General features: G+C 69.1%; 35 protein-coding genes and 2 pseudogenes. 22 read left to right on the forward strand and 15 right to left on the reverse strand.

Translation table 11 applies throughout. The annotated features are described in order from the left end of the window. Positions 1–236 (reverse strand): annotated as a pseudogene (locus RN729_RS08110) (MBL fold metallo-hydrolase); the annotation flags it as partial. A 160-nt stretch (positions 237–396) separates the two neighbouring features. Here RN729_RS08110 and RN729_RS08115 point away from each other — a divergent pair. Then, positions 397–1086, forward strand: a complete 690-nt coding sequence (locus tag RN729_RS08115) for a hypothetical protein (protein WP_310783520.1) — start codon at positions 397–399, stop codon at positions 1084–1086. 18 nt (positions 1087–1104) lie between these two features. Here RN729_RS08115 and RN729_RS08120 read toward each other — a convergent pair whose 3' ends face one another. Both RN729_RS08120 and RN729_RS08125 read right to left on the reverse strand, forming a co-directional pair. Then, the gene (locus tag RN729_RS08120; RefSeq protein WP_310783522.1) at positions 1105–2448 is read right to left on the reverse strand and encodes an amidohydrolase family protein; all 1344 of its coding nucleotides are present in this window, start codon (positions 2446–2448) and stop codon (positions 1105–1107) included. A gap of 1 nt (position 2449) precedes the next feature. Then, positions 2450–3538 carry a mechanosensitive ion channel domain-containing protein gene (locus RN729_RS08125; protein WP_310783586.1) on the reverse strand — a complete coding sequence of 363 codons (1089 nt, stop codon included), beginning with the start codon at positions 3536–3538 and terminating at the stop codon, positions 2450–2452. Positions 3539–3834: 296 nt separating this feature from the next. Between RN729_RS08125 and RN729_RS08130 the strand changes: the two genes are divergently transcribed. Then, positions 3835–4242, forward strand: coding sequence for a DUF411 domain-containing protein (locus tag RN729_RS08130; RefSeq protein ID WP_343218911.1), 408 nt, complete (start codon positions 3835–3837; stop codon positions 4240–4242). Between the two features lie 86 nt (positions 4243–4328). Continuing rightward, complete coding sequence (locus tag RN729_RS08135) at positions 4329–4928, forward strand: hypothetical protein (protein ID WP_310783525.1); 600 nt, start codon at positions 4329–4331, stop codon at positions 4926–4928. 29 nt (positions 4929–4957) lie between these two features. Here the strand turns inward: RN729_RS08135 and RN729_RS08140 are convergent, their stop codons facing one another. Further along, positions 4958–7237 (reverse strand): transglycosylase domain-containing protein, encoded by a 2280-nt coding sequence (locus RN729_RS08140; RefSeq protein WP_310783527.1) that lies wholly within the window; start codon positions 7235–7237, stop codon positions 4958–4960. Between the two features lie 199 nt (positions 7238–7436). Here RN729_RS08140 and RN729_RS08145 point away from each other — a divergent pair, with 199 nt between their 5' ends. Next, on the forward strand, positions 7437–9725 hold the full coding sequence (locus tag RN729_RS08145) for a TonB-dependent receptor (protein WP_310783529.1): 2289 nt from the start codon (positions 7437–7439) through the stop codon (positions 9723–9725). A gap of 27 nt (positions 9726–9752) precedes the next feature. Here the strand turns inward: RN729_RS08145 and RN729_RS08150 are convergent, their stop codons facing one another. Together RN729_RS08150 and RN729_RS08155 are read right to left on the reverse strand one after the other, a co-directional pair. Beyond that, a complete protein-coding gene (locus tag RN729_RS08150) occupies positions 9753–10826 on the reverse strand; it encodes an ABC transporter substrate-binding protein (protein WP_310783531.1) in 1074 nt (357 codons plus the stop codon). A gap of 44 nt (positions 10827–10870) precedes the next feature. Then, on the reverse strand, positions 10871–11869 hold the full coding sequence (locus tag RN729_RS08155; RefSeq protein WP_310783533.1) for a pyridoxal-phosphate dependent enzyme: 999 nt from the start codon (positions 11867–11869) through the stop codon (positions 10871–10873). A gap of 301 nt (positions 11870–12170) precedes the next feature. Between RN729_RS08155 and hisG the strand changes: the two genes are divergently transcribed. The 6 genes and pseudogenes from hisG (at position 12171) to hisD (ending at position 18774) form a co-directional block, all read left to right on the forward strand. Further along, positions 12171–13034, forward strand: coding sequence for an ATP phosphoribosyltransferase (hisG, locus tag RN729_RS08160; protein WP_310783535.1), 864 nt, complete (start codon positions 12171–12173; stop codon positions 13032–13034). Continuing rightward, the gene (locus tag RN729_RS08165; protein WP_310783537.1) at positions 13031–14074 is read left to right on the forward strand and encodes a histidinol-phosphate transaminase; all 1044 of its coding nucleotides are present in this window, start codon (positions 13031–13033) and stop codon (positions 14072–14074) included. Before hisG ends, RN729_RS08165 begins: the two co-directional genes overlap by 4 nt. Continuing rightward, positions 14071–14670 (forward strand): annotated as a pseudogene (gene hisB / locus RN729_RS08170) (imidazoleglycerol-phosphate dehydratase HisB); the annotation flags it as partial. The gene RN729_RS08165 and the pseudogene hisB, both read left to right, overlap by 4 nt. Positions 14671–14741: 71 nt before the next feature. After that, positions 14742–15422 (forward strand): imidazole glycerol phosphate synthase subunit HisH, encoded by a 681-nt coding sequence (gene hisH, locus RN729_RS08175; RefSeq protein WP_310783540.1) that lies wholly within the window; start codon positions 14742–14744, stop codon positions 15420–15422. Continuing rightward, positions 15416–16183, forward strand: a complete 768-nt coding sequence (hisF, locus tag RN729_RS08180) for an imidazole glycerol phosphate synthase subunit HisF (protein ID WP_310783542.1) — start codon at positions 15416–15418, stop codon at positions 16181–16183. The genes hisH and hisF overlap by 7 nt, the downstream gene beginning before the upstream one ends. Further along, positions 16180–18774, forward strand: a complete 2595-nt coding sequence (gene hisD / locus RN729_RS08185; protein ID WP_310783544.1) for a histidinol dehydrogenase — start codon at positions 16180–16182, stop codon at positions 18772–18774. Before hisF ends, hisD begins: the two co-directional genes overlap by 4 nt. Here the strand turns inward: hisD and RN729_RS08190 are convergent. Continuing rightward, positions 18725–19174: a hypothetical protein gene (locus tag RN729_RS08190; RefSeq protein WP_310783545.1), complete on the reverse strand. Its 450-nt coding sequence runs from the start codon at positions 19172–19174 to the stop codon at positions 18725–18727. The genes hisD and RN729_RS08190 overlap by 50 nt on opposite strands. Positions 19175–19313: 139 nt before the next feature. On the opposite strand from RN729_RS08190, the gene RN729_RS08195 reads away from it, so the two are divergent. The 4 genes from RN729_RS08195 to RN729_RS08210 are packed head-to-tail and all read left to right on the forward strand — an operon-like array spanning position 19314 to position 22099. After that, the gene (locus tag RN729_RS08195; RefSeq protein ID WP_310783546.1) at positions 19314–19889 is read left to right on the forward strand and encodes a sigma-70 family RNA polymerase sigma factor; all 576 of its coding nucleotides are present in this window, start codon (positions 19314–19316) and stop codon (positions 19887–19889) included. Then, complete coding sequence (locus RN729_RS08200) at positions 19882–20352, forward strand: hypothetical protein (protein WP_310783548.1); 471 nt, start codon at positions 19882–19884, stop codon at positions 20350–20352. The genes RN729_RS08195 and RN729_RS08200 overlap by 8 nt, the downstream gene beginning before the upstream one ends. Beyond that, on the forward strand, positions 20349–20669 hold the full coding sequence (locus RN729_RS08205; protein WP_310783550.1) for a heavy metal-binding domain-containing protein: 321 nt from the start codon (positions 20349–20351) through the stop codon (positions 20667–20669). The genes RN729_RS08200 and RN729_RS08205 overlap by 4 nt, the downstream gene beginning before the upstream one ends. Before the next feature lie 2 nt (positions 20670–20671). Further along, positions 20672–22099: an alpha/beta hydrolase gene (locus RN729_RS08210; RefSeq protein ID WP_310783552.1), complete on the forward strand. Its 1428-nt coding sequence runs from the start codon at positions 20672–20674 to the stop codon at positions 22097–22099. Positions 22100–22109: 10 nt separating this feature from the next. Here RN729_RS08210 and RN729_RS08215 read toward each other — a convergent pair whose 3' ends face one another. Next, positions 22110–23186 carry a transporter substrate-binding domain-containing protein gene (locus RN729_RS08215; RefSeq protein ID WP_310783554.1) on the reverse strand — a complete coding sequence of 359 codons (1077 nt, stop codon included), beginning with the start codon at positions 23184–23186 and terminating at the stop codon, positions 22110–22112. Positions 23187–23333: 147 nt separating this feature from the next. On the opposite strand from RN729_RS08215, the gene RN729_RS08220 reads away from it, so the two are divergent. From RN729_RS08220 to RN729_RS08230, 3 genes are read left to right on the forward strand one after another with little or no spacing between them, the layout of a single operon-like run. Continuing rightward, a complete protein-coding gene (locus RN729_RS08220; protein ID WP_310783556.1) occupies positions 23334–24674 on the forward strand; it encodes a M20/M25/M40 family metallo-hydrolase in 1341 nt (446 codons plus the stop codon). Continuing rightward, a complete protein-coding gene (locus RN729_RS08225) occupies positions 24671–26026 on the forward strand; it encodes an amino acid permease (RefSeq protein WP_343218912.1) in 1356 nt (451 codons plus the stop codon). Before RN729_RS08220 ends, RN729_RS08225 begins: the two co-directional genes overlap by 4 nt. Continuing rightward, entirely contained in the window at positions 26023–26991 is a 969-nt protein-coding gene (locus RN729_RS08230) for an EamA family transporter (protein WP_310783560.1), read from the forward strand. The genes RN729_RS08225 and RN729_RS08230 overlap by 4 nt, the downstream gene beginning before the upstream one ends. 12 nt (positions 26992–27003) lie before the next feature. Here RN729_RS08230 and RN729_RS08235 read toward each other — a convergent pair whose 3' ends face one another. Then, positions 27004–27390 carry a hypothetical protein gene (locus RN729_RS08235; protein ID WP_310783562.1) on the reverse strand — a complete coding sequence of 129 codons (387 nt, stop codon included), beginning with the start codon at positions 27388–27390 and terminating at the stop codon, positions 27004–27006. Positions 27391–27624: 234 nt separating this feature from the next. Here RN729_RS08235 and RN729_RS08240 point away from each other — a divergent pair, with 234 nt between their 5' ends. From RN729_RS08240 to RN729_RS08250, 3 genes are all read left to right on the forward strand, one after another. After that, positions 27625–29109, forward strand: coding sequence for a serine hydrolase (locus RN729_RS08240; protein ID WP_310783564.1), 1485 nt, complete (start codon positions 27625–27627; stop codon positions 29107–29109). Beyond that, a complete protein-coding gene (locus RN729_RS08245; protein ID WP_310783566.1) occupies positions 29093–30583 on the forward strand; it encodes a serine hydrolase in 1491 nt (496 codons plus the stop codon). Before RN729_RS08240 ends, RN729_RS08245 begins: the two co-directional genes overlap by 17 nt. 89 nt (positions 30584–30672) lie before the next feature. Then, the gene (locus tag RN729_RS08250; protein WP_310783568.1) at positions 30673–33240 is read left to right on the forward strand and encodes a zinc-dependent metalloprotease; all 2568 of its coding nucleotides are present in this window, start codon (positions 30673–30675) and stop codon (positions 33238–33240) included. A 45-nt stretch (positions 33241–33285) separates the two neighbouring features. Here the strand turns inward: RN729_RS08250 and RN729_RS08255 are convergent, their stop codons facing one another. The 4 genes from RN729_RS08255 to RN729_RS08270 all read right to left on the reverse strand — a co-directional run bounded on the left by RN729_RS08255 (position 33286) and on the right by RN729_RS08270 (position 40793). After that, entirely contained in the window at positions 33286–34641 is a 1356-nt protein-coding gene (locus RN729_RS08255) for a hypothetical protein (protein ID WP_310783570.1), read from the reverse strand. A 241-nt stretch (positions 34642–34882) separates the two neighbouring features. Beyond that, positions 34883–36145 (reverse strand): hypothetical protein, encoded by a 1263-nt coding sequence (locus RN729_RS08260; RefSeq protein ID WP_310783571.1) that lies wholly within the window; start codon positions 36143–36145, stop codon positions 34883–34885. Between the two features lie 23 nt (positions 36146–36168). After that, positions 36169–39210 carry a prolyl oligopeptidase family serine peptidase gene (locus RN729_RS08265; protein WP_310783573.1) on the reverse strand — a complete coding sequence of 1014 codons (3042 nt, stop codon included), beginning with the start codon at positions 39208–39210 and terminating at the stop codon, positions 36169–36171. Positions 39211–39260: 50 nt separating this feature from the next. Further along, complete coding sequence (locus RN729_RS08270) at positions 39261–40793, reverse strand: amidohydrolase family protein (RefSeq protein ID WP_310783575.1); 1533 nt, start codon at positions 40791–40793, stop codon at positions 39261–39263. A gap of 229 nt (positions 40794–41022) precedes the next feature. Between RN729_RS08270 and RN729_RS08275 the strand changes: the two genes are divergently transcribed. Next, a complete protein-coding gene (locus RN729_RS08275; RefSeq protein WP_310783577.1) occupies positions 41023–42093 on the forward strand; it encodes a branched-chain amino acid aminotransferase in 1071 nt (356 codons plus the stop codon). A 43-nt stretch (positions 42094–42136) separates the two neighbouring features. After that, positions 42137–43306 carry a hypothetical protein gene (locus RN729_RS08280; protein WP_310783580.1) on the forward strand — a complete coding sequence of 390 codons (1170 nt, stop codon included), beginning with the start codon at positions 42137–42139 and terminating at the stop codon, positions 43304–43306. A 45-nt stretch (positions 43307–43351) separates the two neighbouring features. Here RN729_RS08280 and RN729_RS08285 read toward each other — a convergent pair whose 3' ends face one another. Both RN729_RS08285 and RN729_RS08290 read right to left on the reverse strand, forming a co-directional pair. Continuing rightward, positions 43352–43930 carry a hypothetical protein gene (locus RN729_RS08285; RefSeq protein ID WP_310783582.1) on the reverse strand — a complete coding sequence of 193 codons (579 nt, stop codon included), beginning with the start codon at positions 43928–43930 and terminating at the stop codon, positions 43352–43354. 150 nt (positions 43931–44080) lie between these two features. After that, a partial coding sequence (locus RN729_RS08290) for an SDR family oxidoreductase (protein WP_310783584.1) occupies positions 44081–44409 on the reverse strand: 329 nt, incomplete at its 5' end.

Here is a 44409-nt window from a genome sequence, read left to right on the forward strand (position 1 = left end):
TCGCGCAGCGCGTCACGGATCTTGTCCGCCAGCGGCGCGAACTGGTCGTCGACCATCACCACGCCATCGGGCCCCGACGACACGCCGATGTTGCCGCCGCTCCCCACCAGCATCCAGACGCTGCCGGCGACATGCGTCGCCTCGATCTGGACGGCCGAGAAGTCACGCTGCGCGAGGACGGGGGCGGAAAAGAGAACAGCGAAGAGGGCTGCAAGGAACAACGATCGGGTTTTCATGGAAAGTACTCCTTGACTACGGACGACGTGTAACGCCGGACGGGTACCGCCGGGCGCCCGAAGATGGGGCAGGGACAGGGCCAATGCCAACCTTGGCCTCCCCCGACCGAAGCGCCGGAACTCTTGACCTCCCCGCAATGCCTGAGGCACACTGCGCAAAATGCGCAGCTATATCGTCTTTCTTCTTCTCTTCTCGATCAAGGTCGCGGCGAAGGCGCTCTGCCGGGTCCGGCTGGAGTGGCTCCGCGAGGACGACGATCCCTGGGCGGACCTGCGCGTGCTCGCCCTGCTCAACCACACGAGTCTCTTCGAACCGGTCTTCCTCGCGGCGGTGCCCAGCCGCGTGCTCTGGCAACTCGCGACGCACGGGGTCGTGCCACTCGCGGACAAGACTGCGGCTCGACCGATACTGGGACGGCTCTTCCTCCTCCTCGCCAAGCACGTGGTGCCGGTGACGCGCGAGAAGGACGACACGTGGGAGGAGGTGCTCCGGCAGGTCCAGGATCCGGAGGCTGTGCTCCTCATCCTGCCGGAAGGACGGATGATGCGTCGCACGGGTCTGGATCTCCAGGGGAATCCCATGACGATCCGCGGTGGGATCGCGGACATTCTCAACGCGATGCCGGACGGCCGGCTGTTCATCGCCTACAGCGGCGGGCTTCATCACATTCAGGCCCCCGGGGAACGCTTCCCGCGGCCGTTTCGGAACGCCTGGCTGGGAGCCGAAGTCGTGGATATTCCGACGTACCGGGACCGACTCGGCCGAGGGCGTGACCCCGACGCCTTCAAGGCCGCGGTCATCGAGGACCTCACCCGACGCCGCGACGCGTACTGCTATCGCAACGGATGAAGCCGGACGGGCGTCCCGTCAGTTGAAGCGGACGCGCCTCCAGCCACCATCGGGACCGAGGGCCCACGCCCGCCCGTCGATCGCGACGAGCGAGATGCGGCGCGCATTCCGAATGTCGGCGAGGGGATTCGCCTCGAGGACGAGGAAGTCCGCGCGCTTCCCGATCTCGATCGTCCCCCGCTCGTGCAGTTGGCCGAGTTCTATGGCGCCGTTCCTCGTGGCCATGCCAAGAACATCGAGGGCGGGGATGCCCGCCTCCACGAGCAGCTGCATCTCACGGTGGAAACCCTCTCCCAGCGGCGTCGTCCGCGGAGCATCGGATCCCACGAGCAGGCGGACTCCGTGGCCGTGGAAGGTCTGGACCAGCGCTTCGGCCTTGGGCCACACCGCCTGAAGCGCGGTCCATTCGTCGTCGGACAGCGGCGTGCAGGGGGTGGCTTCCGCCGGACAGTCGAGCGGGGCGGACGCGCTGGCCAGCAGTGGCAGGAGGGCCGAGTCGTTTGAAAGGAGTGCGGTAACGGCGCGGTCGACGTCGGGTCCGTCCGGTTCCACCCGCTCCAGCCAGGCGATCCGGGCCGGGACCTGCCCGGCATCCGCGAGGGCCTCGAAGGATCCGCGTTCGCTCTCGGGAAGCAACTCGGGGTCGCCGGAGACGAGGGGACTCGCGACGGCGGACCCGGCGCGGAGCGCCAGCAGCCAGCCGCCAGCCCGGCGGTCGGCCCACAGGGGCACCTCCTCCTGGCGCGCGGCGCGGGCGATTGCTACCAGCCACGACGGGGGCACGCTCGAGGCGACGGAGACGAAGCCGGCCTCGTCCGAGGCCTGCCGCGCCACCTCGGCGACGGCGGCGGCTTCCGATTCCGGCACCACGCCGTGCGACGCGCTCCCGGCCTCGATGACGGGACCACCGACGTAGACGGTGGGAACCGGATCCTCGCCGAAGCTCCCGCGGCCCCGCTCCTCGAAGGCGGCCAGCGATGTGGCGCCGTCGCGCACCCCCGTAATCCCGGCGGCCAGGAGCGCCCGCAAGTCCTGCGTCGTCTCGGGTGAGGCGTGCGCGTCGATGAACCCGGGGATGAGGTAGGCGCCCGAGAGGTCCACGACGACGGTTCCATCCGGGGCGGTCACGGAGCCCCGGGCACCGATATCCCGGATTCGACCGCCCCACACGAGGACCGAGGAAGCAGGCCGGGGTGGCCCTCCGCGGCCGTCGATCACCGTCACATTGGTGAACAGCTCGGACTGCTGCGTGATGAACGTGTCCTGGCCGGCGCCGGCTAATCCGTCGGGGAGACCCGCCCCCGTCAGTATCGCCGGGATCGCGAGGAGAGGCCGCCGGACCCGCGTGCCGGTGCGTCGCAACTCAGACCCCGCCGGCCTGCGACCCATCCGCGGACCGGATGTAGAGTTCCCGCTTCGGGTAGGGGATCTCCACGCCGGCCTCCGCGAAGGCGCGGAGCGCCCTCTCGCTGATGTCGTCCGCGATGCGCCGTCGCGCCCTCGCCTCCACGACCCAGACGCGCAGTTGGAGGTTGACCTCGGACGGACCGAAGCTCCGGGCGATGACGATCGGCGCGGGATCGTCCTTGACGCCCTCGACGCCCAGGGCGATGTCCACCAGCAGCGACTTCGCCCGCTCGATGTCCGAGTCGTAGGCGACCGAGAAGGGGATTCGAAGCCGGATGTCCTGGCCGGACATCGTGTAGTTGACGATGTCGCGCAGCATGAGCTGACTGTTCGGGACGACGATGACGAGATTGTCGGGATTGCGGATCTTCGTGGCCCGGAGCCCGATCTCGATCACGTCGCCCCAGGACCCTGTCTCATTGGGCGCGGTCCACAGTTCGATCCGGTCCCCGACCTGGAAGGGACGGTCGACGATGAGGAGCACGCCCGCGATCACGTTGGAGAGCGTGTCCTTGGCGGCGAGCGACAGGGCGAGACCCATGACGCCGGCGCCGGCGAGGAGAGGCGCGATGTTGATGCCCAGCTCCGCGAGCGCGAGGACGATGCCGAGGGCGATGACCGCAAAGCGAATCGCCTTGTTGATCATCGGGAGCGCCGTCTTGTCGAGCGGTGTCGAGGTGCGGGAGACGACCTCCGTCTCGATCGCGGTCAGGAGGTCTCCGACGAACCGGCTCAAGGGGAAGAAGAGAACGCCGATCCAGATCGCATAGACCCATTGGGCTGCGGTGGGCAGGGCCCAGATGTCCAGCAGGCGCCAGACGGCCAGGGCTCCGCTCGAGAGCAGCAGAACCTGGCGGAGCAACCGCACGGCCAGATCGTCGAGCTGCGTCTCGGTTCGCGTGACCCAATGCCTTTGCGCGCGGCCCAGGACCATCAGGGCGATGAGGTAGACGAGTCCGGCGACCGCGATCACGATGAGGCTGGGCAGCCAGCGCGGAGCCATGAAGGCGACCGCTTCGCTCCAAAGTTGTGACAGTCTCTCCATCACGCCTCGCCTCTCTCAGGGTTCGCCCGCCACCGCGTGGCGCCCGCAGCCCCGCCGATGATCGCCGCATGATCCCGCGCAGGATGGTATCGTAATGGTACCGTGGCAGCCTCCTCGCGGATAACTTGGGGGATCGAGCGGCAGGAATCGAACCGGGAGCGATGATGTTGAACGGAAAGTTCGGAAGGATCGGCATCGGAGCAGCCTCGATCGGCGTGGCGCTGCTCGCCGGCGGGTGCGCGCCGGATGCGTCGGCGGAAGACGGACGGACGGCGGCCTCGACTCCCGCAAACGCCATGGTCGATGCGACGCTCGCCGCGACCATCGCCGAGACCCCGACGATCAAGGTCTACAAGTCTCCCACCTGCGGGTGCTGCGCCCTTTGGGTGGACCACATGCGGGAGGCCGGGTTCGAACTCGACGTCGAGGACACCGACGACATGATCGATGTCAAAGTCGACGCGGGCCTGCCGCTCCAACTGCAGTCGTGCCACACGGCGCTTGTGGGCGGCTACGTGTTCGAGGGCCACATCCCCGCAGAGGTCATCGCCCGGTTCCTCGCCGAGAAGCCCTCCGCGAGCGGGCTCGCGGTGCCCGGGATGCCGATCGGGTCCCCCGGCATGGAGTTCGGCGACCGCGTCGATCCGTACGACGTGCTCCAGTTCGACGCCGCAGGCAACACGTCAATCTACGAGAGCCGTTGACTTCGGTGGCCCGCCGAGCGGCCAGGCGGGGCACGGGAGATCGCTAACAACGAGTTCAACCTGCAGCACGTAACGGTCCAGGTGGAATGACCGCGCTCGTCGCTGCGCTCGTCGCGCCGGTGGCCGGAGTCCTCCTCTACGTCTGGCTACACAACCGGCCCCGGACCATGAAGCTGGTCGACACGATCGTCTTCGTGGCGCTGCCGTTGCTCGTCGCCTCGCAGGTCCTGCCGCATGTCTGGCGCGAGCGGCAGATCACCCCTCTGCTCGCCGTCATCGCGGGCGTGGGCGTCCTCTACCTCATGGAGAAGATCTCCCACCGACTCGCCCGCCGAACGGACGATCTCGCGATCCTGCTCGGTGTTGCGTCGATGGTGCTGCACGCCCTCCTGGAGGGCGGCGCCCTGATGCCGGCCACCGTGAATGCCCCGTTCGCCTTCGCCGTCATCCTGCATCGGGTCGCCGTCGGGCTGCTGATCTGGTGGCTACTCGAGCCTCGGCACGGCGTCGTCGCGGCAGCCGGCGGCGTGGGGGCGATTCTGGCGGCGACGGCGATCGGCTTCGGGGCGGGGACGGAGATTCTGCCCGACGGGCACGCGGCCATCGAACTCTACCAGGCCTTCGTCGCGGGATCCCTGCTCCACGTCGTTTTTCACCAGGGGCGACGCGATCACAGTCACGACTGAGGGCTCCCGGGCGCGATGCCGGGCAAGGCTCATCGCCTCGGTAACGTGCGCAACGGCCTCCCCCGGCCCCACCTGCGGATCGGGTACCCGCACGAAGCCTCGGGCGCGGTGCCGGCGAGGAAGAGTTCGGGCTCCCCGCGGCAGCCCCAGCCCGCGCGCAGACCGGTCTCCGGCTGGATGTCTATCCACTCCACTCCCGCCGGCGCGCGGAATCCGCGGCCTCCGTGGGAGCCGAGAACGCGTATCATGAAATCGGCGAAGATCGGGAGCGCGGCCCTGGAGCCGGAAAGACCGATCGGCGTCCCGTCGTCGAACCCCACCCACACCCCCACCGCCAGTTCCGGCGTGTAGCCCACGAACCAGGCGTCACGAGAGCCGTTTGTCGTTCCGGACTTCGCCGCCACGGGACCGCGGTATCCCGCCTCGCGGACACCGCGTCCGGTCCCGCGCTCGACCACGCCGCGCAGCGCGGACGTGATAAGGTACGCCTCCGCCGGGCTGATGACCGCGTCGCTGCGGCCCGCGGTCGTCTCCCGTATGGCACCGTCCCGGCCGAATACGGCGATCGCCGAACGCGGCGGCGTGCGCCGACCCTCCGCGGCCAGCACCGCGTAGGCCGCCGTCAACTCGAGGAGCGTGACCTCGGAGGCGCCGAGCGCCAGACTCGGATACGGCGCGAGCGGCCCCTCGATCCCGAGGCGGCGCGCGGTCTCGATGATTCTCCGGGGACCGACCGCCAGACCTAGGCGCGCAAACGGTACGTTGCGCGACCCTTCCAGCGCCTCGCGCAGTTTGATGGGTCCAAGGAACGCGCGGTCGGCGTTCGCCGGCTCCCACACGCCGGCTGGCGTATCGAGCGCGAGCGGTTCGTCCTTCAGCACGGAAGCCAGGGTGTAGGAAGGATCCGCTCCCGGTGTCAGGGCGGCCAGCGCCACGACCGGCTTGAAGGCGCTTCCCGGTTGACGTCGGGCGTCCGCGGCTCGATTGAACTGCGACTCGCCGTAGGAGCGACCGCCGACCATCGCCAGGATGTCGCCGGTCCGCGGGTCCAGGGCCACGAGCGCCCCCTGAAGCGGCGTGGCCTGTTCCGTCAGACGGGGACGGAGGCGCTCCATGCTGCGGATCCCATTTGACACGGCGGCCTCGGCCGCGCGTTGAAGCTCGGGGACGAGCGAAGAAATCACCGCTGGGCCGGCGCCTTCGGGGTTCAGCGAAGCATCGGCGGCAGCCAGCTCCCGCCGCATGAAATCCAGGTACCAGCGCGCATCGAAGTTCCGCTGCGGAGGACGTCGAATCTCCGGATCGGCTTCGAGTTCGGCGTCGTGGCGAGCGTCGTCCAGGTGTCCGACGGCGTGCATCTGCCGCAGCACCACGTCGCGCCGGGCCCGGGCGCGCTCCGGGTGGCGGTGGGGCGAGTACACGTTCGGTCCCCTGACGATCCCGACCAGCATCGCCGACTGGCCCAACGTCAACTCGGAGACGTCGCGACCGAAGTAGAACTGCGCGGCGCGCCCGAAGCCGTGGATGGCGGCCCCTCGATGCTGCCCGAGATAGATGTGGTTCACATAGGCCTCGAGCAGGCGCTGCTTGGAGAAACGTCGCTCCAGCGCCACCGCGATCGCCGCCTCGCGCACCTTCCGGAGCACGGTGCGATCCGTGGACAGGAAGAGCGTGCGGGCGAGTTGCTGCGTGATCGTGCTTCCCCCCTCCGCGACCCGCCGCTGCCGGAGGTTCGAGAGCGCGGCGCCGGCGATGCGGCGAAGGTCCAGCGCGCCGTGCTCATGGAAGCGGCGATCCTCCACCGTCAACAACGCGTCGACCAGGTGTCCCGGAACCTCGTCGAGCCGGACGGGCACCCGGTCCCGACTGCGCTCGCCGAGGGACGTCCCGATCACCTCGGGATCGAGCAGGAGGCGGGCGAGGTCGTTCCCCTCGACGTCCCGGATCGCGGAGATGCGCCCATTGCTCCGGAAGCGCACCCGCGCCTGAACGCCTGGCTCGAAGAGGCCGCCGAGACGAAGCGCGCGGCGCCCCACGAGAAGATCGCGGCCGCGCGCCCTGAACTCTCCGGTTTGCGGTGTTCCGCCGGAAACCGATCGGTAGCCGACCTTCTCCAGGTGGTCGATGATGCGTCGCGGATCCACCCGATCGCCGGCGCGGAGGGTCCACGGTCGCGCCAGGATGCGCGCCGGGGAGGAAGAGTCGAGGGCGTCGAACTCGCGTGCTACCCGGGCTTCGAAGACCAGATAGCCGAGGCCGGCGGCGAGAATCGCCGCGGCGAGGAGCATGAGCCGCCGGCCCCTGCGCATCTTCCCTCTCGGCGAGCGCCGCCGCCGAGTCCTTCCTCCGTTTCTCACACCGTCTTTGACGCCTCGGGAGGACCAAGGGTTTCCACCGAGGCACCAGCTTGCTCGAAACCGTCGCGAACGCCTAACGTCCGCTGCCCGCGACGCGGCCTTTGCTGCTTTGGCCCTTGCCCCGCCCGGACCGGCGGGAGTCGGAGGAACCTTGCCTTCAGCGTACCCCGTCGAGCGTCGCCTCAGGCGGCTCCGCCTGCTGGCGCCGGCCCTTGCGGCGGTTGGGCTCGCGTGGCCCGCCCTTGCCGATATCGGCGACCTCGCCGCGCAGGAGCCGGGGCAGGCGTATGTGTTCGAGGGCAACGTGCGCGACGCGGGTACCGGCGAACCGCTTGCCGGGGCGCAGGTATCGGTGTTGGAGAGGGGCACCCGGGCGGTGACCCGTGGGGACGGAACCTTCCACCTGACCGGACTCGCCGCGGGCGTGTACACCCTTCGAGCCGATCGCCTGGGATACCGGGGCACCACCGTGGTCATCACCGTCGGGGGCGTGCGCGCGCGCCGAGCGGTGGCGGAGGCGGCGGAGGTCGTAATCCTGCTGGCACCATCTCCCATTGCGATGGCGGACCTGGTGGTAACGGCGACGATCAGCGAGCGCGCCGCATCCGAAGCCCTCCGGCCCGTCGGCATCATGACGGGCGATGACCTGCAGCGCCAGATGACGGCGACGGTGGCGGGGACGCTGGCGTCGATGCCGGGGCTGGCCGCCACGAGGATGGGTCCAACGGTGGCGCAGCCCGTCATTCGGGGGCTGAGCGGGGACCGGGTACAGATGCTCGAGGACGGGACTCCGGTCGGGGATGCCTCCAACTCGGGCTCGGACCACACCACCGCACTCGATCCATCGTCGGCACGGCGGATCGAGGTCGTGCGGGGTCCGGGTGCGCTGCTCTACGGGGGCAACGCGCTGGGCGGGGTCATCAACGTCATCCGCGACGAGATTCCGACGGCCGTGCCGCACCGCTGGACGGGCGCAGCGACGTTCCAGACGGAAACGGCAACCGGCTCGCTGGCGGGCAGCGCGACGGCCGCGTTCGCCGTCGCGGAGCGCGTGCCGCTGCGCGTGGAGGTGGCCGCACGGACGGCGGGAGATTTGAAGACCCCCGCCGGCACGCTGCTCAATACCGACGGGGAGCTGTTTAGCGGGGGTGCCGGGACGGCCTACGTGGCCGATTGGGGTCGCCTGGGGGCGTCCGTCCGCGGCTACCGTAACTACTACGGCATCCCGGGCGGTTTCGTGGGTGGGCACGCGGAGGGGGTGCGCATCGAAATGGAGCGGGCCGCATCGAAGTTCCGGACCGTGGTCGATGAGCCGGTCGGGCCCTTCCACAACCTCCGCTTCGAGGCCACGTACAACTGGTACACGCACCGCGAGCTCGAAGCACCGGACATTCTGGGCACCCTCTTCGACCAGGAGGGCGCGAGCGCGGACTTCCTCGGGCGGCATGGGAGGTTGGGCCCGTTTACGGCGGGTGCGATGGGCGGCCGTGCATCCCGGGTGGACTTCGCCTACGGGGGGTCCCTGCACACGCCTGACACGCGTCGGCTCAGGGCGGCCCTGTACCTGCTCGAGGAGGTCAGCCTCGGCTCCGTCAAGATCGAGTCGGGGCTGCGGTACGACTGGACCCTGGCCGATCCGGCGGAAGACCGGGTGTCGGACATCGGCGAGATCCGCGACCGCGAATTCCACTCCCTGTCGGGGTCGCTGGGTGTCCTTTACAGGTCCGCCTCGGGGATCGTGCTCGGTGCGAGCGCCGTCCGGGCGTTCCGCGCACCCGACATCACCGAACTCTATTCGGAAGGGCCGCACCTGGCGGCGTACGTCTTCGAAGTCGGCAACCCGTCCCTGGAGGGCGAGGTCGGGCGGGGACTCGATGTCTTCCTCCGCTTCGAGTCCGACCGGCTCAGAGCCGAAGTGACCGGTTTCCATAACGACATCAGGAACTACATCTACGGGGAGGATACGGGCCATCTGAGCCGCGTGCGCCTCCCCATCTATCAGTTCCGGGGCAACGACGCCGTGTTCAGCGGCTTCGAGGGCAGCGTGGACATCGACGCCGGGCAGGGGTTGGTGCTCGAGGGGGTGGCCTCATCGGTGAGGGGCAGTCTCACGGGGACCGATCAGCCTCTGCCTCTCGTTCCTCCGCTGAAGGGACATGTGGCCCTGAAGTACGAGAGGCCGTCGTGGTATGTGCGGGCGGAAGCCGAGATGGCGGATCGGCAGGACCGGGTGGGCCAATTCGAGACGCCGACGAGGGGGTACACTGTCTTCAACGCCGCGGCAGGCGTGCGGTTCACGTTCGGCGGACGTCTGAACGTCCTGACCGTGAGCCTCGCCAACGCCGCGAATACCGAATACCGCAACCACCTCTCCCGGGTGAAGGAGATCATGCCGGAGGCCGGGCGGAGTCTGAACCTCAGCTATCGGGTGGTGTTCTGACGCGGCATGTTCCGGACCCTGGCGACGCTACCGTGTCAGCCAGGCGCTGAAGCGCTCGTTCAGTTCGTCCTGGTAGTCGACCCAGAACGCCCAGTCGTAACGAAGCGCGCGGTCCACGTTGCCTTCGCCGGCCGGCATGTGGGGCGCCATGTCGATCCCTGCGACCACATGCGTCGTCACCAGTGGCATGGCCGATCTGCGCGACGGGGAATAGGAGATGCGGCGGGCGATCCGTGCGAGAGTCGCGGCGCTGGTCTTGAATGCCACGTATCTCAGGGCCTCTTCCAGCCTCCGGGTACCCGCGACGATCCCGACCTGGCCCACGTCCAGCAACTGCCCGTCCCACACGATCGTGAACGGTTGGTTCTCCAGGATCTGGGCGTTGAAGATGCGGCCGTTGTACGCCGTGCTCATGACGACTTCCCGGTCGGCCAACATCTGCGGCGGCTGAGCGCCCGCCTCCCACCAGACCACGTCATCCTTGATCGTTTCGAGCTTGGCAAAGGCCCGATCCAGGCCCGCCGGGGTCCTCAGCGTAGCGTACACTTCGTCGAGCGGCACGCCATCGGCGATCAGGGCGAACTCCAGGTTAACCTGCGGCACCCGCCGCATCCCGCGGCGGCCCGGAAACTTCTCGAGGTCGAAGAAGTCGGCCATGGTGGCTGGCCTCTCGCCCGGGAAGTTCTCGTCGTTGTACGCGTACACGGTCGACCAGTACAGATTGCTCACGCCGCACTCGGTCTGGCTCTCGGCCACGAAGTCGTCGGCCGCGGGAGTGCCGTCGGGTCCGGGCGGCAGGGCGTCGATGTCGATCGGCTCGAGCAGCCCCTCGTCGCAACCGCGCACGGCATCGGCGATCTCCAGGTCGACCACATCCCAATAGACGCTGCCGATATCCACCTGGGCCCGGATCTGGGCCAGGCCGCCGTTGTAGGCTTCCAGGCGGACGGGGATGCCGGTCGCCTCGGTGAAGGGAACGTTGGCGGCCTCGTTGACCGCACGGGCGTAGGAGCCGCCCCATGACACGACGGTGATCGCCTGCCCGCCGAGGGGGAGGAGCGGGACGCCGGAAAGGAGCGCGGCAAGCGCCAGAGCTTTCATCTTGTTTCTCCTTGCGTTCTTCGAGCGCCGACGTCGGAATGCCGTCACCCGGCCGCCCGAAAATGCACGGCGAAGGTGTCCAGGTCGATGTTCGATCCGGAGAGTACGACGCCGGTGTGACGGCCTTCCAGCCTCTCCCGGAGGGGACCGCAAGCGGCGGCGAGCGGAGCGGCGGACGCAGGTTCGGCGACGAGCTTCGCGTCGAGGAACAACGCCTTGAGGGCGGCGCGGATCGCGTCGTCATCGACGAGCACGACATCGTCCACGTAGCGCTGCACGAGTCCGAAGCTGTACGGCGCCGCGTGAGGGGCGCCGAGGCTGTCCGCGATCGTGTCAATGCGATCGAGCGCCACCGGCTCGCCCGCATCGAGGCTGCGTCGCATGGAGGCGGCGCCGACGGGCTCCACCCCGTAGACCCTGCACGCGGGCATGAGCTGTTTCACGATGCTCGCCGTGCCGGAGATGAGACCTCCGCCCCCGATCGGCACGACGATCGCATCGAGGTCCGGAAGTTGTTCGGCGACCTCGAGGCCCACGGTCGACGTGCCGAAGACGGTCGCCTCCCCCTCGAACGGATGGATCGCGAGCCGACCCTCCTGCCCGGCGATCTCTTCCATGCGCGCGAATCCGCTCGCCCCGTCGTCCGCGAACTCGATCTCCGCCCCGAAGTTCCGGCAGCGCGCGATGCGAGCCGGGTTCGCGGATGACAGCATCACCACCCTGGCGGTCGTGCCGGCGGCTCGAGCCGCGTACGCCACGGAGATGGCATGATTCCCGGCGCTCACGGCCGTGACCCCTCGCTGCAGCGTCGCCGCGTCCGCGCAGAGGACGTTGTTCAGAGCGCCCCGGACCTTGTAGGAACCCGTGCGCTGGAACAGTTCCAGTTTGAGGAAGACCTCCGACCTTTCGGGGAGCGGAGCAATTTCGGGGTCGGGCACCCACCGCCGCACCGGCGTGCGTTCGATCCACCGCGACACGCGCGCCCGGGTCTCTCGACTCTGTTCGGGCGTCGGCCCCTGCAACTCGCCCATCGGATCGGCCATTGTACGTCCCGCAGTCAACGTGGTCGGGAATTCGGCGCGCGCCGGCGCGAAGCATCGGGCGTGAGCCGGCGTGAAGCCACTAGCATACGCACTTGACAGGCACGCGGCAGAGTGCGATCCTCCGCGGCCATGACGAACACCCATGCGTTTTTTGGCCATTATTACTACCACCGCCAGAGCGGAGGCCGGTGATCGTCTAGCTTTATCCTGAACCAAGGTTGCGAACGATCGACGCCGGCCCCGAGGGGGTCGGCTTTTTTTTCGCTGCCTCCCCGCCGGTGTCGGCCAAGAGCCGACGACAATGACCCACGAAACGACAAGACTCGCCCTTCCCAAGGGACGCATGCAGACCGGCGTACTCGACCTGTTGACCGCCGCCGGCGTGCGCGTGGACCTCGGGGAGCGCCGTTACCGTCCGTCCATCTCCGTGGCCGGATTCAGCGCCAAGCTGCTCAAGCCGCAGAACGTGGTGGAGATGCTCCACGCCGGCTCGCGCGACGTGGGGTTCGCGGGAGCGGACTGGGTCGCGGAACTGGACGGAACGCTCGTTGAGCTGCTCGATACCGGGCTCGACCCGGTGCGGGTCGTGGCGGCGGCGCCCGTCTCCGTGGCAGAGCGAGGGCTGGTGGCGGGTGTCCCCCTAACCATCGCTTCCGAGTACCGGCGGCTCACATCGCGCTGGATCGAGGCGCGCGGCCTCGACGCCACCTTCGTTCGATCCTACGGCGCCACCGAGGTGTTCCCGCCCGAAGACGCCGATGTGATCGTCGACAACACCGCCACCGGCGCCACGCTGGAGGCCAACGGCCTCGAGATCGTGGACGAAGTCATGCGTTCCTCGACCCGCTTTTATGCGAACCCGCGCGCCCTCGACGACGCGCGGCACCGGGAGCGAATCGAAGACCTCGTTCTGGTGATCGAATCCGTGATCGAGGCCCGGCGGCGGGTGATGCTTGAGCTCAACGTGGACGCCGGAGGGCTGGACGATCTCGTGGCGGTCCTTCCCTGCATGCGCAGGCCGACGGTATCCCGGCTGCACGGGGATGGGGGATACGCGATTCGCGTTGCGGTGCCCCGGGACGCCCTGCCGACGTTGATCCCGCTGGTGAAGGCGCGCGGGGGCACGGATCTCGTCGTGACCGCACCGGGGCAGATCGTCGCATGAGCCCCGCGGTGGTGAAGGTTCGGGCCGACGAGTTGCTGAGACTCGACCACAACGAGCGCCTCTTTCCGGCGCCCGAACTGGTCCCTCTCCTCGCCCGCGTGCCGGCGACGGCGCTGACGCGATACCCGGACCCGACAGGGCTGGAGCGACTTCTGGCTCGCCAATGGGGAGTCGGAGCCGACCGCACCCTCGTCACCGGCGGGGCGGACGACGCGATCGACCGCATCTGCAGGCGGTGGCTCGCCGACGGCAGGGAGATGGTCACCGTGGTGCCGACGTTCCAGATGATGCCGACCTTCGCCCGGCTCGCGGGCGGACGCGTGCGCGAGATCCCCGCGCTGGACGATCCCGCCCCGCTTGAACCGACGCTGGACCGGCTCGGCGAGCGAACCGGACTCGTGACGGTGATCTCTCCCCACAACCCCACGGGCCGGGTCGCTTCCGCGGCGCGGATGCTGGAAATCGCGGAGCGGCTGCCGAACGGCGCGATGCTGCTCGCCGACCTCGCGTACGTGGAGTTCGCCGACCGCGATCCGACGGCGGCGTTCCTGGAGCGCGACAACATCCTCGTGGTGCGGACGCTCTCGAAGGCGTGGGGGCTCGCGGGGCTTCGCGTGGGCTATGTGCTGGGGTCGCGGACCGCGATCGCGGAGTTGCGGGCCTCGGGATCTCCGTTTCCGCTCTCGAGCCCGTCGGTCTGGCTCGCGGAAAGGGCGCTGGAACTCGGAGACCGGGTCACGGCGGACTATGTGGCGGCGGTCCGGTCCGAACGGGACCGGCTCTACGCGGCGCTCGGCGAAGCGGGGGCGGCGCCGTTCGCCTCGGAGGCGAACTTCATCCTCGCCTCAACGGAACGTGCGGCGGCGCTGGAGCGCCGATTCCGACGGTCCGGGATCGCGGTACGCCTCTTCGCGGACCGGCGGGACCTGATCCGCATCACCGTTCCCGGGGACGAGGAGGTGTTCCAGCGCCTTCTTTCGGTACTCGCCGCGGACTCCCCGGCCGCGGCTTCGACCATCAACGGAAGAGGAGTTCGATGAGCGCCGACGATGGTGCCCCCAGAACGGGGGAACGAACGCGGGAGACGCTCGAAACCCGCGTCGAGGCACGAGTGAACGTGGACATCCGCGGATCCGGCCGCGTGCAGACGGGTCTGCCCTTCCTCGATCACATGATCGGAGCCGCCGCCTTCCACGGCGGGATGACGCTGGATCTCCGCGCCCGCGGCGATCTGGACGTCGACGATCACCACACGGTGGAGGACTGCGGACTCGTCTTCGGCGCCGCGCTAAGGGACGCGCTGGGGCAAAGGCAGGGGATCCGGCGTTTCGGCTACGCCTACGCGCCTCTCGACGAGGCGCTCGCGCGGGCGGTCGTGGACCTTTCCGGCCGGCCGTTCGCCGCGGTGGATCTGGGACTTCGGCGAGAGATGCTGGGCACCGTGGCGACGGAGAATCTGAGCCACTTCTTCGGCTCGATCGCAACGGCGGCACGCCTCACGCTTCACCTCGACGTGATCCGGGGAGAGAACGACCACCACCGCGCCGAGGCCGCGTTCAAGGCCTTCGGGCTGGCCCTCGCCGAGGCGGTCGGTCGACGCGCCACGGCCGGAGTCCCGAGTACGAAGGGGATGCTGGATTCGGGTGAGGACCCCGCTGCGCAGACCGCGAAGGACTCGAGGGTGGAGATCCTCGAGACGGTGTCGCCATGAACGCCGCCCGCATCGGAACGGGAGGGGAAGTCGGCATCGTCCCTACGGGCGTGGCAAATCTCGAAGCCGTCCGGTCGGCCTTCCGGCGGCTCGGACGGACGCCGCGGGTCCTGGATTCGGCGGCGGACATCGAGCGTGCGGAGTACGTCGTCCTGCCCGGCGTCGGGTCGTTTGCCGACGGGATGGCCGAGTTGCGGCGCCGGGGCTGGGAGGAGGCGCTCCGCCGCCGTGTCGAGTCGCTCCGGCCGACGCTGGGGATCTGTCTCGGGTTGCAGTTGTTGTGCGACGCGAGCGACGAGGCTCCCGGCATTCCCGGGCTTGGCTGCGTTTCGGGGCGGTCGGTGCGGCTGGACGGCGCCGGCCGCGTGCCGCAGCTGGGCTGGAACCGGATTGCGGCCCCGGGTGCGGCCGTCTTCCTGCGTCCGGGCATCGTCTACTTCGCCAACTCCTATCGGCTTGAAGAGGTTCCGGCGGGATGGACGGGGGCGACGGGCCGCCACGGGACCCGCTTCGTCGCCGGGTTCGAGCGGGGCGGAGTCCTTGCGTGCCAGTTCCATCCGGAGTTGTCGGGGCGGATTGGCGCCGCCCTGCTGAACCGCTGGCTTGAAGAGGCTCCGGCGGCGGCGGAGGCCTCGGAGGGGATGACGGACCGGACCCGCATGGCGGCCGCGTGCTGAACGTCCGCGTCATCCCGTGCCTGGACGTGAAGGACGGCCGGGTCGTGAAGGGGGTCCGCTTCGCGAATCTCGCGGACCAGGGCGATCCGGCGGCTCTGGCTCGCCGCTACGAGCGGCAGGGCGCGGATGAGATCGTCATCCTCGATGTGTCGGCGACGGCGGACGGACGGCTGGCACGGTTCGAGACGATCGGCCGCGTGCGGGATGAGATCTCGATCCCGCTCACGGTCGGGGGCGGCGTGCGGACGGTGGAGGACGGGGGCTCCCTGCTGCAGGCGGGCGCGGACCGGGTGTCGGTGAACACCGCGGCCGTGGAGCAGCCCGAGCTTCTCGCCGGACTGTCGTCGCGCTTCGGTGCCCAGTGCGCGGTTCTCGCGCTGGATGCCGCGCGGGCGCCATCCGATGGCTGTCCGAGCGGCTTCGAGGTCCTGACCCACTCGGGGAGCAACCGTACCGGGCTCGACGCCGCGGAATGGGCTCGGCGCGGGACGGAGATGGGGGCCGGAGAGATCCTGCTCACGAGCTTCGACCGCGACGGGACGCGCAGCGGATACGACCTGGCGCTGATCGGAGCGATCCGCGAGGCCGTGACGGTGCCGATTGTGGCCTCCGGCGGCGGTGCGCACCCCGGCCACATGCGCGCCGCCGTGGACGCGGGCGCCGACGCGGTGCTCGCGGCGTCGATCTTCCACCAGGGCGACTGGTCGATCGGCAGACTCAAGGATCGACTGCAGCAGCTCGGCGTCGTGGTGCGTCGATGATCATCCCATCCATCGACCTCATGGGCGGCCGGGCCGTGCAGCTTCGCCAAGGCGCCACGCTTGAAATCGACGCGGGCGATCCGCGGCCTCTCGCGGAGAGGTTCGCGGTCGCGGGGGAAGTCGCGGTCATCGATCTCGATGCGGCTCTCGGCCGCGGAGACAACGCCGCCCTCATCAGGGAACTGCTGCCACTCGCACCGTGCCGGGTAGGCGGCGGCATTCGGTCCCGTGAGGCGGCGCTCGACTGGCTCGACGCGGGCGCGCGGCAAGTGATCCTGGGCACGGCGGCGAATCCCGATGTCCTGGGCGAACTCCCGGCGGAGCGCGTGATCGCCGCGCTCGACGCGCGCGATGGCGAGGTCGTCGTCGAGGGCTGGCAGCGCGGGACGGGTCGCGGCGTCATCGGGCGGATGGAGGAGCTCGATGGTCTCGCGAGCGGCTACCTGGTCACCTTCGTGGAGGTCGAAGGCACGCTGGGCGGGATCCCGCTGGATCGCGTCGCCGCCCTCGTCGCGGCTGCGGGATCCGCCCGCGTCACGGTGGCGGGGGGCGTCCGCGAGGTTTCGGAGATCGCGGCACTCGACCGAATGGGCGCGGACGCGCAGGTGGGGATGGCGATCTACAGCGGACGCATGGAGCTGGGCGACGCGATCGCGGCTCCTCTGAAGTCCGACCGGGCCGACGGACTTTGGGCGACAGTGGTCGAGGACACGGGCGGGCGCGCGCTCGGGCTCGCATGGTCGAGCGCGGAGAGTCTGCGCACCGCCGTCAGGGAACGGCGCGGCGTCTACCAGAGCCGCTCACGGGGGCTCTGGAGGAAGGGTGAGACGTCCGGCGCCACGCAGGAACTCGTCCGGGTGGCGGCGGACTGCGACCGCGACACTCTGCGCTTCACGGTACGACAGCACGGGACCGGCTTCTGTCACACGGGCACCCGGACGTGTTTCGACGATCCGGTCGACCTCGAGACCCGCCTTCGCGAGCGGCTCGCCGACCCGGAGCCGGGCTCGCTCACCGCGCGGCTCGCCGGGGATCCGGAACTGCTGCGGGGGAAACTCGTCGAGGAGGCGCAGGAACTGGCCGAAGCCGGATCGAAGGCGGACGCGGTCGCGGAGTTCGCGGACCTCTACTACTTCGCCCTCACGCGGCTCCTGAAGGCCGGCGGCTCCCTCGAGGATGTACGTCTCGAACTCGAGCGGCGCGCCCTCAAGGTGCGTCGCCGAGCCCCGAGGGCGCCGGGGGAGGCGACCGGTCGGACGGCTTCGGCACCCGCCGCCGCGGCGGGCGGGATCCTGCCGCCGATCGGCCTCGATGAGGCCGTGCGGGCGGTGCGCTCGCCGGCGCTCGACCCGGCAGCCCTCGAGGTCGCGCGAACGATCCTGGACGATGTCGAGCGGCGCGGGGAGCCGGCGCTCCGCGAGCACGCCGAGCGGCTCGGCGACCTCGAGCCGGGCGACGATCTGCTCCTCGACCGGTCGGCTCTCGAGCGCGCGGCGGAAGCACTGCATGCCGACGACCGCGAATTGCTGAACCGCGTGGCGGACCGGATCCGCGCGTTCGCTGAGGCCCAGCGGGCATCCGCGAACGACCTCGAGACGCCGGTCGCGGGCGGTCGCGGCGGCCATCGGCTCGCCCCCGTCGGAGCGGCCGGCTGTTACGCGCCCGGGGGGCGCTTCCCTCTCCCGTCCTCGGTGCTCATGACCGTCATCCCCGCGAGGGTGGCGGGCGTGGACGACGTGTGGGCCGCATCGCCGCGCCCGACCGCGGCGGCCCGGGCCGCGGCCTTCATCGCCGGCGCGGACGGCCTGCTGGCCATCGGCGGCGCGCAGGCGATCGGCGCGCTCGCCTTCGGCGTCGGAGGCGTCTCCCGCTGCGAGAAGATCGTGGGGCCGGGCAACCGGTTCGTCACCGCGGCCAAGCGCCTCCTCTACGGCCGGGTCGGCCTCGACACCATCGCCGGTCCATCCGAGCTGCTCGTCGTCGCCTCGCCGGATGCGGAGCCGGCGCGCGTCGCGGCCGACCTGCTCGCCCAGGCCGAGCACGACCCGGACGCCGTCCCGCTCCTGTGCGCCTTCGACGAAGCGACCGTCGAGGCCGTACGCGAAGAGACCGAGCGGCAGCTGGCCACGCTCCCGACCGCACCGATCGCGCGTCAGGCCCTGGCGGCCGGCGGCGCCCTCCTCGTGGCAAGCCTCGACGAGGCCGCCGCCATCTGCGACGCCGTGGCGCCGGAGCACCTGCAACTGCACGGCGAGCGGGCCGAGCCGCTGGCTCCGCGCGTCCACCGGTACGGATCGCTCTTCATGGGGGCGGCCACACCCGAGGCGGCCGGCGACTACGGAGCCGGACCGAACCACACGCTTCCCACGTCGGGCGCCGCGGCGTTCGACTCGGGACTCTCGGTGTTCTCGTTCCTGCGTCGACCGACGTGGCTGACGCTCTCGCCCGAAGATGACGCCTACGAGGATCTGCTGCGGGACACCGCCGCGCTCGCCCGACTGGAGGGGCTGGAAGCGCACGCGCTTTCGGCGGAACTCCGGCTCACGGCGGCGGCCCGGGGAGATCGCCGTCGGAGGGTCCGCGCCTCGTAAGGTGGTCGAGGGCACGGTCCACGGCGTCCTTCGTCGAGGCCGTGATCCCTCCCCTCTCGTACTCCTGTACCGCCAGCCGCTCCAAGCGGTCGACGAGCGCGTCGACTCCGGGCCGGGGGGCCGACGTCAAGGGCCGAACATGATCCGTGGCGCCGAACAGGTTGATCCAGTACTCCGTCCGGCGCCCCCACTCCAGCAGATCGTAGAACTGCCGACCCGCCCGGGGCCCGAGTCCGAGTACGTCGAGGAGGGCGACGAAGAGCGAGATCGGCAGCAGCAACGCATCCCTCAGGCCATCGAGGAGCAGCTTCAGCTGAAAGACGGCCACGTCGCGGAGGAGCGTCCAGCGCGAGGGAACGATTTCGGGTTGCAGGGTTGCTCCGACCGGGAACTCGCTCATCCTGTCTCTCGATTCCTTGATCCGTGAAATAAACTTCGCGGCTTCGTGTACCCTCGCGTAGCGAACAGTCACCACAGATCCACAGCGGTGCCCGCGACCATGGGAGCCACAATTGAACAGCTCGGAGGCAACCGACCGGATGCTCGTTCTTCGCGCGCAGCGTGGCGAGCGTGCGGCCTTCGGCGAACTCGTCACACGATACATGCAGCGTGCCTACTATACCGCGCTCGGCCTCGTCGGGAACCACGACGACGCCCTGGACCTCTCTCAGGAGGCCTTCGCCAGGGCGTTCCGCGCGCGCGCCAGGATCGACCCCGAACGTCCCTTCTTCCCCTGGCTGTACCAGATCATCCGCCGACTCTGTTTCAACCATACGCGGGACCAGCGGTCACGCCGACTGAAACTCGAACAGGCCGGCAGCTGGCTTACGGACACGACGATGGGACGGCGCCCTCTCAGCCCCGATCAGGCGGTCGTGCGTGCCGAACTGCGCGAACAGGTCGGGGCGGCCATCGAACGCCTCCCGGAACGGGAACGGGAGACGCTCGTCCTGCGCGAGTTCGAGGAGCTGCGGTACCGGGAGATCGCCGAGTTGCTGGGGATCCCGATCGGCACGGTGATGTCGCGCCTCTATCGGGCGCGGCGGTCCCTCGCACGCGAGATCGAAACGGCGGGAACCCGTCCCGGCCAGGAGGGAGGTTCGGGCGATGAGTGAGAGAAACGTGAGTCCGCCCGGCGACGAGCGGGTGCGCCATCTGATGATGGCCGAACTGGACGAGGAGATTTCGGGAGAGGGACGTCTCGAACTCGAGTCCGCGCTCGGGGAGGACCCGGGCCTTCGCGACGAACTGGCAACATACCAGCGCCTGAAGGAGGTCACCGACACCATGACTCCGCTGAAGCCGCCGGAGGAAACCTGGGACAGCTACTGGGAGCACGTCTATCGCCGGCTTGAACGCGGCATCGGCTGGGTTCTGGTCTCGCTGGGGACGATCGTCGTTGGGACGTGGGCGCTGTGGACGGCCGTAGGCGAGCTGATTCGGGACACGACGATGCCCGCGTACATTCGCTGGGGCATGCTCGCGCTGATCGCGGGCTTCGTGATCCTCTTCGTCTCCGTCGTCCGCGAGCGCCTGTTCATGCAGAAGAAAGACCCCTACAAGGACGTGATCCGATGATCATCACCTCCCGAAACGACCTCGCCGGATACCGGATCCTGGAGGAGTTCGGCCTCGTCCGCGGCAGCACGATCCGGGCGCGCCACCTGGGCCGCGACATACTCGCGGGTCTCAAGACCATCGTGGGAGGCGAGATCCAGGAGTACACGAAGATGATGGCCGAAGCGCGGGAGCAGGCGGTCGATCGGATGGAGGCCGAGGCGGCGGCCGCCGGCGCGAACGCGATCCTCTGTGTCCGCTTTTCGACCTCCTATATCCTGGGAGGGACCGCCGAGATCGTGGTCTACGGCTCCGCCGTGAAGGTCGAGGAGAGCTGACCGTGGCGCTGAGAATGCTTGTCGCGGCCGGGTGTGTGCTCTCCTCTCCAGCGCTGGCGCAGGAGCCGGATCCCGACCCGGCGGAAGGCGCCGGCGTCGAGGGCCGGTGGGCGGGATCCGTCGTTCTTCCCACGGCCGAGTTGCCCTTCGCGGTCACCTTCGAGCGCGCCGATGGAGCGCTCTCCGCGAGCATGGACATCCAGGGTCAGGTCGGTCTGCCTCTCACAGCCGTGTCCCACGCCGACGGCCGCGTGCATTTCGAACTCGAAACCCCGATCGGTCTCGCCGCGTGGGACGGAGCCCTCACGGGTGACACCATCGAGGGTGACACCATCGAGGGCGAATTCACCCAGGGCGTCGTGACCGCCACGTTCTCCGTGTCGCGGGCCGATCTTCCGGAAGCGGGGGCGGAAGAGCCGCCCCCGTACCGGGAGGAAGAGGTCTCGTTCGAGAACGGCGACGTACACCTCGAGGGCACGCTGACGCTTCCGGAAGGGACGGGACCGTTCCCGGGCGTCGTCCTGATCACGGGTTCGGGACCCCAGGACAGGGATGAGATCGTGGCCGGGTTCGCCGTCTTCCGCCTCCTCTCGGATCACCTCACGCGGCAGGGGATCGCGGTCCTCCGGTATGACGATCGTGGCGTCGGCGGCTCGTCGGGGAGCGTCGCCACCTCCACCTCGGCCGACTTCGCGGGCGACGCGCTCGCCGGCCTCGCGCGGCTGGCGGAGCATCCGGCTGTCGACCCGGCCCGGGTCGGCCTCGTGGGGCACAGCGAAGGGGGCATCATCGCCCCCATCGCGGCCTCACGCTCGGACGCCGTCCGCTTCACCGTGCTGCTGGCCGGTTCGACCGTGCCCGGCACCGAGATCCTGTACGAGCAGTCCGCGGCCATTCAGCGCGCGAGCGGCGTGCCCGAGGACCGCATCGCGTGGAATACCGACTTCCAGCGCCGTTTGTTCGCGGCCCTTGAGGCGGGTGAGGGCCTCGAGGCATATCGGGAGGAGCTGGGGGCCACCATCCGCGAGGGCATCGAGACCCTGCCCGAGGCGCAGCGCGCCGCGATCTCCGACGTGGACGCCTACGTGCAGGGCCAGATCGACGCGCAGATCGACCGCGTCGAGACGCCCTGGTTCCGCTATTTTCTCACGTACGATCCGACCGAAGGTCTGCGGGGCACGCGGGTGCCGGTGCTCGCACTCTTCGGCGGGCTCGACCTGCAGGTGCTCCCCGACCAGAACCGCCCGCCGCTGGAGGAGGCGCTGGCCGGGAACCCGGACGTGACGGTCGAGGTGCTCCCGCGTGCCAATCACCTCTTCCAGGCCGCGACGACCGGATCCCCGGCCGAGTACGCGCTGCTCGAGAAGCGTTTCGTCGACGGCTTCCTCGACACGATCTCCGACTGGATCCTCGCCCGCTTCAGCAGCTGACGGTTCGGAGCTACTGCTGTCGCAACCCGTTCACCCGCCGGGCCCAGAGGGCGGCCCGCTGCCGGAAGACGGACGGGTTGGCGAGCCAATCCGCGAAGCCCGTGCGGCGTTCGTCGGTCAGCCAGTCGATTCGGGCATCGATGCAGGCCAGCAGATCGCGGTCCTCCGCGTCCAGCGTGAACCCCCCGAATTCGGCGAGGGAATCCCGGGCGGCCACAGTGAACTCTCCGCCCGACCTGTGCGCGGCCTCGCCGCTTCCGATTTCCCCCTGGGCCACGGCGTCGATGCGTCCATCGCGCAGGGCGTCGAACAATTCCTGATCGCCGGACTCCCGGCCGAGGTACACCACCTGCGGCATGTCGCTGGATGGGGGGTGAAAGCGGGTCCGGCCCTCAAGGACGGGCGATGCCATGGCGGCCGTGATCGTAAACGCCCCCGTCCCATCCGCCACGACCGTGCCGGCCGGCGTCTCCACGCGCGTCCCCGCTCGGAGCACACCGGAACCGTCCACGATTCCCGTGATCTGGAGCAGCCGCGCTTCACCCGTTGTCCCCGCAAGGACGCCCACGCGCACCGCACTCGTGAGCGCGTGGTAGGATGAGAGCCGCGCGGCATCCTCGCTGCGCACCAGGAGCGACTGGCGGAACGTGATGTGGCCGGACGTGAACGCAACCGCCCGGGCACCGGTATCGTCGAGCGTCCGTGACTCGAGAATCGTGATGCCGCCGCCGGCCATGTCGAAGTCCGGCGTCGCGGGCAGAAGCCAGATTCCGGGCCAATCGACGATCGGGCGGCGCACGAAGGAGAGTCCGGTCCCGGGCATGGCCTCGAGCGCGCTGAGGAGGTCGGCCTCGTAGCCCATGTGCCGACTGAACCCGGGCGAGTTCGGGTTCTCATCCGCGCTGTAGCTTACGGGCGCGAAGAGTGCGTAGAACGCCACCGTGAGCGGAGCGTCGCCGCATGTGGCCGACAGCGGCGGCTCCACGGCGCCTCCGCAGCCCACACCGACGATCGCAAACCCGGCCACCAGCCGCCGCACGATCGGCTCTATCGCCTTTGACTTCAGCTCGACACCTCGCTCAGCCATCGGCCCACAGTGAGACCGCGTTTTCGACATGTGTTCGGAGACGGTATTCTTGACGAGCAGACTTCCGCCAGAGACCGGCATCCTGTGCCCCTGGCAGCCAACGACGACGACCGCCAAAAAGACCCGATTCGAGGAGACGCACCCGCGATGTACGCACGATATGCCTGGCCCTTCAAGGGACTCATCGTCTCGATCCCCCTTGGCATGGCCATCGTCGGGGGCATCCCGGCTGGGGCGGCGGCCCAGGCGCCGGGTGACGAGGTGCGGCGCCTCGCCGAACATCCCGCGGTGCAGAGAGCCTTCGGGATCATCGAGGAACTCGAACCGAGGACGATCCGCGAACTCATCGAACTCACGCAGGTACGGGCACCCCCCTTCATGGAGGAGGAGCGTGCCCGGGTCTACGCGGAGTGGCTCCGCGAGGCCGGCGCCGACTCCGTGTCCATCGACGAAGAGGGCAACGCGATCGGGATCCGATACGGCCGGGGCGGCGCGCGGGGATCGACGCCGGAGGGGGAGCGGCGGATCGTCGCGTTGTCGGGGCACCTGGACACGGTGTTCCCCGAGTTCGTCGACGTGACGGTTGAGCAGCGCGGAGACACGCTGTTCGCCCCCGGCATAGGCGACGACACGCGCGGCCTCATCGCGGTCCTCACGGTGCTGCGGGCGCTCGAGGCCGCCGGCATCGAGACGGAGGCGGACGTTCAGTTCATCGGGACGGTCGGGGAGGAAGGGCTCGGCGACCTGCGCGGGATGAAATACCTGTTTCGCGAGGGCGCCGACCCCATCCACACCTGGATCGACGTCGACGGCACGGGACTGGGGAGAATCGTGAACAAGGGGCTCGGCTCCCATCGCTTCCGCGTCATCTTCCGGGGCCCGGGCGGCCATTCGTGGGGGGCGTTCGGGCTCGCGAACCCGGCCCACGCGCTGGGACGCGGGGTCCGGCACTTTCAGGACGTGGCGGACACGCTCACGCGCTCCGGGCCTCGCACGAGTTACAACGTGGGCCGGATCGGAGGCGGGACCTCGGTGAACGCGATCCCCTTCGAGGCGTGGATGGAGGTGGACATGCGGTCGGAGAGCGCGGAGAGCCTCGGGCGCATCGACACCGCCTTCCGGGGGGCGATGCGCCGGGCGCTGGCGGAGGAAAACGCCCTGCGCCGCGCGGGACCCGAGATCGAACTCGAACTGGACCAGATCGGAGACCGTCCCTCGGGAGAGGTCGCGGACGACCATCCCCTTGTCGAGCGGGCGATCGAGGTCATGCGGATCTTCGGGACCCAGCCCGAACTCACGCGCTCTTCCACCGATTCGAACATCCCGATCGCACTCGGCATCCCCGCGGTGACGATCGGAAGCGGCGGCGTGGGAGGCGGCGCCCACTCACCCGCCGAATGGTGGATCAACCGCGACGGCCACCTCGGGATCCAGGCGAACCTCCTCCTGCTGGTGAGCGAGGCGGGCCTGGCCGAGACCATCCCCTGAACACCTCCCGGCGGGCCGCCAGCGCCGGGTTCGGCCTTCACACGGCGGCGGCGGTCGTCGTCGCCAACATGATCGGAACCGGCGTCTTCACGAGCCTCGGATTCCAGCTTGAGTCCCTGAGATCCGGGTTCGCCCTCCTCATGCTGTGGGTCGTGGGCGGGGTCGCGGCCGTGTGCGGCGCCCTCACCTACGCCGAACTGGGATCGACGATCCGGCGCTCGGGGGGCGAATACACCTTCCTCTCGCACATCTACCACCCGGCGGCCGGCTTCGTCTCGGGCTGGATCTCGGCCACGATCGGGTTCGCGGCCCCCACGGCGCTGGCCGCGATCACGTTCGGGACGTACCTCTCGTCCGTCTTTCCGGTGCTGCCCTCCCGGTGGCTCGCCGTCGGGCTCGTCGTGCTGCTCTCCGTCGTCCATGGACGCACGCACCGCACCTCGGGCGGCTTTCAGCGCTGGTCGACGACGGCCAAGGTCGCGCTGATCCTCGCCTTCGTCGCAGCCGGGCTGTCTCTCGTCGCGGCACCACGGGAGGTCGGCGTGCTCCCCTCGGCGGACGGCGTGTCGAACGTGTTCTCCGCCGGGTTCGCCGTGTCTCTCATCTTCGTGTCGTATTCGTATTCCGGGTGGAACGCCGCGACGTACGTGACGAGCGAACTCCGCGATCCGCGGCGCACGCTCCCCCGCGCGCTGGCGACCGGGACGCTGCTCGTGATGCTGCTCTACGTCGGACTCAATTACGTCTTCCTGCGGGCCGCCCCCGCCGAGGAAATGGCGGGACGGCTCGAGGTGGGATACATCGCGGCGGGGTACATATTCGGGCCGGTGGGGGCCGACCTGATGGGGATCACCCTCGCGCTCCTCCTCGTTTCCACGGTGAGCGCCATGGTGCTCGCGGGTCCGCGCGTCCTCCACGCGATCGGCGAGGACTACCCGACCTTCCGGTTCCTGAGTTCGATCAACGCGCGCGGAACGCCCGGAGCGGCCATCTTCACGCAGGCCGCGATCAGCCTCCTCTTCATCCTCACGGAGTCCTTCGAGACGATCCTTGTCTTCTCCGGTTTCACGATGGGCCTGAACACGTTCCTGGCGGCGGGCGGGGTGTTCCTCCTTCGCCGACGGCAGGCCTCGGGCGGACAGTCCGCGACGGGCGATGGACCCGCCGGCGAACCGTACCGGACCTGGGGCTATCCCGTCACGCCGCTCATCTTCCTGGCGGTGACGGGTTGGACGCTCGCCTACATCCTCCGCGACCGCCCCCTCGAAGCGGGGCTGGGACTGGGGCTCATCGCTGTCGGACTCGGCATCTACGCGGTCACGCGGGCCCGCGACCGAAGGACTCGCGCTTGAACCCGAGCCCGCACACGGCTTCCCCGAAGGCCCTGCTGCTCGCGTTTGCGGCGGTGTACCTGGTCTGGGGATCGACCTACCTGGCCATCCGTTTCGGCGTGGAAACGATCCCGCCCTTCCTCCTCGGCGGCACGCGCTTCCTGGCGGCGGGTGTGATCCTCGCCGTCGTGTCCCGCCGTCGGGGCGCGCCGGTCCCGAAACCTTCGGAATGGAGGGCTGCCACCATCTCGGGCGTGTTCATGGTCGTGGGCGGTAACGGACTCGTATGCTGGGCGGCGCAGTACGTGCCCTCGGGACTCACGGCTCTGCTCGTGGCAACGGTACCGCTGTGGCTCGTCGCGATCGCGCGCGTGGGGCCGGACCGGGAGACGGCGAGCCCCATGGAAGTCGCGGGACTCGTGCTGGGCCTCGGGGGCGTGGCGCTCCTCGTGGGGACCTCCGGGGCGGAAGTCGGCATTCGCGGGGCGAGCGCGAACCAGGTCGCGGCCGGAGCGCTCGTCGTCGTGGGGGCGTCGCTATGCTGGGCGATCGGCTCCATGTACAACCGGCGGGCCGCGCTGCCGCAGCCGCCGCTCTACGGGACGGCGCTGACGATGGCCGCCGGGGGCTTGATCCTCGTACTGATCGGACTGGCGGCGGGAGAGTTCGGCCGCCTGTCGCTCGGCGACGTGTCCCTTCGGTCGTGGCTGTCGCTCGCCTATCTGACGGCGATGGGGTCGATCGTGGCCTTCTCGGCCTACATGTGGCTCCTGCGCACGGTGCGGCCGGCCGCCGCGGGCACGTACGCGTACGTGAACCCGGTCGTGGCGCTCCTTCTGGGCTGGTGGCTCGCGGACGAGGCGTTCACGCTGCCGATGCTGGCGGGCACCGTGATCATCGTGGCGGGAGTCGTGCTGGTACAGCGGGGGCGGGCGCCGAAGGGCGGCCCGAGGCCGGCGACCGTGCGGGCGCCAGCCTCAAGGTAGCCCCCCGCGCGGTCAGAGGGAGAGCGGAGGCCGGCGCCGCTGCTGCTGCTCGGCCAGGTATTCGCGGTACTTCTCAATCTGCTCTTCGCTCAGCACCTCGGCGAGCTTCGTTTCCGTCTCCTGCTGGAACTCCTGCATCATCTGCATCATGGCGTTGCGGTCCATCGAACCCCGCGCGGCCTGGAAGCGCTCGCGGCGGCTCTCCGCCCGGGTCTCGAGGATTTCCCGGACCTTCACGACCTGCTCCTCATCCAGCGCGAGCCGCTCCGTGAGTGCCGTCATCTGGTCGTCGAGACTCATGCCGAAGCCACGGGCGGCCCGCTGAGCCTGCGCCTCGAGCGGCGCCGCGGCGGCGAGTGCGACCAGTACGAGAGCGAACGCTCCGATCGTCTTTCTCATCGATATCCTCCCTTTCCTGCCTTCTTACTTGCCTGTTCCCTGCCTGCTTCCCCTGCCTGCTTCCCTTTGCGTCAGGTGCGGCCCCTTCACTCGAAACGACACGGACCCCGCCGGAAACGTTATGGACCCTTGCGCCAAGCGCTTCGGATGCGCTCAGCTAGGAAGCACGGGACGAAGGCCGAGAGCGCGAAAGTGGGGGCGGCCTGGCCGCCGCACGCCGCAGGAGAAAACGTCATGGGGGTTCGCATGAGGGTTCACCAGGAGATCTGTCATCGGTTCCGAACCTGCACCGCGGTGGGCGGCATGCTCCTGGTCACCGGTTGTGCGGGAGAACGCACCGTTCCCGGGGAAGACGAGGCGGCCCACGAGCGCTCGCACGTCGCGGGCATGGCGGCGCACCACATCTGCTCGGGCGTCTTCGTCGTGGGACGCGACTACGAGCGTTCCGTGGACGAGGTCGTGGCGCAGGACATCCGGCGTTTCCCGTTGTTCAACTGGCAGGATGACTTCGAGTACGGGGTGAACTTCGAGACGCGCACCGCCTCCGTGTCGGCAGCCGATTTCGGCACGCGCTCCGCTGAGTACAACGGGGACCAGGGGTGCACGATCCTGCCGGCCGAGCTCGACGACGTGACGTACGAACCGCAGGTCGTCGAGCGGCTCATTCCGGACCCCGACGCCACCGCGTGGCCGACGGGCGATGTCGGCGCCTACCACGACCCGCCGCCGCCGGAGGTCGACATGGAGGCGCTCGATGCCGCCCTCGACTGGACGATGGCCCAGAGCGAGCACAACACGCGGGCGCTCGTCGTCATCTACGCGGGAAGGATCCTCGGCGAGCGCTACGCGCCCGGCTTCACGCGTAATACGCCGCAGATCTCGTGGTCCCAGGGGAAGAGCATCGCGAGCGCCCTCGTCGGCGCGGCGATCCAGGCCGGTCACCTCGACGCCGGACTCGACGACCCCGTGCCCGTGCCCGAATGGCAGGGGGAGGACGACCCGCGCAGGGAGATCCGCATCCGGGACATCCTGAACATGAGTTCGGGGCTCGATTTCCTGAACCTGGGCCTGACGGACTCGCTGTCCTGGACGCACACGAACGAACACTTCCAGATCTACTTTGAGGGGATCGATGTGTTCGAGCATGCGATCGACCAGCCGATGGACACCCTGCCGGGCGCGATCTTCCGCTACCGGAACTCCGACCCGCTCACGGCGAACCGGATCGTGCGACAGGCGGCCGAGGCGCGGGGAGAGGACTGGCTCACGTATCCCCAGCGCATCCTGTTCGACCGGATCGGAGCGCGGGACTACGTCCTCGAGACAGACGCGTGGGGCAACTTCATCATCACCGGCTACGATTACGGGAGCGCGTGGGACTGGGCCCGGTTCGGCCTCCTCCACCTGTGGGACGGCGTGTGGCCGACACCCGATGGCGGAAGCGACCGCATTCTCCCGGAGGGTTGGGTGGACTTCGTCAGCACGCCCGCACCGGGCGCCGATGCCCTGCAGTACGGCGGGCTGTTCTGGCTCAACCGGGGCGGCTCGCTGCCCCGCGCCCCGGAGGACGCCTACTGGGCGGCGGGATTCATGGGACAGTACACGGTCGTCATCCCGTCGTACGATCTCGTGATCGTCCGGCTCGGGCCGAGCCCCGGCGACACCGGGGCGTATCTGTCGGACATCATCGGAGAGGTGACCGATGCGATCGACCGCTAGCCTGTCAGCCCTTCCGCGCGGCGGCGCCGGCACCCTGGTCGCGGCGGTCGCCTTCTTTGTGCCCGGCTGTGCGCCGGAATCGGACGCACGGGGCGAAACGGGGGTGGAAGACGAGGCCCATATCCGCGGACACGTCGCCGGGATGTCCGCGCATCACCTCTGCGCCGGCGTCTTCGTCGTGGGCCGGGACTACGAGCGCTCCGTGGAGGAAGTGGTAGCGCAGGACATCCGTCCCTTCGACCGGTTCGACTGGCAGGACGACTTCGAGTACGCGGTGGATTTCGAGACGCGCACGGCCTCGGTCTCGGGAGATGGAGTCCCAACGCAGTACGCGGAGTACAACGGCGACCAGGGCTGCACGCTCCTGCCCGCCGGGTTCGAGGATGTGACCTTCGAGCCTGTGGTCGTCGAGCGCCTGAGCCCGGATCCCGAGGCAACGGCATGGCCGACGGGAAACGTGGGCGCGTACCACGACCCCCCGCCCGACGAGGTCGACGTGGCCGCGCTCGGAGCGGCGCTCGACTGGGCGATGGCCCAGACGGAGCACAACACGCGGGCGGTCGTCGTCATCTACGCGGGGAAGATCCTCGGCGAGCGCTACGCCCCCGGCTTCACGCGCAACACGCCGCAGATCTCGTGGTCACAGGGGAAGAGCATCGCGAGCGCCCTCGTCGGGGCCGCGATCCAGTCCGGCCACCTCGACGTCGGACTCGACGACCCGGCACCGGTGCCCGAATGGCAAGGGGACGACGACCCCCGCCGGGAGATCCGCATCCGCGACCTCCTGAACATGAGTTCGGGGCTGGATTTCCTGAACCTGGGCTCGGATCCGGTGCTCCGCTGGACGCATGCGCACGAACACTCCCGGATCTACTTCGAGGGGATCGACGTGTTCGAGCACGCGATCGACCAGCCCATGGACCGCGCGCCGGGGGAGATCTTCCGCTACCGGAACTCGGACCCTCTCACGGCGACGCGCATCGTGCGGCAGGCCGTCGAGGCGCGCGGAGAGGACTGGCTCACCTACCCGCAGCGCATCCTGTTCGACCGCATCGGGGCGCGGAACTACGTCCTCGAGACGGATGCCTGGGGCAACTTCATCATCACCGGCTACGACTACGGGAGCGCGTGGGACTGGGCGAGGTTCGGCCTCCTCCACCTGTGGGACGGCGTGTGGCCGACCCCGGACGGCGGGTCCGACCGCATCCTCCCCGAGGGGTGGGTGGACTTCGTCAGCACGCCCGCTCCCGGTGCGGAGCTCCTCAACTACGGCGGATTGTTCTGGGTGAATCGCGGCGGAGCGTTTCCGAGGGCCCCGGAAGATGCCTACTGGGCGGCGGGAGCCATGGGGCAGTACACGGCCATCATCCCGTCCCGGGACCTCGTGGTCGTCCGGCTGGGACCGAGCCCTGGCGACCACGGAGCGTACATGTCCGACATTATCGGAGAGGTGACCGCGGCAATCGACCGGTAGCTGTCCGTCATCGTAATGTGTAGGCCCGTTCCCCCTCAGCCCCGGGGGCGTCGTCCACTTCCCGTCTCCAGGAGGATCTCGTGTACTCCGTGACCCGTTTCCGGAAGCTGCTCCCCGTTCTCCTCTTCCTCCTCAGCCCCGTTTCGATCCTGGCGCAGGACTCCGGGGGAGGACTCCCCTCAATCGAGGACAAGACGGCCTCGATGCGGGCCATCGACGGCTTCATCCCCATGTATTGGGATGCCTCGAGCGGAAAACTGTGGCTTGAGATCGCGCGCTGGGACACGGACATCCTCCACGCGACGGGGCTCGCCTCGGGGCTGGGGTCGAACGACATCGGCCTCGACCGGGGGGCGCTCTCCGGCTCGCGCCTCGTGCGTTTCCACCGGGTCGGGCCGAAGGTGCTGCTGATCCAGCCGAACCTCGACTTCCGGGCGAGCAGCACGAACCCGCGCGAGGTGCAGGCGGTGACGGACGCATTCGCCCCGTCGACGCTGTGGGGCTTCACGGCGGCGGCCGAGACGGATGGCCGTGTGCTCGTGGACGCGACGGACTTCTTCGTGCGCGACATGATTAACTGGGCGCAGCGGCTGCGCCCCGGGACGTACCGGTTCGACGCGGGCCGAAGCGCCGTACACCTGCCGATGACGATGGGGTTCCCGGAGAACACGGAGATCGAGGCGTCGCTCACCTTCGTCCGCCAGCCGGGGGGCGGGGGCGGCTTCGGCGGTTTCGGGGGCGGGGGCAGCGCGTTCGAGGGAGTCGGGAACGTGGCGGCGACCGGCGAGGCCGCCACGATCCGTCTCCATCACTCCTTCGTGCAACTGCCGGAGTTGGGGGAGTACACGCCCAGGGCCTTCGATCCCCGGTCCGGCTACGGAGCCATGAGCTTCGCGGACTACTCGGCCCCGCTGGGAGAGGATATGCAGCAGCGGTTCATCCGGCGCCACCGGCTCGAGAAGCGGGACCCGTCGGCGGCCATGAGCGAGCCGGTCGAGCCCATCGTCTACTACCTGGACCCGGGGGCGCCGGAGCCGATCCGGACGGCGCTGCTCGAGGGGGCGCGGTGGTGGAACCAGGCGTTCGAGGCGGCCGGCTTCCGGGATGCGTATCGCGTGGAGATGCTCCCGGACGGCGTGAGTTCGCACGACGTGCGCTACAACGTGATCAACTGGGTGCACCGCTCGACGCGCGGCTGGAGCACGGGCGGTTCCGTCATCGACCCGCGCACGGGCGAGATCCTCAAGGGGGTGGTGACGCTGGGTTCGCTCCGGTGGCGGCAGGACTACCTGATCGCCGAGGGTCTCCTCTCGCCCTATGCCGACGGGGACGAAGCGCCGGCGGACCTGGCGGAGTGGGCGCTGGCGAGGATCCGGCAGCTCTCGGCGCACGAAGTGGGACACACGCTCGGCCTCATCCACAACTACTATGACAGCCGGCTCGGCCGGATCTCGGTCATGGACTATCCTCACCCGCTCGTGACACTGGGTGACGCCGGAGAGCTCGACTATTCCGAGGTCTATGACGTGGACATCGGAGAGTGGGACAAGGTCGCGATCGTGTACGGGTACTCCGAATTCCCGGAGGGAGCGGACGAAGCCGCCGAGTTGCAGCGGATCCTGGACGAGGCCTGGGACGAGGACGTCATCCTCTTCACGAACCAGGACATCAACATCCACGCGCGCGCCGACCAGTGGTCGAACGGGGTGGACGCGGCGGCGGAACTCGAGCGGATGATGGACGTGCGGCGGCACTCCCTGGACCGCTTCGGCGAGGGCGCGATCCGCGCCGGGCGGCCGATCGTTACGGTCGAGGAGGCGCTGGTCCCGCTGTACATGCACCACCGCTACCAGGTGGACGCGGCCGCCTCGCTGCTCGGAGGGCTGGAGTACGTCTACGCCTTCCGAGGGGACGGGCGGACGCCCGTGAAGCGCGTCGCCGGCGGGGCGCAGCGGGCGGCGCTCGGTGCGCTGGCCCGGACGATGCGGCCGGCGGAGTTGGAGATCCCCGCCGGTGTGCTTGACTTGCTGCCGCCCCGGCCACCGGGGTTCGGGCGCCACCGGGAGATGTTTCCCCGCTACACGGGGCCGGCCTTCGATGCAGTCACGCCAGCAGTCGTGGCGGCGGACCACACCGTGTCACGCGTCCTCGAACCGTCGCGGGCGGCGCGCCTCGTGCAGCAGCACGCGCTCGACCCGAGCCTGCCGGGCCTGAAGGAAGTGCTGACGACGCTGGTCGACGCCGTGCGCCCGGAGCCGAACGAGACGCCGTACCGCACGCAACTCCGCCTGGCCGCGTTCCGCGTGGTCGTGGATCGGATCATGGCCCTCGCGGACCAGGCGTCCATGCCGCACGTGCGCGCCATCGCGACGCGGAGCCTGACCGACATGCGGGCCGAGATGGCCGCGAACCCGCCGCCGGAGCGGGACGCCGCCTTCGCCGCGCTGGTCGACCGCGACATCGAGCGCTTCCTCGAGAAGCCCTCGGCGCCCTACGAGATGCCGGGGACGCCGAGCGCGCCGCCGGGCGCGCCGATCGGGGAACCCGCGATGGACTGGCTGGCGCGCGAGGCCTGGACCGCCGCCGGCCCCACCGGCTGGGCAGCACAGTGGCTCGGGACTGCGCCCGCCTGTTCGGCCGACCGGCAGAACTTCTGAAGGGAGTTCGCGGCGGGAGACGTTCCCGCGGGAACGTGGTGAGCCTCAGCTGTAGCCGATGGCGAGGGCGATGACGAGAGCGACCGCTCCGAGCGCCATCAGCATGAGGTAGCGCGGGATCACGAACCGCAGCCACGACTCGTAGCGGACGCCGCTCGCGGCCAGGATCGCCATCAGGGCGCCGTTGGTGGGCGTGATCAGTTCGCACAGCCCGGCCCCGTACTGGTAGGCCAGGATCGTGATCTGCCGCGAGAGCCCGAGCAGGTCGGAGAGCGGTACGAGGACGGGCAGCGTCAGCACGGCCTGTCCGCTCACGCTGGGCACGGCGAAGTGCAGTACGCCCTGCGCGGCCGACATTCCGATGGCCGAGAGCGCGAGCGGCAGGTCCGCGAGCGGGACGAACAGTCCGCGCACGATGGTGTCGATGATCCGCCCGTCATCCATGACCACGTAGATCGCGTTGGCGAAGCCGATAAGCAGCGCGGCGTATCCCATCGACCGGAACCCCTCGGCGTAGGCATGGGCCGTCCCGGTCACGCCGAGCCGGCCTATGATCCCCACCACGACGCCCATGATGAAGAAGAGGGCCGACATGTGGTCGAACTCCCACTCCCACCGGAGCAGTCCCCACACGAGGACGACGAAGGTCGAGGCGACGATCGCGAAGATGGTTACGTCCCTCCAGCCGAGTGCCCCATCCGGCTCCGAGACGTCCGTCGTCTCCTCTGCCTCGGGCCCCGCACGGGTACGCGCGGCATACCGCATCGTCCACCAGATCCAGAGGCCGAGGGCGATGGCCAGGAACGCGAGACGGAACGCCCAGCCCGAAAGCAGCGCCACGTCGGACACCTTCTGGGCGATTTGGACCTGGAACGGGTTGATGGGGCTGAAGGCCGACCCCACGAAGGCGGAGCCCGCGCTGACGGCCACCCCCACCATCGGAGAGTAGCCGAGCCGCTTGGTGAGCAGCATGAGCGCGGGAACGAGGGGGATGATCTCCTCCTGCATGTTCTCCGTCACGCCGCCCGCCGCAAAGGCGAGACAGACGACCGGGATCGCGAGGATCTCGCGGCCCTCGAGCCCCCGGACGAGCCAGGTCACGCCGCGCCGGAGCGCCCCCGTCGCATCGAACACGGCGAACGCCCCGCCGATGAGAAAGATGAGGAACACGACATCGGCGCGGTCCGCCATCCCCCGCGGGATCGCAACGATCGCCTCGAAGGCGCCGATCCGGTTGGCTTCCACCTCGTGGAAGGTCCCCGGCACCACGACGCTGCGCCCCGTCACCGGATCGTCCCGCCGCTCGTACTCCCCCGCCGGCAGCACGTACGACAGCGCCGCAGCCGCCAGGATCGCGACCGTGAGCAGCGTCAGCGGATGCGGAAACCGCAGCCTTCGCACCCGTTGCCTCAGGCGCTCGCGAAACGTCCGTGATGTGGCCATGAATGCTGAAGGTGCCTGCTACCCTCCCGATCTGACAATCCGAGGTACTGGTCGGCGTCCGGTTTCGCACGCGGTGCTGTTCCGGCTCGCAGCGGGGACGATCCGGCACGCCCTGGTTTTGGGGGAGCGAGGTTTGCCGGTCCCCTGCGTCCCTGCCCTCAGTGCGAACGCGTACAGCTCGGGACGCGCAAGCCGTCGGTCAGAAGGGACAGACCTCCCTGGTCGGCCGCATACCGGCCGCGCTCTCAAGGCGGAGGCGGAGCACGTAGCTCAAGCCCAGCGCGTCGCGGGCGATTCCGTGGATCACGCCTCCCGCGCCGAAATCGATGGGATCCACCATCTGGCCCCCAAACCGGACGGTTGCGATTCCCACTGACGAGGAAACATCGCCGCGGTACCGGCCGCAATTGTCGAACAGATCCCATACCCGATGGTCGCCCGGGTTATCGGGGTCGTCCGGAAAACGCAGCACCCAGAGCCAGCCCTCCGGCGACACGCTCAGACCCGCAATCAGGGGCTCGAACTCGGACTCGTCCGAGTCGTCGGGCGGAGGCTGGGGCGCGTCGCCCAGTTCGATCGTACGAACGGTGTCGCCGACGAATGTAATCTCGTGAAAGCGGTGTGCCGCTCTGTTCGCCGCCCACACCGTTTCACCGCCCGCGAACGCCCACGCGCGCCGCGGAATCGAGACCCTCACGATGCCGCCACGCGTGATGCGGCCCCCGCTCTCGCTTCTGCTCTGCATCGTGTTGGTGCTGATGCGGCTGTCGAGCAGAACGGAATCCCGGGGCACGAAGGGGCTCGGATGCTCCGGGTACACCGGGAGGCGCACGCCGTAGGTTCGGCTGTGGGAGGTGGTCTCGTCCCCCGACCGCGTCCGGTCGCTGACGCGTACCTCCTGGTAGACGAAGCCCTGGTCGTCCGCGGCGACGATCTTGCTCCGGGGCGGGAGTTGGCCGCCTACGAGGAAACCTCCGGCGCGGCTGAGTTCGTTCCCGAGGGAATCGAAACTCAGCTGTTGCCGGCCATCGCCGATCCAGAGCCGGTTCGGCGGCTGGAACACAAGCGCCTGGCCGGAGGCCCAGTCCCGGTAGCGCACCTCGCCGGGCCCCTCGCCTCCGCGGGCCATGTTTCGCAGATGCCGGCCGTCGCGGTCGAAGACGCGAACCTCTTTCGAGCCCACATCCAGGACGTAGATGTTGCCTCGCTCGTCCACGGCGACATCGTGCACATCGCCGAAGACCTCGGGTCCGGTGCCATCGGCCTGGCCGAGCCGGAGTTCCTCGACCAGGCGCCATTCCTCGGGCCCCCCTCCCCGCGGCGGGGCGGAGTTGCGCACGAGGATGCGACCCCCATCGAGGGTCTCGACCGTCACCTCCTGCGGGGCGTGTGGCGCCTCCATGCCGAGAGCGGGCGCGGGGCCCGCTGCCGTCAGCAGGATCGCCGCCGTGGCTCGCGCCACCCGGCGGACTCCCGGCCGGCTCCTCACCCTCTCGAGCCGCGCTCGCTGGAGACGCCGCCCTGTTCGGAGACCGGCTTTCCGATGAGTTCGAGGCCGAGGTCGCGGCCCTTCACGACGGCCGGAACGCCTTCCTCCATCCAGCGCGGGGCCGGGGCGTCGATCAGGTAGTAGTCGAAGAACTGCTGCATGCGGATCGCCCAGTCCTCCTGGTTCGCCTGTCGCCCGAGACCGTGTCCCTCGCCGTTGTAGTTCAGCATGAACACGGGCAGCCCCAGCCGGCGCATGGCGACGAACATCTCGATCCCCTGGTACCACGGCACCGCGCCGTCCTCGTCGTTGTGCAGCATGAGGAGCGGAGTCCGGATCTTGTCCGCGAAGAAGACGGGCGAGTTGTGGACGTAGCGGTCGCGTTCGTCCCAGAGCGTCCCGCCGATCCGGCTCTGCGTGCGCTCGTACTGGAACATGCGGCTCATCCCGCTCTGCCAGCGGATGCCTCCGTAGGCGCTCGTCATGTTCGACACGGGCGCGCCGGCTTCAGCGGCGGCGAAGACGTTCGTCTTCGTGATCATGTAGGCGATCTGGTAGCCGCCCCAGGAGTGGCCCTGCACGCCGACCCGGTCCGGATCGATGAACCCCTGCGCGATGAGCGCCTGCACGCCGGGCACGACGGCGTCGAGCGCGCTCTCGCCCGGATAGCCGATCTCGTACGGGATGTCGGGGACGAACACGACGTAGCCGCGGCTCGCGTAGAAGGAGAAGCGCACCGAAGCGCGGTTCGGCAGGGGCGGCTGATAACTATGCAGCCCGTCGGACATGCGCTCGTAGAAGTAGACCATGAGCGGATACTGCTGCGAGGGATCGAAGCCGTCCGGCTTGATCAGGATGCCGTCGAGCGGCGTGCGGTCGTTCGACATCCAGTGGACGAGTTCGGCGCTCCCCCAGCGGTACTCGTCCTGCTGCGGGTTCGCGTCGCTCAGTTTGCGCGCGTTCCCGAAATCCGCGTCACCGACCCACAGATCCGGAAACTCGACGAACGTCTGGCGCGTCCACACATGGCGCTCGGCGTCCTCGGCCTTCGCCGGCGACGCGTAACGCACGTCGCCCATGATCAGTTCCTCGATCCGGCCGGCCTCGTCGGTCCGACCGCGCGCGAACCCGGACGCCTTCGTTCCCATGTCGAAGACCGAGAAGAGGACCTCGCCCTCCTCGATGCCCTCGCCGGCCCCGCCTCCGCCGAAGCCGCCGAACCCGAAGAAGTTGCCGCCGCCGCCCTCGGCCACGCGCTGCACGCGATAGCGTAGATCGGCCTCCCGCCCCTCGGTGAGACGCACGGCGGGGTCTTCGCCGCTCGGGTCGACGCGCCACACGTCGTTCCGGTCGTACACGAGCATGGCGGCATCGCCCTCGACCCACGTCGCGCCGCCATAGGGGGGCGGTCCCTGCGGGTGGTCGTCGAGTTCGTTGTAGAAGGCGACGGGAAGACTCCCGGTCAGGCTGCGCGCGGGTTCGGAGCCGTCCATCGGCGCGGCCTTCCAGTCCCGGTCCGTTTCGTCCCACCAGTACGCGTACGTCCCCTCCGGCGAGAGGCTGGCGCCGCCGAAGCCGCGCACGCCTTCCACGATCATGCGGCGTTCGCCGGTCAGGACATCCACCGCGTAGGCGTCCTCGTATCGTCCATCCCACGAGATCTTCTGGCGGTGAGGCACATCGCTCGTGGCGAGAACGTAGTCGCTCGTGCCGGTCTCCGTGCGTGACACATCGGGGATGCTCGCCGTGCCCAACTGGACGACGGCGTCCCGGCCCTCGTGCTTCACGGCCAGGTAGGACCGGTTGCGCTCGCGGTTCGCCTGCACGAGTTGCATCGGCTGCAGGTACGGGTCGCGCCAGTTCCAGATGTCGAGCGTCACGCGATCCGCGTCGAGGATCTCCTCGTCGGGCTCGGGCTCGGGACGCGGCGCGGTGCCGAAGAAGAGACGGTCCCCGTCCTCGCTGAAGGAGACGGACCCGTTCTCGCTGATCCACCAGCCGGCGGGCACGCCGGCCGTCTCGTGGTCGGCCACCTTCTCCGCCGCCCCGCCGTCGGACCGGTAGAGCGCGAAGGACGGCTGGTCCATCTCCCACTCGTCCACATTGCTGAGGAAGGCGAAGCGTTCGCCCGATTCGTCGAAGGCCACCTGCTCATAGTGCCCCTCCCCGGCGAGCACCTCCACGCTCTCGCCGCTGGCGGGATCCACGAGATGGATCCCGTCCCCGCCCTCTTCCTCGGTCGAGGTCACGTAGGCGAGCCCGTTCCCGGCGTCGGCCACCGTGTAGGAAACGACATCGGCGTAGGCGTGCTCCGCCCCTGAATCGAGGTTCAGGAGCACGAGCGGCGTCCCGTCTTCCTTCTCATGCCGCTTCTCGTACTCCGCGGAGCGCTCCTCTTCCTCCTCCTCCGCTTCCTCCTCCTCTTCCTCGGCCTCTTCGGCCTCCTCCTCGGCCTCCTCCTCCTCGGCTTCCTCTTCTTCCTCCTCGGGAGTTTCGGAGAGGAGGTAGGCGACGAAGGCGCCCCCATCCGGCGGGACCCGGAAGGAATCGATCGGGCCGGCGCGCCGGACTCCGCCGTCATCTCCGGCGCCGTCCGCGAAGGCCTCGGCCAGGTTCACGACGGCGAGCGAGTCGCCGGGGAGATCGTCCCCGCGCTTCCCTTCGAGGCGCAGCGAGTCGACCACGGCCTTCACCGGCGGCACGCGGAAGGCGAGGTGCCGAGAGTCCCTCATGAAAGCGGGCGAGCGACCGCGGAAGCGGCGTTCCGCCGAGCCATCGCTGCGCGCGATCACGAGCGTGGGGTCGCCGTCCCAGGGCGTCAGGACGTAGGCGAGCCAGTCGCCATCCGCCGAGATCGTGCGGCCGCCGATGGAGTTCCAGCGGTAGGTGTCCTCGTGCTCGAGGCCCGGCTTGACCTGTTGGGCGGCCAGCACCTGGGGTGCGAGCAGGACACCGGGCGCGAGAAGGACGCCGGCAGCCAGCGAGAGCAGACGATGACGGTGAATCCGGGCAGGGGACGAACCAGAGACGGGAGACATCCGACTCTCCTGTTTCGAGGGATTTACGGGGTTCAACGCTTGAATAAACATCAACGCTTGAAGTAGACGGGATCGGACGGCAGCGCGTCCACGTCCACGATCCTGCCGGCGGCCATGACGACCGACTGTTTGCGGATGTTCGCGATATCGGCCAGGGGATCGGCGTCGAGCACGAGGAGGTCGGCGAGCTTGCCGGCTTCGATCGTGCCGAACTCGTCGAGCGCGCCCGCCGCGATGGCGCCGTTGCGGGTGGCGGCGACGATCGCCTCGCCCGGCGTCATCCCAAGTTCGACGAGACCCTCGATGGCGAGGATCGTCCCGATGCCGGGCTCCTGCCAGATGGGCTTGGGCGCGCGTCCGAATTCCGGCGCGACGCCCGCATAGTTGTCCGTGCCGAGGGTGGTGATGCACCCGCCGGCGATCAGCTTCTTCGCGTTCAGCCGGCGCATCTCGGTCCCGTATCCCAGCGCCCGCTGCTCGCGGCGAATCTGGTAGCTCGTCTTCTCGCGCTCCACGGGACGCCGCAGCCGCCCCCACTCGCGCGCCCGGGTCCCCTCCGCCTCGCGGGCCAAACGTTCCTCGGCCGCCGCGCGGTTCGCCAAGTGGCTCTCCCAGGCGGGACCGGTGATCGTGTTCACGATCATCGAGCACACGATGCCGCGGTCCACGATCTGCTGGACCAGGGCGTCCGATATCTCGCGGCTCGCGAGCACTTCGGGGTGCTGGATGAGATCGATCCCCGCTTCGACGGAGAGCCGCAATCCCTCCGGGTTCGTGGAATGGGTCTCCGCGATGAGGCCCCGCGCGTGCGTCTCCTCGACGATCACCCGCTGGGCCTCCGGCGAGAACCCGATCAGGGTGGGGAACGCCCAGTGACTCGTCCCCCCGTACTTGAGGAAGTCCACCCCCTTGTCGAGGTACTCGCGGATGCTCGCCCGCAGCTCCTCCGGATACAGGTCCATCAAGTCCTCGCCCGCGCCCTGGGCGATGTGGTCGGAGAACTGTTCCTCGTAGAGCGAGAGGTCGTCCTCCGGAATGAGGGCGAAGGTGATCGAATAGGGTCCGCCCCAGCCGACGATGTTGCCGGCGACCTGGAGCCGCGGCCCGATGGCCTTGCCCGAGGCGATCGCGTCCTGCACCTGCTGGAGTTCCGGGAGCGCGCCGTAGCTGTCGCGGAGGTGGGTGACGCCGAACTTGAGGTGCATCTGCGCAGCCTCGAGCGTGAGTTGGGGCCCCATCAACCGGTAGAAGACGGAACTCTCCTTCCGGTCCTTGTTGCCCCCGCCGTAAAGGGAGATGTGTACGTTCGTGTCCACGAAGCCGGGCGTGACGAACTTGCCGGCGCCGTCGATGACGCGCGCGTCACCCGGTACTTCGACCTCCGCGCGCGGACCCACGGCGGCGATGCGGTCCCCTTCCACGACGACGGTCGCATCGGAGAGCGGGGGGCCGCCGTTCCCGTCGATCAGGGTCGCGCCGACGATCGCGGTCGCCTGGCCCAGCAGCGGTCCGCTCGGGACGAGGACAACGAGGGAGGCCAGCGTGGCGGCGACGGAGAGGACGCGGCGGGGGGCGCGGAACATGCGGGAACCTCCTCGTTTCAGCGGAGCTTGCGTAAATTGACACTAACAGCTTGCTCGACTCGCGAGTAGCGGCCCGCTGCAACGGCGACGCCAGCGGTTGGCAGGGCGGGACGGTGCGCGTTAGGCTGTCGCATCCTGCCCATCCCGGACTCCGCCGAGGGAATGACGCGGCTTCGATGGGCGGGCCGACCACCACCGATGATAGACGACTGACTACAGGCGAGAGATAATGGCGACGATCACCACGAGATTCCCCCTCAGACACGTCGAGCGTTCACGGCTCGAATCCGTCGACTTCGACAACCTTCCGTTCGGCTCGATCTGGTCGGACCACATGTTCGTGGCCGACAACATCGACGGCGAATGGACCGACGCGGAGATCCGGCCCTACGGCCCGATGCCGATCTACCCGAGTTCGAAGGGGCTCCAGTACGCCGTCTCGATGTTCGAAGGGTTCAAGGCGCACATGACCCCCGAGGGCGACCTCGCCGTCTTCCGGCCGGACATGAACCAGAAGCGGTTCAACCGCACGGCGGCCCGGTTCGTGATGCCCGAACTCCCGAAGGATCTGTTCTTCGACGCGATGCGGGAACTGCTCGACGTCGACCGCGGCTGGCTGCCCCGGGCGGACCAGGGCGCGCTCTACATCCGCCCCAGCTACTTCAGCACGGATCCGACGCTCAGCGTGGTGTCTGGCCGCTCGTTCCGCTACGTCCTGATGACGGCGCCCGTCGGGCTGTACTTCACCGGGTCGGAAACCGTCAGCCTCGTGACGACGCGCAAGTTCGTGCGGGCCTTCCCCGGCGGCACCGGCGGCCACAAGCCCGCGGCCAACTACGGGCCGACGATGCTGGCCTCCCAGCAGGCGCAGGCACAGGGGTACGACAACGTGATCTGGCTCGACGGCCACGAGGGCCGGTACGTCGAGGAGTGCGGGGTCATGAACATGTGGTTCGTCATCGACGGGACCGCGATCACGCCCCCGCTCGAGGGGACGATCCTCCCGGGCGTCACGCGCGACTCCCTGATCCGGCTATGCGGGGACTTCGGGATCCCGTGCGAGGTGCGCCGGATCGCCGTGGATGAACTCCTGGAGGCGCACGCCGCCGGCACGCTGAACGAAGCGTTCGGCTCGGGCACGGCCGCCACGGTGCAGCCCATCGACCGCCTCGGGCTTGACGGAACGGATGTCCTGCTTCCGCAACGTCCGGATTCCCTCGCGTCGCGGCTCAAGGCGGAACTCCACGGAATTCAGACCGGACGGGTCGAAGATCGCCACGGGTGGCTGTGGCGACCCTAGGCATCGACAGGACGGCGCGACCGTTCGAGGAGGTTTCATAGACGTGTCATCGGATCCCCCGTTCAAGGCCACGCTCGGGATCAGACCCGCGTCCCGCACCGATTTCATCGACGTGCGCGCGAGGCTGGTCGAGGAGTTCGGATCCGATTTCGCCCGGTATCCGAAGGCGCTCTACATCTCCCACCACACCACGGCGGGATACCTGGACCAGCGGCTGGCGCAGCGGCTCGACAACGACCGGACGAGGCTGCAGGACTACATCAAGGTCTTCAACGAGATCTTTCCGCCCAACGCGGGATACGAACACGATGAACTCCAGCTGCGGACCGAACTGACGGACGAACAGAAGGCGACGGAGCCGGAGAACGCGGACTCGCACCTGACCTTCATCGGCGCCGGGCTCCAGAGCGCCGCCTCGTACGATAACGAAGGAGGTCGGCCGGTCTGGTTCGTCGATCTCGATGGCGTCCACAGGGGCGGGACCCGCGATCGGCGGACGACGGTCGTGGGATACGGTTCGGAGGAAGTCGTGGCCCAAACCCAGTTGAGCGTTGAAGCCTCGCCTCGGGCCATCGATGCCATCGACCTCAGGGAACCGGAGTCCGGTTTCGTGGATCGGCTTCAGGATCTCGTCGAGGAAAACGGGATCTCCTTCGGACGACTCGATGTATCGCTCGCGGCGCAGGAAACCAACGCCAGCCTCACGGTCAACGAATACGAGCCGCTGCTGATGAAGAACGACCTTCGCGGGGTTCTCCTCAGCCCCCTGCGGTTCATGGCCGATCAGGGCAGAGAGGCCCTGAGGACGCCGCTGTCGCTGCCCGGGAAGGCGCTGCGGTTACCGGGGAAGGCCCTGCGGCTGTCCGGCAAGGCGCTCAACGTCGCCAGGATGGGCACGACCGTACTGCGAACTTCTCCCGGTCCGGTTCTCGACACCGCCACGGTGGAAGCCGTCCACATCCTCAATTGGGCCCTCGAACGGATCGGCGTGGACGAGTCCGTCATCGCGCGGGTGTTGAACCGGGCCCTGGCCTTTCCGGTGTCGCGCTTCCAGGGCCTCAGGCGGGAAATCAGCCTGCCCGTGATCGACCGTGACGGGGATGGAAACGGCGAGATCCCGTGGGGAACCTACCAGAGCCCCATTCTCATCCAGTGGAGGGCCCCGACCGAAACGACCCGCGAACTGGACGTGAAACTGGTCCGCTTCGCGTAGCAGCGCCCCTCGGCGAAGTCCCGAGCCGTAACCCCGGCGGCCGTGTTACGCCGGGCCGGCGGCCGGGTCCTGAAGTGGGACTCCGAACACCTTGTCCTCGAGGCGGGCCACGCGACCGGTCTGCCGACCCTCGACCCCGCGCAGTTCGGTTCGCACTTCCGCGATTTCGGCCCGGAGATCGTCGCGGACGCCCCGTACCTCGCTCCGAAGCTCGGCGCGTACGGCCTGTATTTCGCCTCGGAGTTCTTCGCGCACCCCGTGTATCTCACCCCGCAGCTCATCTCGCACGCCGCGGATCTCACCCCGGAGCCGTTCTTCGAGACCCTTCATCTCGCCGCGAAGCCCCTTCCCGAGGTCGTTCATCTCGCCGCGCAGCTCTTCCGCAAGCTCCTTCATCTCGCCGCGCAGCCCTTCCCCGAGCTCCTTCGTCTCGCCGCGCAGCCCTTCCCCGAGGCCCTTCATCTCGCCGCGCAGCCCTTCCTCGAGGCCCTTCATCTCGCCGCGCATTTCCTTCATCTCGCCGCTGAGCTTGCGGATGGCGGCGTGGGCGAAAGCGCCGACCGCGGCGCCCACGCTGATGATGGTCAGCATCAGGGTGATGATTCCGGCCACGTCCAATCCCATCTTCAGGGCTCCCGTCGAGGTTCCCGTGCGACGGCGACGCGACGGTCGCGCGCCGTTTCCGCACCAACCTCCGGGCAAGGATCAACTTGGGATCAAGTGGGCGTCGCTTCAACCGGAAAGTGCGCGACGCCGGGCTTTAGGCGGCGGCCGTCAGACGAGCGAGCGGCCCTGTGAGCCGTCCACGGCGATGCAGGCGCCGGTGATCAGGCTGGCGCGCTCGGAGGCCAGGAACGTCACGACGTCCGCAACTTCGTCGGCTCGCCCGAACCGTCCCAGGGGCAGGTTCGCGTCGACGAACTTCCGCATCCCCTCCGGGTCCGATTTCACGCGCTTGTCCCAACTGCCGCCGGGGAACTGGATGGAGCCCGGCGCGACGCAGTTCACGCGGATGCTGTCCTTGGCGAGTTCCAACGCCATGATGCCCGCGGCCGAGATCAGCGCCGTCTTCGTCGTGTTGTAGATCGACAGCCCCGGGCCGC

The sequence above is a fragment of the Candidatus Palauibacter polyketidifaciens genome (assembly GCF_947581785.1).
Taxonomy (GTDB): Bacteria; Gemmatimonadota; Gemmatimonadetes; order Palauibacterales; family Palauibacteraceae; genus Palauibacter; species Palauibacter polyketidifaciens.

Excerpts from the sequence above, each read along its gene's own strand:
- RN729_RS08115 (WP_310783520.1), top strand. The coding sequence starts at position 397 with ATGCGCAGCTATATCGTCTTTCTTCTTCTCTTCTCGATCAAGGTCGCG.
- RN729_RS08125 (WP_310783586.1), bottom strand. The coding sequence starts at position 3,538 with ATGGAGAGACTGTCACAACTTTGGAGCGAAGCGGTCGCCTTCATGGCT.
- RN729_RS08130 (WP_343218911.1), top strand. The coding sequence starts at position 3,835 with ATGGTCGATGCGACGCTCGCCGCGACCATCGCCGAGACCCCGACGATC.
- RN729_RS08135 (WP_310783525.1), top strand. The coding sequence starts at position 4,329 with ATGACCGCGCTCGTCGCTGCGCTCGTCGCGCCGGTGGCCGGAGTCCTC.
- RN729_RS08140 (WP_310783527.1), bottom strand. The coding sequence starts at position 7,237 with ATGCGCAGGGGCCGGCGGCTCATGCTCCTCGCCGCGGCGATTCTCGCC.
- RN729_RS08150 (WP_310783531.1), bottom strand. The coding sequence starts at position 10,826 with ATGAAAGCTCTGGCGCTTGCCGCGCTCCTTTCCGGCGTCCCGCTCCTC.
- RN729_RS08155 (WP_310783533.1), bottom strand. The coding sequence starts at position 11,869 with ATGGCCGATCCGATGGGCGAGTTGCAGGGGCCGACGCCCGAACAGAGT.
- hisG (WP_310783535.1), top strand. The coding sequence starts at position 12,171 with ATGACCCACGAAACGACAAGACTCGCCCTTCCCAAGGGACGCATGCAG.
- RN729_RS08165 (WP_310783537.1), top strand. The coding sequence starts at position 13,031 with ATGAGCCCCGCGGTGGTGAAGGTTCGGGCCGACGAGTTGCTGAGACTC.
- hisH (WP_310783540.1), top strand. The coding sequence starts at position 14,742 with ATGAACGCCGCCCGCATCGGAACGGGAGGGGAAGTCGGCATCGTCCCT.
- hisD (WP_310783544.1), top strand. The coding sequence starts at position 16,180 with ATGATCATCCCATCCATCGACCTCATGGGCGGCCGGGCCGTGCAGCTT.
- RN729_RS08190 (WP_310783545.1), bottom strand. The coding sequence starts at position 19,174 with ATGAGCGAGTTCCCGGTCGGAGCAACCCTGCAACCCGAAATCGTTCCC.
- RN729_RS08195 (WP_310783546.1), top strand. The coding sequence starts at position 19,314 with ATGCTCGTTCTTCGCGCGCAGCGTGGCGAGCGTGCGGCCTTCGGCGAA.
- RN729_RS08200 (WP_310783548.1), top strand. The coding sequence starts at position 19,882 with ATGAGTGAGAGAAACGTGAGTCCGCCCGGCGACGAGCGGGTGCGCCAT.
- RN729_RS08205 (WP_310783550.1), top strand. The coding sequence starts at position 20,349 with ATGATCATCACCTCCCGAAACGACCTCGCCGGATACCGGATCCTGGAG.
- RN729_RS08215 (WP_310783554.1), bottom strand. The coding sequence starts at position 23,186 with ATGGCTGAGCGAGGTGTCGAGCTGAAGTCAAAGGCGATAGAGCCGATC.
- RN729_RS08220 (WP_310783556.1), top strand. The coding sequence starts at position 23,334 with ATGTACGCACGATATGCCTGGCCCTTCAAGGGACTCATCGTCTCGATC.
- RN729_RS08235 (WP_310783562.1), bottom strand. The coding sequence starts at position 27,390 with ATGAGAAAGACGATCGGAGCGTTCGCTCTCGTACTGGTCGCACTCGCC.
- RN729_RS08240 (WP_310783564.1), top strand. The coding sequence starts at position 27,625 with ATGGGGGTTCGCATGAGGGTTCACCAGGAGATCTGTCATCGGTTCCGA.
- RN729_RS08245 (WP_310783566.1), top strand. The coding sequence starts at position 29,093 with ATGCGATCGACCGCTAGCCTGTCAGCCCTTCCGCGCGGCGGCGCCGGC.
- RN729_RS08265 (WP_310783573.1), bottom strand. The coding sequence starts at position 39,210 with ATGTCTCCCGTCTCTGGTTCGTCCCCTGCCCGGATTCACCGTCATCGT.
- RN729_RS08270 (WP_310783575.1), bottom strand. The coding sequence starts at position 40,793 with ATGTTCCGCGCCCCCCGCCGCGTCCTCTCCGTCGCCGCCACGCTGGCC.
- RN729_RS08275 (WP_310783577.1), top strand. The coding sequence starts at position 41,023 with ATGGCGACGATCACCACGAGATTCCCCCTCAGACACGTCGAGCGTTCA.
- RN729_RS08285 (WP_310783582.1), bottom strand. The coding sequence starts at position 43,930 with ATGGGATTGGACGTGGCCGGAATCATCACCCTGATGCTGACCATCATC.